Genomic DNA, 56163 nt, shown 5'->3' with positions numbered 1-56163 from the left:
AACCAGATGGCATTACGGCTGCATGGTCCGCTTTGAACTGATTCCTGCGCGTAACGGCGCCTTGATTGGCGAAATCCTGCTCGATACCCCCGCCACCCTTAATGCGCAGAACTTGCAGATGGTGCTGGCGATGCGACAACAACTGGCGCAATGGCAAGACGATGCCGCCATCGTGGCTATTCTGATTCGCGGGGTAGGCGAACGGGCGTTATGCGCGGGGGGCGATATCAAGGCGTTGTACTACGCCATGCTGACGCCAGGGCGCATCCATGAAGCTGATGATTTTTTCGCCAATGAATATCTGTTGTGTCGCGAGCTGCATCGCTATCCCAAGCCGGTACTGGCGTGGGGCAACGGGCTGATCATGGGCGGTGGCTGGGGCCTGTTTGCCGCCAGCAGCCATCGCATCGTTACCGAAACGGCACAACTGGCCATGCCCGAAATCGCCATCGGTTTATTTCCCGATGTCGGGGCCAGCAGCTGGTTGCATCAATTGGCGGATGGCGTAGGGCGATTCTTGTTGCTGACAGCCGCCCGCTTGAACGCCAGCGACGCGTTGGCGGCGGGCGCGGCCGATTGGGCGCTACCGGCACATGGCTTTCAGCTGCTGCGCGATGGCATGACCGAACTGACCTGGCTGGGCCAGCCACAGGCGGATGCGCAGATGCTGTCGCAACTGGTTGATGCCCTCAGCGGTGCGCTGCAGCCGCCGCTGCCACCGGGCCATTGGCAGCCCGTGCGCGAGCAAGTCCGCGCCCTGGTTGCGGGCGATGATCTGGATGCGATTCTGGCCCGTATCGATGCTTTGCACAGCGACAACGTGTGGTTGCAAAACGCACAATCACAGATGCGCGCAGGCTCACCGACATCCATCCGCCTGGGCTGGTTGCTGGCGCAGCGCGCCGCGACGCTGGATTACGATGCCGTGGTCGCCATGGAAACGCTGGCGGCGCGGCACGCGGTGCGTTATGGTGACTTCCGCGAAGGCGTGCGCGCGCGTCTGATTGATCGGGATGGCGCGCCACATTGGGCCGGACGGCCAGGCTGGCAAGATATGGAAAACTGGTTGGCGGCTATCGGAAATAGCTGATCATGACAAATATTCCCGGTCAGGCTTGAAACTTTTGCAACGCACGGCCATCTTAAAAAACGAGCCACGCAGCTCGTTCATCATAACGGAGTCAACCACCATGCAATTCAATCCCGCCCAATACGGCGGCGCGGCCTACGCCGTCGAGCGCAACCGGGTATTACGTAATACCTATTTCTTGCTGGCCCTGAGCATGCTGCCCACCGCCGCGGGTGCGCTGCTTGGAATCTCAATGCATTTCGCCATGACCCCGATGTTTGGCGTCATCCTGTTCCTGGGCGTGAGCTTTGGCATGTTCTATGCCATCGAAAAGACCAAGAACAGCGCAATGGGCGTGGTGTTGTTGCTGGCGTATACCGGTTTTATGGGTTTGTGGTTGTCGCAAATCCTGCAAGTTGCCTTGCGCTTCAGCAATGGCGCTTCGCTGATCGGTACGGCCGCTGTGGGCACCGGCGCTATCTTCTTTACGCTGGCAGGTATCGCCACGGTGACCAAAAAAGACTTCTCGTTCATGAGCAAGTTCTTGTTCATCGGCGTGGTCATGCTGATCCTGGCGTCGCTGGCTAACATCTTCTTTGCCATTCCGGCGGCTTCGCTGGCTATTTCGGCGATTGCGGTGCTGATCTTCTCCGCCTATATCCTGGTGGACGTGAGCCGCATCGTTAACGGTGGCGAAACCAACTACATTACGGCAACGCTGCAGTTGTACCTCGACGTGTACAACGTGTTCATCAGCCTGCTCAATATCTTGATGGCCTTCAGCGGTAACAATCGCAATTAAGCTGAAGCCTGAAACCGCGGCCCTGCGCCGCATTACAGCGCGCTTCTTACGCGCCGACTGAAGTACCCGGTAGTAGGTAGTTGTCAGCAACCGTCTTCAACCAGAGCGCTCAGGCGCACATTCAGTACGTGCTTCAAAGTAAGAGCAATGGCAGCGCCACCTTCGGGTGGCGTTGTTTTTTTGCGCTGGTGCCGTGAGCGGGTAAGTCTGTATAAGGCTGACTGCGATAAACCAGTTATTCTTCCGCCATGCGTCTTCCCCGATTTCTCCTTCCCTGGCACGCCATGTTGCCGTGGCTGGTGGCCCACATTGCCATCGGCCTGGTTATGGTCGCACTGGCGGGCTACACCTGGCTGGATCAGCGCCAGACCCAGAACGCCCGTGAACTGACCATGGCGCAAGATTTGCTGTGGCAGGAACAAGGCCTGCGCCTGCATCTGCAAACCAATCAGAACGTGCTGGAAAACCTGGCCTATGGTCTGGCTGCCGACGGCCTGACCGAAGCCGACTTTGCCGCGCGTGCCAGCCTGCTGATGAAAGAAAACCCCGAGCTGCTATCGGTGGAGTATCTCGACGCCAAAGGCAAGCGCGTGGGTGGCCTGCCGGTATATTCCGGGCGCCCTAACAGCCTGCCGCCGCTGGACGATAGCCAGGTGCAAGAGGCCATCGATGGCGCCGCAACGTTGGGCTATGCCGTGTACAGCAATGTTTTGCTGCGGGAAGAGCCGCAGGTGGTGCTGGTGGTGCCGTTCTACCATCTCTCGGTATATGCCGGCGCCGTCGTCGCGGCCTATTCCTTGCCTGAATTGCTGCGCTTGCGTATCCCATGGTGGATGGTGCAACGCTACGACCTGGCTTTGCTGGACGATCAGGGGCATGTGGTTGCGCCTGCCGATGCCACGCTGATGCCGGGCTCTTTGCTCACGCGCGAAGTGGGGGTTGATCCGCTCGGTCACGAACTTAAGCTGCGCGCCAGCGTGCATGACAACCCGCGCGCCAGCCGCCAGGTCTGGCTGCTTGCTGCTGTGTTCTTGTTGCTGGTGCTGTTGTGGTGGGCGTTGGCTATGCTGCGCCGACGTATGCTGGAGCGGCAGGCCGCGGAAATCGCCTTGCGTGACGAGATGGGCTTTCGCTCCGCCATGGAGGACTCGCTCACCACCGGCCTGCGCGCGATGGACCGGGATGGCCGCATTATTTATGTGAATCCCGCTTTCTGTCAGATGATGGGCTGGAGCGCCTCTGAACTGCTGGGCCACGTGCCGCCGATGCCATACTGGCCGCCGGAAGAGCTGGCCAATTGTGCCGCCGCCTACCGCGCCATCATGGACGGGCAAACGCCGCAGAACGGGTATCAGTTGCGCTTTATGCGGCGCAATGGCGAGCGCTTTGATGTGCGTTTGTATTCGTCGCGCCTGGTGGACGGCCGCGGTGAATATCGCGGCTGGATGGCGTCGTTGTATGACGTCACTGAAATCCGCAAGGAACGCGAAGCACTGGCCGCCTCACGCAAACAGCTGCTTACCGTGCTGGAAGGCCTGGAATCTGCCGTATCGGTCACCGACGAATCAAGCGGCCAGTTGCTGTACCGCAACCGCCACCACGATGATCTGTTCCCGCTCAGCGACGATGGCGTGTGCTGTCTGGTGCCCTTGATGCCGGCGGATAGCCTGGTGGCGGAATGTCAGGACCCGATCACCGGCCGTTGGTATCACGTGCAACGGCGGCGGGTGGAGTGGGTCGATCGGCGCCCGGTGTTTCTGGATATCGCTGGCGATATCACCGACGTGCGCCAAAGCGCGGAAAACCTGCGCCTGCAAAACGAAAAACTGCAGCACACGGCGCGTCTGGTCAGTATGGGTGAGATGGCATCCAGCCTGGCGCACGAACTGAACCAGCCCTTGGCCGCCATCAGCAGCTATGCCGCGGCTGCAGAAGACATGCTGGGGGCGCAGCCGCCGATGCTGGAGCGTGCCACCGAAGTGCTGGGCAAGATAGGCGGGCAGGCCCGGCGCGCTGGTCAGATCATCCGTGGCATTCGCGATTTCGCCGCCAAGCGCGCGCCACGTCGCGAAATTTGTAATGTCGCCGATCTGATTTCGATTCCGGTGCAATTGCTGGAGCCGGTGGTGCGCAAGACCCAGGCACGTATTATTGTGCAGTTGCCCGAGGGCTTGCCTGATTTTCCGGGCGACAACGTGATGCTGGAACAGGTATTGTTCAACCTGCTCAAGAATGGCCTCGAAGCAATGGCCGGAATGGCCAATAGCGATAACCCGCGCGAAATGACCGTCAGCGCCCGCGTCATCTCCGAGCAAAATGCGCTGGAACTGGTGATTGCGGATCGTGGCCCAGGGCTGGCGCTGGCCAATGACTTGTTCCAACCGTTTTACACCACCAAACCGGATGGCCTGGGCATAGGCCTGAATATTTGCCGTTCGGTACTGGAACAACATCGCGGCCATCTGGCCGTAGAACCTAATCCCGGTGGCGGCACCCGTTTTATTTGCCGCTTGCCGCTGTTTTCCACTCAGGTACTGACCGAGGAAGCCCAGTAATGCGACCTATCGCCATCATCGACGACGATATTGCCGTGCGCGATGCGCTGACCTTGCTGTTTGAAACGCGCGGCTGGCCCGCGATCACGTTTGAATCGGCCGAAAATTTTCTGCAAGAAGCCGAAGCCGTAGATTTCAGCTGTCTGGTTATCGATGTCCGCATGACTGGTATCAGCGGGCTCGAATTGTTTACCCGCATCAAGCAGACCGAGTATTTGCCGCCGGTTATTTTTCTGACTGGCCACGGCGATGTAGCCATGGCGGTGGCGGCAGTCAAGGAAGGCGCGGCTGACTTCCTGGAGAAGCCGTGTGACAACCGCGTGCTGGTGGGCAAGATCCAGACCTATCTGGATCAGGACCAGGCTCAGCGCGGGGAATGGGAAGCGCGCCAGTCTTTGTCCGACCAACTGGATAACCTGACACCGCGCGAGCGCGAAGTGCTGCGAGAACTGCTGGCCGGCAAGCTCAACAAGCAGATCGCCGACACCCTGACCATCAGCATCAAAACTGTTGAAGTACATCGCGCGCGCATTTATACCAAGCTGCGTGTGCGTTCGGCGGTTGAACTGGCCGCCTTGTTAAAAGACGTGCCGCTGACCGCGATCAGCGGCAAAAACTAACGCCGCCACCGCACCGCCTTTGCCCCGGGCCCCGTCGCCTGGGCAAAGGCGGTGGCTGGTGTCATGCGTATATCAGTGCGGCCCCACGTTCACTTTTTGCCTGGCTTGGCGGGCGCCGGCGCCGGGGCGTTGCCTACGGCGATGTCGTTCTTGATACGCACATAAGTCGCGTTCTTGATGCCGGGTACCTTGGTAATATCCTCCGGGCTTTTAAACGGCGTGGCCTTGCGGTATTCAATGATCGCTTTGGCTTTGCCCGGCCCGATGCCGGTCAGCGACGTCAGTTGTTCTTCGGTGGCGGTGTTGAGATTGACCGCAGCCCAAGCCGACGCAGTCAGCATAAACAGACTGCAAAAACCGATAATCCATTTTTTCATGGCATAAACCCCTAGCTTGTTTGTGTGGCACCGGCGATTGCTGGTGTGAGCGCATCGTGGGGCGTGCGCCAAACTACTGTCAGTCAGAAACCCGCCTATGTTTGATGTGACTCCCGGCCAATCGGTCCAGCACTACGAGAACTTTCCGGTTGCATCGATTTTGATGCCTGCGCGTTATCGCAAAGCCGTAGCCAGCATCTATCACTTTGCCCGCCATGCCGACGACCTTGCCGATGAAGGCGACGCGACCCCCGCCCAACGCCTGGCCGCACTGGCAGAATGCCGGGCCGAACTTGCCCGGATCGAGCGCAACGAAACCCCGCTGACCCCGCGCTATCAGGCGCTGGCCATCACCGTCCGCCGCTATGCGGTGCCCGTTTCGCTTTGCCACGACTTGCTCACCGCATTTGAACAAGACGTGACCCAGACGCGGTATGAAGATTTTGGCGAGCTGGTGCAGTACTGCCGTCATTCCGCGGTGCCGGTCGGACGCATCCTGCTGCATATTTTTGGCGCCGCGACCTCGGTGAATCTGGCGCAATCGGATGGCATCTGCACGGCCTTGCAACTGATCAATTTCTGGCAAGACGTGGCTGTGGACTGGCAGAAAGGGCGGGTCTATATCCCGCAGGCGGATTTACAAAAATTTGGTGTGAATGAAACCACTATCGCCGCAGGGCAGTGCGATGTGGCATGGCGCCGTTTGATGGCATATGAAGTAGACCGTACCCGCCGCATGCTTAAAGGCGGTGCGCCGTTGGCGAATACCTTGCCGGGCCGGATCGGACTGGAGCTGCGTCTGACCGTGTTGTCGGCCGATGCAGTGCTGCAAAAGCTGCAGCAGGTTGATTACGATATGTTCCGCCGTCGCCCCAGGCTGGAGAAAGGCGACTGGCCGCGCCTGATCTGGCGAGCGCTACGGCGCAAATAATCCGGATGGGGCTGGTAGCCCCATCCTTGCTGTGCGCGGTATCACGTGGCTTAGTCGCGCAGCGGCTCGACCACAACCGCGCTGGCATCGGCGGCGCTACCGGGCTGCTGCGAATACGGCGTCGGGCTGAACGGCGCATCCGGCGTGCCCTTGCTGCGCGGCGCGCTGGCCGCTGGCGCACTGGCCGTGCCCGATGCAGTGCCCACGCGGTGTAGCAACGGCGAAGAATTGGGTTTGCTTTGTTGTTGCGGCAGATACAGATTGCCTTTGAAGCCGCAGGCGCCGAGGGCTATCACGGCAAACAGGCTGACGAATACGCGCATGAGAGAGCTTTGGTGGCAAAATCGCGATATTACCACCGCCCCAGGCCCGACTGATGACTGAAACCGAATTCCTCGCCCTGTCCGACGCCATTTTTGATCGTATCGAAGCCGCTTGTGACGAAGCTGATGCCGAGATCGACCCCTTGCGCCAGGGTAATGTCCTGGAACTGGAGTTCGACGATGGCAGCAAAGTAATCGTCAACCGGCATGTGCCCAACCAGGAATTGTGGATTGCCGCGCGCCATGGCGGCTTTCATTACCGTTTTGTTGACCGCGTCTGGGTGAACACCCGGGGCGACGGCGAATTTTTTGCTGATCTGGCTGAAGCCGTCCGCATACACGGCGGCGAAGATTTTCACTTTCCAGAACTGCAATAGGCCGGGTTAGACTCCGGTGCAATATTAAAACGCCGCGGCTGCAGCGGCGTCTTTCCGGAGAGGGTCCTTGACTGGTTTTACCGCGCTCAAACGCCCGCTGGCTGTGCTGCTGGCGGCTTGCCTGCTGGTGTCGCCCGGCTTTGCCGATGTCAATCTGCCGGAACTGGGCGACGTTTCGCAAGAAGGCATGACGCCGCGCGACGAGCACCAGGTCGGCGAGGCCGCCGTCATCGAGATGCGTCGCAGCGGCGAGATGATGGATGACCCTGAGGTCAACGCTTATATCAACCAGCTCGGCAACCGCCTGGTTGAAGCCAACGGCACCACCATTCCGTTTACCTTTTTTGTGATGAACTCGCCCGAGGTCAACGCCTTTGCTTTGCCCGGGGGCTTTGTCGCGGTCTACAGCGGCCTGATCGGCACCACGCAACACGAGTCCGAACTGGCGGCGGTGATGTCGCACGAGATCTCGCACGTTACCCAGCACCATCTGGCGCGCATGATGGATGCCCAGCGCGCCATGCCATGGCTGACCATGGCGGCCATGGGGCTGGCTTTGCTGGCAGCGCGCAGCGGCTCGGGCGATCTGGCCATGGGTGCGATGGCGGCAAGCAGCGGTTACGCCATCCAGCGTCAGCTGGATTTTACCTATGCGTTTGAGCAAGAAGCCGACCGCATCGGCATGCAAACGCTGATCAAATCGGGATTTGATCCCTGGGCCATGCCGACCTTTTTTGATCGATTGCAAAAAAGCAGCCGCCTGATCGAAAACAATGCGCCTGAGTTTTTACGCACTCACCCGGTAACCTACAAGCGGATTACCGACGCGCAAGAACGGCTGCAGGATCAGCCGTACAAACAGGTGCCTGATTCGGCCGATTATTTGTTTGTGCGCGAACGCGCGCGGGTATTGCAGAGCGATAACAAAGCCACCGTCGACATGTATAAGGCCACGCTGGCCGGCAAACGCTATGGCAATTTACCGGCGCATTTGTACGGCATGGCATTGGCGCAATGGAAAGCACGGGATTTTGATGGCGCCTGGGCCACGCTGGAACAAGCGCACAGCGCTTTTGGTCTGGCACGTTCGCATCCGGCACTCGAATATCTGGCGGGGTCGATCCGGTTGGGGCAGGAACGTTACGACGAGGCGATCAAATTATTCCGCGAGGGTGAGCGGCATTTTCCCGGGAGCCGGGTGCTGGTGTACGGCGAAATCGACGCGCAGATCGCCGCGCGCAAATACGCCGAGGCTTTGAAGACAGCGCAATCCGCGCAAGAAATCTATCCTTCAGATGCCTGGTTGTACCAACGCCAGGCGCGTATCTACGAGGCTTTGGGCCAATCGCAGCAACGTCATCGCATGCAGGCCGAATACTATGCGCGCCTGAACGAATATGGCGCGGCCGTAGAGCAACTCGAACTGGCGCAGCGTGATGCAACGGCAGATTTTTATCTGGCATCCAGCATTGACGCACGGCTCAAGGAAATCCAGGCCATGCGTGGCGATGACAAAGATAAAAAGCGCTAGCGTCGCCGTACTCAGGCTTCTGGCAGGCCCGCTTTTTTGCGCAGGATATTCAGATAGGTGGCCGGATCGGGCGGCAAGTTATAGCGTTGCGCTTGCCACAGCATTTCGCCGAGGCCCTCCATCATCCAGTGCAGCGCGTCATGCTCGTTGCCCGCAGCGTGTACCAGCTGTTGATGGAGCGCGCGTATGCCGAAGGGCTGGTCAATCGACAATTGTTCGGCAATGGCCAGATGCATGCTGATATGCAAAAACGGATTGGTTTCGCCATATTCAACCGGCCAGTCCTGATCGATATAGTCCGGGCTCAAAAACGCCTGGTATTCCGGATGGCGATCCAGCACGCTAGCGGTCATCTTTTCGAGATCGGTCATCACTTCCTGGGCGTGATATTTGCGCCAGGTCTCGATAAAGAAGTGTCGCGCTTCATCGCGAGAAGGGTTGAACAGCATAGAATCCGGTCTTCCAGTTTTTCAGCATTTTAAGGAGTACATCTGCATGGCCAGCTTTTACGAAATCCACGTCACCGACATCGCAGGCAAAGACGTTGCGATGGAACGCTATCGCGGTCAGGTGATTCTGGTGGTGAATGTGGCCAGCAAGTGTGGGTTTACTCCGCAATATGAGGGCTTGCAGGCGCTTTACCAGCAATATCGCGAGCGCGGCCTGGTGGTGCTGGGTTTTCCGTGCAACCAGTTTGGCGCGCAAGAGCCGGGCAGCGAGGCTGAAATCCAGTCGTTCTGCACTACCCACTACGGCGTGGATTTTCCCATGTTTGCCCGCATTGATGTCAACGGCGAGCATGCTGACCCGCTGTTCCAGCATCTGAAGTCGTCGCAACGCGGTTTGTTGGGCACTGAAGGCATCAAGTGGAATTTCACCAAGTTCCTGATCGATCGCCAGGGTAATGTGGTGGACCGCTTTGCGCCCACCACCACACCGGACAGCCTGCGCAAAGATATCGAAAAATGGTTGTAATGCCGCGGATGTGCTTGATCCAGCGGGCTTTACCGGCCCTGCAAGCGGCCCGTGCAGACGTAAGAAACGGCCGCCTAAGCTATTGAAACGTTGAAGCTATCGGCGGTTTCGGATAAACTCCGTAAAATTTTGCACACGAAGAACGGGCCAGGGCAACCTGTCCCGTTTTTCTACGTGTAGGGGAGCTTGAACCGCTCGACGGCCCCACACAGAAGGGGTGCGGCGGACGTATTTTCTCCCGTCTCTTTCCTCTATCTATGCGGGCGCAATGCCCAGGAGCCGCCAGTGTCCAAACCTGCTTTACTTGCGCTTGCCGACGGCACCCTGTTTCACGGTACTTCCATCGGCGCCGACGGTGAAACCATCGGCGAGGTGGTATTCAACACCGCGATCACCGGTTACCAGGAAATCCTCACCGATCCTTCATACTGCCGTCAGATTGTTACGCTGACGTATCCGCACATTGGCAACTATGGCGTCAACGCCGAAGATGCCGAAGCCCGCGGTGTCTACGCCGCCGGCCTGATCATCCGTGATCTGCCGCTGCTGCACTCCAGTTTCCGCGCCGAAATGAGCTTGTCCGAATACCTGGTCAAGAACAACACGGTTGCCATCGCCGATATCGATACCCGCAAACTGACGCGCATTCTGCGTGAGAAGGGCGCCCAGCCCGGCTGCATCATCAGCGGCGACCATATCGATGCCGCGGCTGCCGTCGAAAAAGCCCGATCCTTTGGTTCGATGGCCGGCCAGGATCTGGCCAAAGTTGTCAGCGCCAAAGAAAAATTCGAGTGGACCACCGCTGAATGGAAACTGGGCGTGGGTTACACCGTCCAGTCCAGCCCGCGTTTCCGCGTGGTGGCCTACGACTACGGCGTCAAATACAACATCCTGCGCATGCTGGCTGAACGCGGTTGCCAACTGACCGTAGTGCCGGCAGAAACCCCGGCCGCCGATGTGTTGGCGCTGAATCCGGATGGCGTGTTCTTGTCGAACGGCCCTGGCGATCCGGAGCCGTGTGATTACGCCATCGAAGCGATCAAGGTATTTCTCGAAAAGAATGTGCCGACTTTCGGCATCTGCCTGGGCCACCAGTTGCTGGGTCTGGCCACCGGCGGCAAGACCAGCAAGATGAAGTTCGGTCACCATGGCGCCAACCATCCGGTGCAAGACCTCGACAGCAAGCGCGTGATGATCACCAGCCAGAACCATGGCTTCCAGGTGGATGAAACCAGTCTGCCGGCCAATGTGCGCGTCACCCATCGCTCTTTGTTCGACGGCACCGTGCAAGGGATTGCACTGACTGATCGCCCGGCCTTCAGCTTCCAGGGTCACCCGGAAGCCAGCCCCGGCCCGAACGATGTGGCGTATCTGTTCGATCGCTTTATCAAGATGATGGAAGAACACCGGTCGTGAGGACGTAGTCCCGGCGGCGCCCTTGCGCGCCGCGTCACTGCCTTCTCACTTCATACAGGTAACCGCAATGCCCAAACGTACAGACATCAAAAGCATTCTTATCATTGGCGCCGGCCCCATCATCATCGGTCAGGCGTGCGAATTCGATTACTCCGGGGCGCAAGCATGTAAAGCCCTGCGCGAAGAGGGTTACAAGGTCATCCTGGTCAACAGCAATCCGGCCACGATCATGACTGACCCCAATATGGCCGACGTGACCTATATCGAGCCCATCACCTGGCAGGTGGTGGAAAAGATTATCGATAAAGAACGCCCGGACGCCATTCTGCCCACCATGGGCGGCCAGACCGCGCTGAACTGTGCGCTCGATCTGTGGCGCAACGGCGTGCTCGACAAGTACAAGGTCGAGCTGATCGGTGCTTCGCCCGAAGCCATCGACAAAGCAGAAGACCGGCAGAAATTCAAAGCCGCCATGGACAAGATCGGCCTCGGTTCGGCCCGTTCTGCCATCGCGCATACCATCGACGAAGCGCTGGCTGCGCAAGCCAATCTGGGCTTCCCGGCGATTATTCGCCCGTCCTTCACCATGGGTGGTTCGGGCGGCGGTATCGCTTATAACATCCAGGAATTCATCGAAATCTGTACCCGTGGTCTGGACTTGTCGCCGACCAACGAACTGCTGATCGAAGAGTCGCTGCTGGGCTGGAAAGAATACGAGATGGAAGTGGTGCGTGACCGCGCCGACAACTGCATTATCGTGTGTTCGATCGAAAACCTCGACCCAATGGGCGTGCATACCGGTGATTCGATCACCGTCGCCCCGGCGCAAACGCTGACCGACAAGGAATACCAGATCATGCGTAACGCATCGATCGCGGTATTGCGTGAAATCGGCGTGGATACGGGCGGTTCTAACGTGCAGTTCTCGGTTAATCCGAAAGACGGCCGTCTGATCGTGATCGAAATGAACCCGCGCGTGTCGCGTTCTTCGGCACTGGCCTCGAAAGCCACCGGTTTCCCGATTGCCAAGATCGCCGCCAAGCTGGCGGTGGGCTACACGCTGGACGAACTCAAAAACGAAATCACCGGCGGCAAGACCCCGGCTTCGTTTGAACCGTCGATCGATTATGTCGTTACCAAGATTCCGCGTTTTGCTTTCGAGAAATTCCCGCAAGCCAACGACCGCCTGACCACGCAAATGAAGTCGGTCGGCGAAGTGATGGCCATCGGCCGCACCCAACAAGAATCGCTGCAGAAAGCGCTGCGTGGCCTTGAAACCGGCATGTCCGGCTTTGACGAGCTGACCACCGACCGCGCGCAGATCGAATCCGAAATCGCCTCGCCCGGCCCGGAACGGCTTTGGTACGTGGCGGATGCCTTCCGCGTCGGCATGAGCCTGGAAGAAGTGCATGCGCTCAGCAAGATCGATCCATGGTTCCTGGCGCAGATTGAAGATCTGCTCAAAGACGAAGCGGCAATCCGTGGCCGTGCCCTAGATAGCCTGACGGCGGCCGACCTGCGTCGCCTCAAGCGCAAGGGCTTCTCGGATCGCCGGATCGGCGCGCTGCTGAATACCGATCAGAACGCGGTACGTCGTGCCCGTCACGCCTTTGGCATCCGCCCGATCTACAAGCGCGTTGATACCTGCGCGGCCGAGTTCGCCACCGATACCGCTTATATGTATTCCAGCTACGACGAGGAATGCGAAGCCAACCCGACCAACAACAAGAAAGTGATGGTGTTGGGCGGCGGGCCGAACCGGATTGGTCAGGGTATCGAGTTTGACTATTGCTGCGTGCACGCCGCATTGGCGCTGCGCGAAGATGGTTACGAAACCATCATGGTCAACTGCAATCCGGAAACCGTTTCTACCGATTACGACACCTCGGATCGCCTGTACTTTGAGCCGCTGACGCTGGAAGACGTGCTGGAAATCGTTGCCGTTGAAAAGCCGGTGGGCGTGATCGTGCAATACGGCGGTCAGACCCCGCTGAAACTGGCGCGTGCGTTGGAAGCCAACGGCGTGCCTATCGTCGGCACCAGCCCGGACATGATCGACGCCGCCGAAGATCGCGAGCGTTTCCAGAAACTGCTGCAAGACCTGAATCTGCGTCAGCCGCCTAACGCCACTGCGCGCAACGAGAAAGACGCGCTGGTGCTGGCCGCCAAGCTGGGCTATCCGCTGGTGGTGCGTCCGTCCTACGTGCTGGGCGGCCGTGCCATGCGCATCGTGCACTCCGAAGACGACCTGAGCCGCTATATGCGCGAAGCCGTCAAGGTTTCGAACGATAGCCCGGTGCTGCTGGATCGTTTTTTGAATGACGCGATTGAAGTCGACGTGGATGCGATCTCCGACGGTGAGAACGTATTGATCGGCGGCATCATGGAGCACATCGAACAAGCTGGCGTGCACTCGGGCGACTCGGCTTGCTCGCTGCCGCCGTATTCGCTGAGCAAAGAACTGCAAGACGAGCTGCGCCGCCAGACCGTGGCCATGGCCAAGGCGCTGAACGTGATCGGCTTGATGAACGTGCAGTTCGCCATCCAGGGCCAGGGCGCTGATGCGACCGTGTTTGTGCTGGAAGTAAACCCACGTGCCTCGCGCACCGTGCCCTACGTGTCCAAGGCGACCAGCCTGCCGCTGGCCAAGATTGCCGCGCGTTGTATGGTGGGCCAGTCGCTGCCGTCGCAAGGCGTGACCGCCGAGGTGATTCCGCCGTACTACTCGGTCAAGGAAGCCGTGTTCCCGTTCGTGAAGTTCCCGGGCGTCGACACCATCCTGGGCCCGGAAATGAAATCGACCGGCGAAGTCATGGGTGTGGGCGAGACCTTTGCCGAAGCGTTTGTAAAATCGCAACTGGCCGCCAGCATCGTGCTGCCGAGCAGCGGCAACGTGTTTATCTCGGTCAAGGAAAGCGACAAGCCGGTGGCCATCGAATGCGCACGCGTTCTGCTGCAACTGGGCTTCAAGATTTTCGCGACCAAGGGCACGGCCAGCGCGTTTGAAGCGGCCGGTGTTGAAGTCACGGCAGTAAACAAAGTGATGGAAGGCCGCCCGCACATTGTCGACATGGTCAAGAATGGCGAAATTGCCATGATCGTGAACACGGTGGAAGAGCGCCGTCAGGCCATTCAGGATAGCTATTCGATCCGCCATGAAGCGCTGAAGGCCAAGTTGCCGGTGTACACCACGGTGGCAGGCGCCCGCGCAGCCTGCATCGGCATGCGTGACCTGGGCGAACTGAAGGTGTATGACCTGCAGGGCTTGCACCGTCAGCTCAAAGGCTGATAACTTAGCGCCTTGAAACGCCACAACCGCCGTCCTTCGGGTCGGCGGTTGTGCTTTTTATTGTCTGGCCGTTCCTCCGCTGTGGCGGAATCTGAAGGCCACAGGAGAGAAAAAATGATCAAGATCCCGCTGACCGTTGTCGGTGCGGAAAAACTGAAGGTGGAATTGCAACACCTCAAGAGTGTCGCTCGCCCCGAAGTGATCGCCGCGATTGCCGAAGCCCGTTCGCACGGTGACTTGTCGGAAAACGCAGAGTACGACGCCGCCAAAGAAAAACAATCGTTTGTAGAAGGCCGCATTGCCGAGCTGGAATCGAAACTGTCGAATGCACAGGTGATCGATCCGGCCTCGCTGGCGCCCACCGCGGAAGGCCGCATCGTGTTTGGTGCCACGGTCAATCTGGAAGACATGGACGCCGGCAATCAGGTGACCTACCAGATCGTGGGCGACGACGAAGCCAATCTTAAAGAGGGCAAGATTTCGGTATCCAGCCCGATCGCCCGCGCCCTGATCGGCAAATACGCCGGCGACGTCTGTGAAGTCGTTGCGCCGGGCGGCATCCGCGAATACGAAGTGCTGGATGTGAAATATCTGTAATGCAATCCCCGGGCGTACCTTCGGCGGCGTGATCGCGGATCACGTTGTCGATGGTGCGCCTTTGTCTTTTCAGCGGCTCAAACCACTAAAGCGCGTAAAGCATGGGCAACGGACTTAAAAATATTCTGACGGTGCTGTGGATAGGCGGTATGTGGATTATCGGCCTGGCGGTGACGCCGGTGCTGTTTGCCACGCTCGACCACGGCAGTGCAGGGCTGGCAGCAGGCAAGATTTTTCATTTGATCGGCTGGATCGGCATTGCCGCCGGTTTGTACTTGCTGATTTATCGCATCTGGTTTGAAGGCCTGCGGGCGTTCAAGACAGGCGCATTCTGGTTGTTGATCGGCATGCTGGTCTGCACCTTGATCAACCAGTTTGCGATCTTCCCGATTATTGCCGGCATCAAAAGCGCGCTCAGCCAGAGTGCGCAGGGCGTGTTTGGCGGTGGCTTTGCCAACTGGCACGCAATTTCGACCGGTATCTACATGATCCAGTCGGTATTGGGTTTGTTGTATGTCTGGAATGTCGACAGCAAATAAGCAGGCATAAAAAACGCGTTGCCGGAGCAACGCGTTTTTATACCAGCGGCCGCAGAGGGCTGCTTAGCCTTTTTTGGCTGGCTTGGCGGGCGTCTTGTTCGCCACTTTGGTCGCTTTGGCCGCACCGGGCAGCGTAAAGCGGGTGCGGGCGGCATCGGCCTGGCGGAAGATGATCAACAGCTTGCCCAGATGCTGCACGGGCTCTGCGCCCAGATCGGCGCAAATCTGTTGCAGAAACTGTTCACGCAGCGCGCGGTCATCACCGAGTACGCGCACTTTGATCAGTTCATGAGCGTCCAGATTGACCGCGATCTCGCGGATCACCGAGTCAGTCAGGCCGTTGTTGCCGATCATGACAACCGGGTTGAGATGATGGGCAAGTCCACGCAGGTAGCGGCGCTGATCAGCAGTGAGTTCCATTTTTAGCTTTTAATACCTTGAAAAAACAGGCGATTGTACTGTATGGCACGTTCCAACTCCAGTAACGCGTGGTTGAAAGAGCACGTTAACGATCATTATGTGCACATGGCACAGAAGGATGGTTACCGCGCGCGGGCAGCCTACAAGCTGCTGGAAATCAATGAAAAAGACCGTTTGATCCAGCAGGGCATGTGGGTGGCAGACCTTGGCGCGGCGCCGGGTAGCTGGTCGCAGGTCGCGGCAAAACTGGTGGGTGGCAAAGGCAAGGTGCTGGCGCTCGATCTTCTCGAAATGGCATATATCCCTGGGGTCGACTTTATCCAGGGTGACTTTCGCGAGGACGACGTGTTGCAGCAATACACGTCCTTGCTGGGAGATCGCCAGGTAGACCTTGTGATTTGCGATATGGCCCCAAATATCACCGGTAATGCGGTAACCGATCAGGCCCGCTCCATGTACTTATGTGAGCTGGCGCTTGAATTTGCCCGCGAGCATTTGAAACCTGGCGGCAGTTTTCTGGTCAAGACGTTTCAGGGATACGGCTATAACGAATACATAGCCGCAATGCGTGACACTTTCGCCACGGTGCTCACACGTAAACCCAAGGCCTCGCGCGACCGTAGCGCGGAAATGTATTTGCTTGGCAAGCAGAAAAAGGAATGAGCGGTTAATATTCCGCTATGCAGCAAGCGTTTATACAGAGGGGGCAAAGCGGTACGCGTTTTGCGGTTTCTCTTCTGTCAGCCATCGAAGGGCTTGGGACATGAATAATCTGGGCAAGAACATCGCCATCTGGCTGATCATTGGTCTGGTACTGATGACAGTCTTCAATCAGTTCACTAAACGACAGGATACGGTCGGACAAGTACCGTATTCGCAATTTATGGCGGATGTCGAAGCCGATCGTATTTCGCAAGTCGAAATCGAAGGGTACCCATTGCGCGGCCAGTTGATCCGCGGCAAGCGCAATGACGGCACCAATTTTTCGACCTACGCGCCATTTGATTTCCGCCTGGTCGATACCCTGATCAAGCACAACGTCAAATTTGCCGCCAAGCCTGAAGAAGAGCAGGGCTTCTTTACCACGCTGTTTATCTCGTGGTTCCCGATGCTGCTGTTGATCGGGGTCTGGGTCTTCTTTATGCGACAGATGCAGGGCGGCGGTCGGGGCGGTGCGTTCAGCTTTGGTAAATCCCGAGCGCGCATGCTGGATGACTCCAACAACAGCATCACCTTTGCCGACGTCGCCGGTTGCGATGAAGCCAAAGAAGAAGTCTCCGAGATCGTTGATTATCTGCGTGACCCTTCCAAGTATCAGAGCCTGGGTGGCCGCATGCCGCGCGGTATTCTGATGGTGGGTTCGCCGGGTACCGGTAAAACGCTGCTGGCCAAGGCGATTGCGGGCGAAGCCAAGGTGCCGTTCTTCTCGATCTCGGGTTCTGATTTCGTTGAGATGTTTGTCGGCGTGGGTGCGGCCCGTGTGCGTGACATGTTTGAAAACGCCAAGAAAAACGCGCCTTGTATCATCTTCATCGATGAAATCGATGCGGTCGGTCGTCAGCGCGGTGCGGGTCTGGGCGGTGGCAACGATGAACGCGAGCAAACCCTTAACCAGATGCTGGTTGAGATGGACGGCTTTGAAGGCAACTCCGGCATTATCGTGATTGCTGCCACCAACCGCCCTGACGTGCTCGACCCTGCGCTGATGCGTCCGGGCCGTTTTGACCGCCAGGTTGTGGTGTCGCTGCCGGATATCCGCGGTCGTGAACAGATCCTTGGCGTGCATATGCGCAAGGTGCCGATCTCGAATGACGTTGATCCGTCAGTGCTGGCGCGCGGTACGCCGGGTATGTCGGGGGCTGATCTGGCCAACCTGGTTAACGAAGCAGCGCTGTTCGCTGCCCGCCGCAACAAGCGTCTGGTCGACATGGATGACTTTGAGTCGGCCAAGGACAAGATTTACATGGGTCCGGAACGTCGCACCATGGTGATGACCGAGGACGAACGTCGTGCCACGGCTTACCACGAATCCGGCCATGCCGTGATCGCGGAAACGCTGGAAGGCACTGATCCGGTCCACAAGGTTACGATCATGCCGCGCGGTCGTGCGCTGGGTCTGACCTGGCAGTTGCCGGAACGCGACAAGTTCTCGCTGTACAAAGATCAGATGCTCAACGAAATCACCATCTTGTTTGGTGGCCGTGTGGCGGAAGACCTGTTTGTGCATCGTATTTCGACGGGCGCTTCGAATGACTTTGAACGTGCTACCCGCATGGCCCGCGATATGGTCACGCGCTACGGCATGAGCGATAAGCTTGGCCCCATGGTTTACGGCGAAAACGAAGGCGAAGTGTTCCTTGGTCGTTCGGTAACGACACATAAGAACGTGTCGGAAACCACCATGCAGCAAGTGGATGCCGAAATTCGCCGCATCATCGACGAGCAGTACGCACTGGCCGTCAAGTTGCTGGACGAAAACCGCGACAAGGTCGAGAAGATGACCGCGGCGCTGGTTGAATGGGAAACCATCGATCGCGAGCAAGTGCGTGACATCATGGAAGGCCGCGATCCGCGTCCGCCCAAGGCCCCGCCGCCGGCACGTCCGACTGCGCCGACCGGTGATCGCCCTAGCGGTGACGCTCCGACGGCCACCACCACGCCGGCCACTGAAGGCTAAGGCGACATAGTCAGAATCAGGCGGCCCGGATCGGGCCGCCTTTTTATTCGGCCACGTCATAAGCGTGGCGCAGTTGGAGTAGTTATGCAGGACTTTCAGTGCGGTCGGTTCCGGATGAGTCTGGCCAGACCGTTGGTGATGGGCATACTCAACGTCACCCCGGATTCGTTTTCGGATGGTGGGAATTTCGATACCTGTTCCAAGGCTGTGGCGCATGCCGAGGCCCTGGTGAATGCCGGTGCAGACATTATCGACATCGGCGGTGAATCAACACGGCCGGGCGCAATGCTCGTCAGCGTGGAGGACGAGATAGCGCGCGTGGTGCCGGTAATTTCGGCGCTCAAGTCGCTGAACGTGCCCTTGTCGATCGATACACGCCGTCCTGGGGTTATGCACGCTGCGCTCGAAGCTGGCATCGATCTGATCAACGATATTGCCGCGTTGGAAGAACCCGGCGCGCTGGAAGCGGCTGCCAACGCGCAAGTGGCCGTGTGTTTGATGCACAAACGCGGCGAGCCGCAATCGATGCAGACCGCGCCTGAGTACGAAGACGTGGTGGCGGAAGTCACGCGTTATCTGGCGCATCGCCGCGACATCGCCGAGGCGGCCGGCATTAGCCGTGATCGCATTCTGCTTGATCCAGGCTTTGGCTTTGGCAAGAACCTCGACCACAACATTGCCTTGTTCAAGGCCATGCATCAGATGATTGCCGAGCTGGATCGCCCGTTTTTGATCGGCGTGTCGCGCAAAAGCATGTTGGGCCAGATCACCGGGCGTCCCGTCACGGAGCGTGTTGTTGCCAGCGCCACTGCCGCAATGCTGGCTGCGCAAGCGGGTGCCAGCGTGGTACGCGTGCATGACGTCAGGGAAACTGTGGATGCGTTAAAAATACTTGCCGCCTTACAATGATTTCCGGTTTTGTCAGTACCGCTAGCGCCGCAAGAGCGCACGCGGGCTATGCATAAAGGACAGTAATGGCGCGCAAATATTTTGGCACGGACGGCGTTCGTGGCCTGGTGGGGGAGTATCCGATTACCCCCGAATTCGCAATGAAGCTGGGCTATGCCGCAGGCCGCGTCCTCGCCACGGCGGAGCGCCGCCAACGTGGCGACCATGCCGCAGTGCTGATCGGCAAAGACACGCGTGTTTCGGGCTATATGCTCGAGGCGGCACTGCAAGCGGGCTTGAATGCGGCCGGTGTCGACGTGCATTTGACCGGCCCGCTGCCCACGCCAGGCGTGGCCTATCTGACGCGCGCATTGCGCTTGTCTGCAGGCGTGGTGATCTCCGCGTCGCATAACCCCTATTACGATAACGGCATCAAGTTCTTCGGCGCCGGTGGCAAGAAGCTGCCCGATGATGTTGAACTGGCTATCGAAGAAGCCATTGATGATGCGCAGCCATGTGTGGGCTCCAAGCAATTGGGCAAAGCCTGGCGCGTGGGCGATGCGGCTGGTCGTTATATTGAATTCTGCAAATCAACCTTTCCCAACGAGCTGGACCTGCGTGGACTGAAGCTGGTGGTGGATTGCGCGCATGGCGCTACCTACCAGGTGGCACCGCACGTGTTTCATGAGCTCGGTGCCGAAGTCATCACCATCGGCGACAAACCCAACGGCTTCAATATCAACGAAGAAGTGGGGGCCACTCATGTCGAAACCATGCGCCAGAAAGTACTGGCCGTGGGTGCGGACTACGGTATCGCGCTGGATGGCGATGGCGACCGCCTGATCATGGTAGATGGCGACGGCGCCGTTATCGATGGCGATCTGCTGATCTATGTACTGGCCCGCCATCGTGCGGAGCAGGGCACGCTGGGCGGTGGGGTGGTGGGTACCTTGATGACCAACCTGGGCGTTGAGAACGGCCTTAAAGCGCGCGGAATCGCCTTCGAGCGCGCCAAGGTCGGCGACCGCTACGTGCTGGAGCGCCTGGCCGAACGTGGCTGGTTGCTGGGCGGCGAGGGGAGTGGTCACATTCTGAGCCTGGATCGCCATACCACCGGCGACGGCATTGTTTCGGCGCTGCAAGTGCTCGAAGCGCTGATTGAACAAGGTAAAACGTTGGCCGCGTACCGGTCCGAGCTGGCTTTGTCGACGCAAGTGCTCAAGAACGTGCGCATTGCCAAGGGTTTCGATGTGGGTAGTTCCAGCGCGATCCAGCAATCGGTCAAGCAGGCGGAACAAGCCATGGGCGAACAAGGCCGCGTGCTGCTGCGTCCGTCCGGTACCGAGCCGTTGATCCGCGTGATGGTTGAACACGTTGATGCCGGCGTGGCGGCCAAGCTGGCGGGCGATATTGCCGCAGTGGTCACGCAAGAAGCTTCGGCAGAATAAGCACTGCCCAAGCAATAAAAAAACCGCCTGCATGGCGGTTTTTTTATTGCCTGGCCCCGCCGCAGCACGCGGCAGAGCAGGGCCTCGACTCAACCAAACTTGCCGGTAATGTAGTCTTCGGTCGCTTTTTTCTTGGGCGCGGTAAAGATATTGTCGGTTTCGCCCACTTCGACCAGCTCGCCCAGGTACATATAAGCGGTGTAGTCCGACACCCGCGCCGCCTGTTGCATGTTGTGGGTAACAATGGCGATGGTGTAATCCTGCTTCAGCTCATGCACCAGTTCTTCGATGTGCGCGGTCGAGATCGGGTCGAGCGCGGAAGTCGGTTCGTCCAGCAGCAGCACTTCGGGCTTGACCGCAATGGCGCGCGCAATACACAGACGCTGTTGCTGACCGCCCGACAAGCCCAGACCTGACTGGCGCAGTTTGTCTTTGGCTTCGTTCCACAGCGCGGCTTTGGACAATGCCCATTCAACGCGGTCATCCATCTCCGATTTCGACAGGCTCTCGTACAACTTCACACCAAAGGCGATGTTGTCGTAGATCGACATGGGGAACGGCGTCGGCTTCTGGAACACCATGCCCACCTTGGCGCGCAGCATGTTCAGATCAACACCCTTCTCGAGGATGTTGTTGCCATTGAGCAAAATCTCGCCTTCAGCGCGCAGTTTGGGATACAGCTCGTACATACGGTTGAAGGTACGCAGCAGCGTGGATTTGCCGCAGCCGGACGGGCCGATAAATGCGGTGACCTTGCCTTCGCCGACCTGAAGATTGATGTTCTTCAGCGCATGGTAATTGCCGTAATAAAAATTGAGGTTTTTGACGGCCAGCTTGGGTTTCAACGCTGCATTCATGGTGGAATCCTGGAGTCGCATATCTTTTTTCTTCCGGCGGCTTAGTGTTGTTGCTGCGGCTTGACCAGCGCGCGAGCAACGATGTTCATGCCCAGCACAAACAGACCGATCAACAGGCTGCCAGCCCAGGCCAGCGAGTGCCAGTCTTCATACGGGCTCATGGCAAACTGGAAAATCACCATCGGCAGGTTGGCCATCGGCTGGTTCAGATTGCTATAGAACTGGTTGTTGAGTGCGGTAAACAGCAAGGGCGCGGTTTCCCCGACGATGCGCGCAACCGCCAGCAAGACACCGGTTACGACGCCGGCCTTGGCCGCACGCAACGTCACCAGCATCGTCATCTTCCATTGCGGTGCACCCAAGGCATATGCGGCTTCGCGCATGCTGCTTGGTACCAGACGCAACATGTTCTCGGTGGTGCGTACTACCACCGGAATCACCAGGATGGCCAGGGCAAACGCGCCCGCCCAACCCGAGAAGTGCCCGGTGCGGACTACGTAGACTTCATAAATAAACAGGCCCACCACAATCGACGGGGCCGACAACAGAATGTCGTTGATAAAGCGTGTTAACGGGGCCAGCCAGCCACGATCACCAAACTCGGCGAGGTAAGTGCCCGCCAGAATGCCGATCGGCGTGCCAATGACCGTGCCGCCGACTGACATCAACAAGCTGCCGATGATGGCGTTGGACAAACCGCCATGGCTGCCCGGAGCAGGGGTGGTCTGGGTGAACAGCGTAACCGACAAGCCGCCAAAGCCGTTCTTGAACAGCGTGTACAGAATCCACGCCAGCCAGAACAGGCCGAACAACATGGCAAAGGTCGACAGGCTAAGCGTGACGATGTTGACGAGGCGACGGCGGGTATAAGTAGAGGACATGGCGCTCATGATTGTTTGCCTTCGGCGCGTTGCATACGCAGCAGCAGCACTTTGGACATCATCAACACGATAAAGGTAATGACAAACAGCAGCAGGCCCAGATAGATCAGGCTGCTGGTGTGCAACACGGTGGTCGCTTCGGTGAACTCGTTGGCCAGCGTGGCCGAGATCGACGTCGAAGGATCAAACAGGCTGCTGATCGGTTGCTGCGCGTTGCCGATCACAAACGTGATGGCCATGGTTTCGCCCAATGCGCGGCCCAGACCCAGCATCACGCCGCCAATCACGCCGTTACGCGTGTACGGCAGCACCACGTTCCACACCACTTCCCAGGTTGTGCTGCCGAGGCCGTATGCCGATTCCTTGAGCATGGCCGGAACCACCTCAAACACATCGCGCATTACCGACGACACAAACGGGATGATCATCACCGACAGGATCAGCCCTGCGGTCAGCATGCCGATGCCCATGGGCGGGCCGGCAAACACGGTGCCGAGGACCGGGATGCCGTCTGTGTGTTCGGTCAGCCACGGTTGCACGTTATCGGCAAACCACGGCGCAAACACAAACAGGCCCCACATGCCGTAGATGATCGACGGCACGCCCGCCAGCAGCTCGATGGCGATGCCCAGCGGACGGCGCAACCACACCGGCGACAGTTCGGTCAGAAAAACGGCAATACCCAGACTGACCGGCACGCCGATCAACAGGGCAATAAAAGAGGACAACAAAGTACCGCGGATCGAGTTCCAGCCGCCAAACTTGCCGGTCACCGGGTTCCATTCGGTATTAACGATAAAGCCGAGGCCAAACTCTTTGATGGCTGGCCATGCACCGATCAGCAGCGACAGGATGATGCCTGCCAGCAGCGCCAGTACAAACAAAGCAAAAAAGCGGGTTACACCGCGGAAAATGCGGTCTTGCAGCACTTGCCGATGCAGGCGCTGGTCCGTGGAATTCATTCGCGTCTCCGGGCTAGCCGGAACAACAACAGGAGCCAGGGTGGCTCCTGTTGTGTCAGGCTTGTACTCGGGCTGCATTTTAACGTTCATGCCAGTCCTGTGTACCTGAGTTTTACGGCAAAGGTCGGCAGATTACTTCCAGACCGGCGCGTTGTTGGTATCGGTGATCTGTTTCCAGGAGGTACGGATCACGTCCTTCACGTCTTTCGGCATCGGCACATAGTCGAGGCTCGAAGCGGTCTGGTCGCCGTTGGCGTAGGACCAGTCAAAGAACTTCAGCACTTCGGCGCCCTGGGCCGCTTTGTCTTGTTTCTTTTGCATCAGCGCAAAGGTGGCGCCGGTGATCGGCCATGCGGTCTTGGCGGCCTGGTCGGTCAGAATTACATAAAAGCCCGGTGCGCTCTTCCAGTCAGCGCCAGCAGCTGCAGCCTTGAACGATTCTTCGGTCGGCGACACGAACGCACCAGCCTTGTTCTGCAGGTTGATGTAATCCATCTTGTTTTGCTTGGCATAAGCGTATTCGACGTAGCCGATTGCGCCCTTGATGCGTTGCACGTATTGCGCCACGCCTTCGTTGCCCTTGCCACCCACACCGCTCGGCCATTGCACGGTGGCGTCTTCGCCCACCTTGCTCTTCCAGTCGCCGCTTACCTTGGACAGGTAGTTGGTAAAGATGAAGGTGGTGCCCGAACCGTCAGCACGGTGAACCACGGTGATGGCGTTTTCCGGCAGCTTGACGCCGGCGTTGAGCTTGGCGATTTCCGGGTCATTCCACTTTTTGATCTTGCCCAGGAAAATATCAGCCAGCACTGCGCCGCTCAGCTTCAGATCGCCGCCCTTGATGCCTTCCAGATTGGTGACCGGAACCACGCCGCCCATTGCAACCGGAAATTGCACCAGACCGGATTTGTCCAGTTCTGCCTGGGTCAGCGGCTTGTCGGAAGCGCCGAAGTCAACGGTCTTGGCCTGGATTTGCTTGATGCCGCCGCCGGAACCGATGGACTGATAGTTCAGGCCCGTGCCGGTCTTGGCTTTGTAGGTTTCGGCCCATTTGGCAGCCAGCGGATAAATAAAGGTAGAACCCGCACCCGTGATATCAGCAGCCATCGCCTGGGCAGTAAACAGGCCAGCGGTCAGGCCAATGGAAACGAGCAGTGTGCGCCCACATGTCATGATTTTTCTCCGGTTGAGCAACGACGGGTAGTTCCCGACTCGGCGTGCATCATGGCGCATCAATATTTCCAAAATATTACAAGTCGCGGATGAGCGCGTCCGCCGGTGAGGTGTGCGGATTTTTATGGGCGTGGCCGGCGGGGCAGGGCAGGTGGGGTTGCGTGAGGGTTAGCCGGGAGCAGCGCTGCAAGCCTCGGATTTTTAATGAAATAAAAACAGCCCGACGCGAACGCCGGGCTTGTGGCTGCGTAAAGTCGCAAGCGATAGATCAGGCTGTCACCGCTTTGCGCCGACCTGCGATCAAGCCGACCAGGCCCAGGCCCATCAGCGCCCAGGTTTCGGGTTCGGGGACCGGGCTGATGTTAATCGCGTCAATGGACCACAGCCCGCCCTGCGACCAGTAATTGCCATCCGGGAAGATCGCCAGCGCATCAATCTTCTGACTGGCAAAGCTGCTTGATACGTCATACCAGTAGTAATTGAGATCAGCCGAACCGTCGGCATAGTTGTGGAACAGGCTAAAGCTTTGCGCCGCAACCTGCACGCCATCCAGATAACCCACAAAGCGAATGGCAGGCGCCATTGCCAGGCCGTAGTTAGTCACCGCGGCCGGCGAGGCATTCGCGCCACTGAAAAAAAACGGCGTCAAAGCATGCAGCACCACGATATCTTGCGCCGAGCCGACGAGCGCCTTGGTGCCATACGGCTGTGGCACCAGGCTGGCGCTGGCATCGAGGGTTGCGGTGTCTGAGGGAATATCAAAGCCGTGCCAGAGTTGCGGTTGGCCGGTGACCGTCAAATCACTGAAGGTCAAGGTCTGGGCCTGTGCGGCCGCGCCAAGGCTCAGGCCCAGCGCCAATGCTGCGATTTTGTGGGTGGTTTTCATTGTGCGGCCTCCTTGCTGGATGAACGACGGCGCGCTGCTGTGCGTGCCACCATTGCACCAACGGCAGTCAGCATCAGGGCCCACTCCTCAGGTTCGGGGACGGGGGCGGCCAGGGTGGCATCTTCGAGGTAGGTCAGGCCGATCTTGTCGATCAACCAGCGTTTGCCCGGGCCGCTGGACAGGATTTCGAGCCGGTCTATGGGCGTGGTGGCAAACGATGAGGCATACCAGTTAAAACTGGTGTCGCTCAGATCGGCAGTAAACGTGGCAACCAGCTGGTTGTTGCTGTAGCCCTCGAAGGTAACGGTGTTGCTGCTAAAGCTGCCATTGCCGATCGCATCCGAGAATGCGGCGGCTTCTACGCCGGTGAACAAGAACGGCGATGCGTAGTGGATATTGAAGTCGGGGTCGATATAAAAGTTATCTACCGTCAGTTCGGTCCCGAAATATCCGGTATTGATCAACGCATATTGCGAGGATGGAAACGGCAGCGACACCCCATAGGCGGCCTGGTAACCCGCCGATGTGACCAGTTGGTAAGTCGTGGAGGCAGTGCCAACGTAGAAGTCCCAATAGCGGTTATTGCCTGCTTCGTCCGTAGCCTCGAACGTACTCTTGAGCTTGTTCCAGTCGGCCGCAGGCGCGGGCGGGTAGCCCACGCCGATGGCGTTATCAAATGTAATGGCGTGTGCACCGGCTGCTAGCAGCAGGCCGGTCAAAGCGAGGCAAGTCTTGTGTCTCAACAGCATTTTTGCGCTCCGGAAAGGTTGAAAAGTGCCCGTCTTTTGTGGCGGGTCGCGTTCTTCTTAGTATTAATTTCACGTTTTGTCAGTTTTGTCCGTGCATTTTGGCGGTGGATGCGCCAAACGGTTAACTTTGGCGTAAGTGATGAGGTTGGGCTCACACGCTGCATGCGATGACGCTTGTATTTGCCGACACCCACGCGCGGCCCTGTACGGCAGCAAGCGGCCATCGCGGCAGGGCCTGCGCCGTGATGCGCCGGGCCCCGCACACACGCCCCATCCGCGGTTTGACTCACCCTGGTGCCACAGCCTACAATCGCCCTCTTTTTGCAATTTGTGTCTGGTGCTTTGCGTGGCTAAACAGCTGGTCGTCGGTAACTGGAAAATGCATGGCAGCGTCGGGCAGATACGCTCGGTATTGCCAGAGCTGGTGCGGGCTGAGCTGGGTGCCAATGTGGCCGTCTGTGTACCGTATCCGTATCTGTCGCTGGCCAAGAGCCTGCTGGCCGATACGCCGATCCAGCTGGGTGCGCAGGATTTGTGCGAACACCATATCGGCGCATACACCGGTGAAGTCTCCGGCGCGATGCTGGCTGATGTGGGCTGCGAGATGGTCATCGTCGGGCATTCCGAGCGACGTAACTATTTTGCCGAAACCAGCGAAACCGCTGCGCGCAAGGTCAAGGCTGCGCTCGATGCCGGTTTGTGGCCGGTGTATTGCGTGGGTGAGACGCAGCAGCAACGTGCTGACGGCGTCGCCAGAGACGTAATTGCAGATGAACTGAAAGTTCTGGCCGGTGTGCCCACCAGCTTGTATGCAGTTGCATACGAACCGTCGTGGGCCGTGGGCACGGGTGTGGTCGCCACACCCGAACAGATCGCCGAGATGCACGCCTTTATCAAGCAGACGTTGTCACCACACACTTGTGTGTTGTACGGCGGTAGTGTCAAAGGCACCAACGCCGCCCAGACCATGGCGACGGAGGGGGTGGACGGTGTTCTGGTAGGGGGTGCAGCGCTTTCGGCAACCGAGTTTTTACGGATTTGTCGCGCAGCACGTTAAAGAAAATGAAACCTTGCGCTGCATCAAAACCAGCCGCGTAAGATTGCAAAAAGACCGCGTCGGCGCTAGAATTCGCGCCGCATTGAAGAGAAAAGATGGAAATCCTTAAAACCCTCGTTTTGATTGTGAACGTCGCATCGGCCTTGTCGATGATCGTTCTGGTCCTGATGCAACACGGCAAAGGCGCTGACATGGGCGCTGCGTTCGGTAGTGGCTCTGCGGGTAGCCTGTTTGGCTCGTCCGGTTCTGCCAACTTCCTGAGCCGTACCACTGCCGTGCTGGCAACCGTCTTTTTTGCAAGCTGTCTGGGTCTGGTGGTACTGATGACCCCGGGCAAATCTTCGTCGCTGGGTGTGATGGGTGATGTCAAAGCCGCAGCGTCCGCGCCGGCTGCTGCGTCTACGCCGGCCCAGAACAAGATTCCTGAATAAGCATTTTCGACGCTTTATCAGGTTGTAAAGCAGTAATGGGTTATGCCGACATGGTGGAATTGGTAGACACGCTATCTTGAGGGGGTAGTGGCTGCGGCCGTGAGAGTTCGAGTCTCTCTGTCGGCACCATAGCTATACAGAAAACGCGCTGGGAATCTGCCCGGCGTTTTTTCAAGCTTTATAAAATAATTAAAAAATTGATCAATTCAATCGCAAGCGCATTTTCTAATTCAATCTGTTGAGATTCTGCCGGGGATCGACATGCTACAGAATTACTTCCCCATACTGCTTTTCATCATCATTGGTACCGCCGCAGGTGCGGGTCTGATGACGTTGGGCGGTGTGTTCAGCAAGTTGTTGGGTACTGACAAACCCGATCCAGAAAAACTCTCCCCGTACGAGTGTGGCTTCGAAGCCTTCGAAGACGCGCGCATCCAGTTCGATGTCCGCTACTACCTCGTCGCCATCCTGTTTATCCTGTTCGATCTTGAAGTGGCCTTTCTGGTGCCGTGGGCGCTGGTGCTCAAGGAGATCGGCTCTTTCGGTTTCTTTTCCATGTTGATCTTCCTGGCCATCCTGGTCGTGGGCTTTGCCTACGAGTGGATGAAGGGCGCGCTGGAGTGGGAGTAAAGCGATGACTGCAGCAACGCAAAGCCTTGAAAAGGGTTTTATCACGACATCCGTCGACACCGTTATCAACTGGGCGCGCACAGGCTCGCTCTGGCCGATGACGTTTGGTCTGGCCTGTTGTGCCGTAGAAATGATGCACGCTGGCGCGGCGCGTTATGACCTTGACCGCTTCGGTATCGTGTTTCGTCCGTCGCCGCGTCAGTCTGACTTGATGATCGTTGCCGGTACCCTGTGTAACAAGATGGCGCCCGCCCTGCGCAAGGTCTATGACCAGATGCCGGAACCGCGCTGGGTGTTGTCGATGGGCTCCTGTGCCAACGGCGGTGGCTATTACCACTACTCGTATTCGGTGGTGCGCGGCTGTGATCGCATCGTTCCGGTCGACATCTATGTTCCGGGTTGCCCGCCGACGGCAGAAGCGCTGCTGTATGGTCTGATCCAGATGCAGAACAAGATCAAGCGCACCAACACCATCGCCCGGGCACGCCAGCTCGAGCAGGCGCACGGCTGAGGTACATCGTGGCGAAAACCCTGAATCAACTGATTGAAGATATCCAGCGCGTGCTGGGCGCCGAGCGTATCAATTCGCTCAAGACGCGCCTGGACGAAGTTACGCTGGAAGTGCCGGCGGCAAAGTTTATCGAGGCTGCAACGCTGCTGCGTGATGATCCCGCGCTGCGTTTCGAAGCCTGTGTGGACTTGTGCGGCGTGGATTACAGCGAGTACCGCGACGGTTTGTGGGAAGGCCTGCGCTTTGCCTCGGTCTGCCATCTGCTGTCGTACACCCACAATATCCGCCTGCGTCTGCGCGTGTTCTGCCCGGATGATGATTTTCCGGTGCTGCCGTCACTGATCGATATCTGGCCGGGCGTGAACTGGTTCGAGCGTGAATCGTTTGACCTGTACGGCATCATTTATCAAGGCCATCCGGATCTGCGCCGTTTGCTGACCGACTATGGCTTTGTCGGCCATCCGTTCCGCAAAGACTTCCCGGTTAGCGGTTACGTTGAAATGCGTTATGACCCGGAGCAAGCCCGGGTGATTTACCAGCCGGTCACCATCGACCCGCGCGAAAACACGCCGCGCATCATTCGCGAGGAGAACTACGGTGGCGTCTGAAATCCGTAATTACACGCTGAACTTTGGCCCGCAACACCCGGCCGCGCACGGTGTGTTGCGCCTGGTGCTGGAGCTGGATGGTGAAGTCGTCGAACGCGCTGACCCGCACATCGGTCTGCTGCATCGCGCCACCGAAAAGCTGGCTGAAACCAAAACCTATATTCAATCGCTGCCGTATATGGACCGTCTCGACTATGTGTCGATGATGTCCAACGAGCACGCCTATTGCATGGCCATCGAACGCCTGTTGGGGCTGGATGTGCCGCTGCGCGCGCAATACATCCGCGTGATGTTCGACGAGATCACCCGTATCCTGAACCACTTGATGTGGATCGGTTCGCACGGGCTCGATTGCGGCGCCATGACCATCTTTCTGTACGCCTTCCGCGAACGTGAAGACCTGATGGATTGCTACGAAGCGGTGTCCGGTGCCCGGATGCACGCGGCGTACTACCGTCCGGGTGGCGTGTACCGCGATCTACCGGAAGAAATGCCCAAGTATCAGGCTTCCAAGGTACGCAACGCGGCGGCCATCAAGCGCCTGAACGAAAACCGCGAAGGTTCGCTGCTCGATTTTATCGACGACTTTACCAAGCGCTTCCCGGGTTACGTCGACGAATACGAAACCCTGCTCACCGATAACCGTATCTGGAAACAACGTACCGTCGGTATCGGTGTGGTGACGCCAGAACGCGCCAAGGCGCTGGGCTTTACCGGCGCCATGCTGCGTGGTTCGGGCATCGAGTGGGACATCCGCAAAAAGCAACCGTACGAAGTCTACGACAAGCTTGATTTCGATATCCCGGTGGGCAAAAACGGCGACTGCTACGACCGCTATCTGGTGCGCGTCGAAGAAATGCGTCAGTCCAACCACATCATCAAGCAATGTGTGCAATGGCTGCGCGCCAACCCGGGTCCGGTCATTACCGAGAACCACAAGGTGGCTGCGCCGTCGCGTGTTGGCATGAAAACCAACATGGAAGAACTGATCCACCACTTCAAGCTGTTTACTGAAGGCATGCACGTGCCCGAAGGCGAGGCTTATGCCGCGGTGGAGCATCCGAAGGGTGAGTTCGGCATTTACATGATCTCGGACGGGGCCAACAAGCCGTATCGTCTGAAGATTCGTGCGCCGGGCTATGTGCATCTGAGCGCGCTCGACGAAATGTCGCGCGGCCATATGCTGTCGGATGTGGTGGCCATTATCGGCACGCAAGATATCGTATTTGGTGAGGTGGATCGCTGATGTTGTCCAAAGAATCCCTCGCGAAGATCGACCGGGAACTGACCAAGTACCCGGCCGAGCAAAAGCGTTCGGCCCTGATGTCGGCGCTGCGCATCGCTCAACTCGAACACGGCTGGCTGAGCAACGACGTTGTCGAAGCCGTTGCCGATTATCTGGGCCTGCCCCCGATCGCCGCCATGGAAGTGGCCACGTTCTACGGCATGTTCAATCGCCAGCCAGTGGGCAAGTTCAAGCTCACGGTTTGTACCAATCTGCCCTGTGCACTGTCGGGCGGCGCGGACGCCGGCAAGTATCTGCAGCAGAAGCTGGGCATCGGCTACGGTGAAACCACCGCCGACGGCAAGTTTACGTTGCAGGAAGGGGAGTGCATGGGCGCTTGCGGCTATGCACCGGTGATGTTGTTCAACAATCACACCATGTGCAATCACATGACCCCGGAAGCCATCGACAAGAAACTGGCGGAGCTCGAATAAATGGCGACGTTTGCAAAAGGCGTGGTGTTTGAGGGCGTGGATTTTGACGACCCCAATAGCTGGCGTCTCGAAGAATATGTAAAGCGCGGCGGTTACGCCGGGCTGCGTCGCATTGCCGACGAAAAACTGACGCAAGACCAGATCATCGCCGAAATGAAACTGTCGGCGCTGCGTGGTCGCGGTGGTGCCGGTTTCCCTACCGGCCTGAAATGGTCGTTCATGCCGCGTAGCTTTCCGGGTCAGAAATACCTGGTCTGCAATACCGATGAAGGCGAGCCGGGTACCTTTAAAGATCTGGATATCATCTGGAACAACCCGCACGCCCTGATCGAAGGCATGATCATCGGCGGTTTCACCATGGGTGCGACCGTCGGTTACAACTATATCCACGGTGAAGTCTTCGAAGCCTACGAGCGCTTTGAAGAAGCCATCGAAGAAGCCCGCGCTGCCGGTTTCCTTGGCGCCAACATCCTCGGTTGTGGTTTCGACTTCCAGCTGCATGCACACCATGGTTATGGCGCGTATATCTGCGGCGAAGAAACTGCACTGCTGGAATCGCTGGAAGGCAAAAAAGGCCAGCCGCGCTTCAAGCCGCCTTTCCCGGCCAGCTTTGGTCTGTACGGCAAGCCCACCACGATCAACAACACCGAGACCTACGCGTCCGTGCCGTACATCGTGCGCAACGGCGGCCAGAAATTCCTTGAGCTGGGCAAGCCCAACAACGGCGGCACCAAGCTGTTCTCGATTTCCGGTCACGTCAATCGTCCGGGCAATTACGAAGTGCCGCTGGGCATGCCGTTTGCCGAACTGCTTGAACTGGCCGGTGGCATGCGCAACGGCAAGAAGCTGAAAGCCGTCATCCCGGGTGGTTCGTCCGCCCCGGTGTTGCCTGCCGACATCATGATGAACTGCACCATGGACTTTGATTCGATCGCGAAAGCGGGTTCGATGCTGGGTTCGGGCGCGGTGATCGTGATGGACGAAGACACCTGTATGGTGCGCGCGCTGGAACGCCTGTCTTATTTCTACTTTGAAGAATCGTGCGGCCAATGTACGCCGTGCCGTGAAGGCACTGGCTGGCTGTACCGCGTGATTCACCGTATCGAACACGGCCAGGGCCGTCCGGAAGACCTCGATTTGCTGCTGTCGGTAGGCGCCAATATCGCAGGCCGCACGATTTGTGCACTGGGCGATGCCGCCGTGATGCCGGTCCAAGGCATGCTCAAACACTTCCGCAGCGAATTCGAGTACCACATCGAAAACAAACGCTGCCTGGTGGACCACTGAGCAAGACCCGGCGCGCCGCACCTGATGCGCGCGCCGTGATGCCTTGTCGCTCAAGAATTTTTGAAGAATTAACTGGATCGATCGATCATGCTTGAAGTCGAAATCGACGGTAAGAAGCTGACAGTGCCCGGTGGCAGCACCGTGATGGACGCCGCCAATTCGGTTGGCGCCTACATCCCGCACTTCTGCTATCACAAGAAACTCTCCATCGCCGCCAACTGCCGGATGTGTCTGGTCCAGGTCGAGAAAGCGCCGAAGCCGCTGCCCGCCTGTGCTACGCCGGTTACGGACGGCATGAAGGTGTGGACCCACTCCGATTCCGCTGTCAAGGCGCAAGCGGGCGTGATGGAATTCCTGCTGATCAACCACCCGCTGGATTGCCCGATTTGCGATCAGGGCGGTGAATGTCAGCTGCAGGATCTGGCCGTCGGTTACGGCAAGTCTGCTTCGCGCTACGAAGAAGAAAAGCGCTCGGTGGTCAACAAGAACCTGGGCCCGCTGATCTCCACCGACATGACGCGTTGCATTCATTGCACCCGTTGCGTGCGTTTCACCGAAGAAGTGGCGGGCTACCAGGAACTGGGTATGCCGGGCCGTGGTGAGCATTCCGAGATCATGTCGTTTATCGGCAAGACCGTTAACTCGGAAATCTCGGGCAACGTGATCGATCTGTGCCCGGTGGGCGCGCTGACCTCCAAGCCGTTCCGCTTCTCGGCGCGGACCTGGGAACTGTCGCGTCGCAAATCGGTAAGCCCGCACGATGGTCTGGGTTCCAACCTGACCGTGCAGGTCAAAGACCATCAAGTTAAACGCGTACTGCCGCTGGATAACGAATCGATCAACGAATGCTGGTTGTCCGACCGCGATCGTTTCTCGTACGAAGCGCTGAACAGCCCGGAACGCGTGACCAAGCCGATGATCAAGCAAGGCGGCGTGTGGCAGCAGGTGGACTGGACCGTGGCGCTGGAATACGTCGCCAACGGCCTGAAGTCCATCGTTGCGGACCATGGCGGCGACAGCATCGCTGCAGTGGCCACACCGCAATCCACGCTGGAAGAACTGTTCCTGCTGAAAAAGCTGGCGAACGGTCTGGGCATCAAGAACACGGAATCGCGTCTGCGTCAGCAAGATGCGTCCTTCGCCACCGCCGGCGTGCAGTGGCTGGGTCAAAGCATTGTTGAGTTGGCCGAAAGCGATGCCGTGGTCGTGGTCGGTTCCACGCTGCGCAAAGAACACCCGCTGATCGCGCAACGTCTGCGCCAGGCCGTCAAGCACGGCATGAAAGTGGCTGCGGTTAACCCGCACGGCGACGACATGCTGCTGCGTCTGGCCGGTGAAGTCGTTACCCGTCCGGACCAACTGGTGGAAGGCCTGCTGGCCGTGCTGAAGGCCACCGTCGAAATCAAGGGCGTAAGCTGCCCGGCGCATATCGACACCAGCCACACCGAGATTACTGATGCCGCTCGCGGCGTAGCCAATATCCTGGCTGCGGGCGAACGCGCTTCGATCATTCTCGGCAACCTGGCCGTACAAGATGCGCGCGCTGCTGAAATCCACGCCGTCGCTGCCGCACTGGCTGCACTGACTGGCGCGACCTTCGGCGTGCTGACCGCGGGCGCCAACACCGCTGGCGCTGAGCTGATCGGCTTTAACGCCGCAGGCGACGTGTTTGCTAGCCCGAAGAAAGCCTATGTATTGCTGGGCGCGGAACCGGACTTCGATACCGCCAACCCGGTCAAGGCATTGGCTGCGGTTGAGCAAGCCGAAATGGTGGTGGTGCTGTCGAGCTTCCAGTCGTGCGCCTATGACTACGCCGATGTAATCCTGCCGGTTTCGCCGTTCTCGGAAACCTCGGGCACCTACATCAATATGGAAGGCCGTCCGCAAAGCTTTAACGGTGTGGTGCGTCCGCTGGGCGATACCCGTCCGGCGTGGAAAGTATTCCGCGTGTTGGGCAACCTGCTGGGCCTGAACGGCTTTGAATACGGCACTTCGGAAGAAGTGCGTGACGAAGCGCTGTCGGCTGGCGTTGAAGCGCGTCTGAACAACAACGCCGTGGAACATGTGCACGTCAAGCCGCGTGCGGCGGGCAACGGTCTGGTGCGCCTGGCTGAAGTGCCGCTGTACCAGAGCGACGTGTTGTCACGTCGTGCGCCTAGCCTGCATGCCACCGTGGATGCGCAAGTGGCCGAAACGCTGCGCGCCAATGCCGCGACCCTGGCTGCGCTGGGTGTGGCCGCCGGTGACAAGGTCAAAGTAGAGCAGGGTGGTACGGCTGAACTGGTGGTGGCACTGGATGCCCGCTTGCTGGATCAGGTCGTGCGTATTTCTGCTGGCCACCCGCTGACCCGTGACCTTGACAGTGCTGCCGCGCTGCAAGTCGTCAAAGCATAAGGGCGACGAGAATGCTGGATCTATTCAAACAATTAATGGATTTCCTCCACTACAACATCCTCGGGATGGTGATTTACGCGATCATCAAGATCGTTGTGATCATGGTGCCGCTGATTCTGGGTGTGGCCTACATGACCTACGCTGAGCGTAAAGTCATCGGCTACATGCAGATCCGCATCGGCCCGAACCGGGTGGGTTTCTTTGGTTTGCTGCAACCGTTTGCCGACGTGTTGAAGCTGCTGCTGAAGGAAATCATTGCACCGTCCGCTGCCAGCAAAGCGCTGTTCTTTATTGCGCCGATTCTGGTGCTGATGCCGGCGCTGGCCGCCTGGGCCGTGATGCCGTTCTTTCCGGGCGTGGTGCTGGCCGATGTCAACGTGGGTTTGCTGTACGTGATGGCGATTACCTCGCTGGGCGTGTACGGCATCATCATCGCCGGCTGGGCGTCCAACTCCAAATACGCGTTTCTGGGTGCGATGCGCGCCGCCGCGCAGGTGGTGTCGTATGAGCTGGCCATGGGCTTTGCGCTGGTCGGTGTGATGATGGTGTCGGGCAGCCTGAACATCAGCGAAATCGTGATGCAGCAAGGTCATGGTATTGCCGGTGGCTCGGTGTTCTCGTGGAACTGGTTGCCGCTGCTGCCGCTGTTCGTCGTCTACTTTATTGCCGGTCTGGCGGAAACCAACCGCGCGCCGTTCGATGTGACTGAAGGCGAATCGGAAATCGTGGCCGGCCACATGATCGAATATTCGGGCATGAGCTTTGCGCTGTTCTTCCTGGCCGAATACATGAACATGATTTTGATCAGCGCCATGTCGTCGGTCATGTTCCTCGGCGGCTGGTTGTCGCCGTTCCCGGCCAGCATCCCGTTCCTGGGCGCCCCCAGCTTTATCTGGTGGTTCCTCAAGGTCGCGTTCATGTTGTTCTTCTTCTTGTGGGCCCGGGCAACCTTCCCGCGCTATCGCTATGACCAGTTGATGCGTCTGGGCTGGAAAATCTTCATCCCGGTTACCCTGGTCTGGATCGTGCTGGTCGGCGCCTGGATGCAGACTTCGTTCTCGCTCTGGAAGTAAGAAGTAGAGGATATAGAGACATGGATAGAATCAACCATTTTTTCAAAACGTTCCTGCTGGTCGAGCTCGTCAAGGGCTTGATGCTGACGGGTCGCTACTTCTTCCAGCGCAAGATTACCGTGCAGTTTCCGGAAGAAAAGACCCCGTACAGCCCGCGGTTTCGCGGTCTGCATGCGCAACGGCGCTACGCCAATGGCGAAGAGCGCTGCATTGCCTGCAAATTGTGTGAAGCGGTTTGCCCGGCTATGGCCATTACGATTGAATCTGACGTGCGTGACGACGGCACCCGCCGTACCACGCGCTACGACATCGATCTGACCAAGTGCATTTTCTGCGGTTTCTGCGAAGAAGCCTGTCCGGTCGATGCCATCGTCGAGACGCACATTCTTGAATACCACGGCGAAAAACGCGGCGATCTGTACTACACCAAGCCGATGTTGCTGGCGGTAGGTGACAAGTACGAAAGCGAAATCGCCGAGCGTAAAGCCGCCGACGCCAAATACCGCTGATCGACAAGGGATCGTCATGACAACCGTAGTTCTCTTTTATGTGTTTGCGGTGGTGCTGCTGGGGGCCGGTCTGGCCACCATCACCGCCAAGAACCCTGTGCATGCCGCACTGTTCCTGATGCTGGCGTTCTTCTCCGGCGCTTGCCTGTGGATGCTGATGAAGGCCGAATTCCTGGCCGTGGCGCTGGTGCTGATCTATGTCGGCGCGGTAATGGTGCTGTTCCTGTTTGTGGTGATGATGCTGGACGTCAACTTTGAAGAGTTGCGCAAAGGCTTCTGGAAACATGTGCCGCTGGCCGTCACCGTGGCTGTGATCATGGCCGTGGAAATGGGGCTGATCCTGCATAGCCGCGCTGCCGAAGTAACGGTGGGTGGTTTGCCGGAACAAGCCGCGGGCTACAACAACGCCAAGGCGCTGGGCTATCTGATCTATACCCAGTACTTCTTGCCGTTCCAGTTGTCCGCCGCGCTGCTGCTGGTGGGGATGATCGCTGCGATTGCCCTGACCATCCGCAAACGCAAGAACACCAAGTACATCAACCCGGCTGTTCAGATTGCTACCAAGCGCGAAGATCGCGTGCGGATAGTCAAGATGGCTGCCGAGGCCCGCCCCACTGTGGGCGAGGTCGTCGAAGAACAACCGAAAGCGTGATGGGGAGCGCACCGTGCTGACACTGACTCATTACCTTGTGCTCTCGGCGATCCTGTTTGCGATCTCCGTGTTCGGTATCTTTGTTAACCGTAAAAACCTGATCGTGTTGCTGATGGCCATCGAATTGATGCTGCTGGCGGTCAACATGAACTTCGTCGCTTTCTCGCAGTTTCTGGGAAACGCCTCCGGGCAGGTATTCGTCTTCTTCATCCTGACTGTGGCCGCTGCTGAATCGGCGATCGGTCTGGCAATTCTGGTCGTGCTGTTCCGTAACTTGCGCTCGATCAACGTCGAAGACCTGGGCAGCCTGAAGGGCTAACGAACAAGCAACGTCAGATATTCGGGTAACAATAATGGATATGAAAACAATCTACCTGCTGATTCCACTGGCGCCGTTGTTCGGTGCGCTGGTCGCAGGTCTGTTCGGTTGGGCGATCAGCCGTCGTGTGGCACACAGTGTCACCATCGCCGGTGTGGCCGTGGCGTTTGCCTTGTCGGCCTATACGCTCAACTACCTCATCAATGGTGGCGCCAGCTACAACGAGCCGGTTTATAACTGGCTGACCATCAATGGCATCGACTTCAACGTCGGTTTCCTGGTGGACAAGCTGACCGCAATGATGATGTGCGTGGTGACCTTCGTGTCGCTGATGGTGCACATCTACACCATCGGCTACATGCAGGAAGATCCGGGCTACAACCGCTTCTTCAGCTACATCTCGTTGTTTACCTTCTCCATGCTGATGCTGGTGATGAGCAACAACTTTGTGCAGCTGTTCTTTGGTTGGGAAGCAGTGGGTCTGGTGTCTTACCTGCTGATCGGTTTCTGGTTCAAGCGCCCGACTGCGACGTTTGCCAACCTGAAGGCGTTTCTGGTTAACCGCGTCGGTGACTTCGGCTTTCTGCTGGGCATCGGTCTGGTGCTGGGCCACTTTGGTTCGCTCGACTACGCCGCCGTGTTTGCCAAGGCGCCGGAACTGAAAGACGCCACCATCACCATCTTTACCGGTCATCCGTGGTCGCTGTTGTCGCTCACTTGTATCCTGCTGTTTGTTGGCGCGATGGGTAAGTCGGCACAGTTTCCGCTGCATGTGTGGCTGCCCGATTCGATGGAAGGCCCGACCCCGATTTCTGCACTGATCCACGCCGCAACCATGGTGACGGCCGGCATCTTTATGGTGACGCGTATGTCGCCGCTGTTCGAGCTGTCGGACACCGCGCTGAACTTCATTCTGGTGATCGGCTCGATTACCGCGCTGTTCATGGGTTTCCTCGGCATCATCCAGGACGACATCAAGCGCGTGGTGGCGTACTCGACGCTGTCGCAGCTCGGTTACATGACTGTGGCGCTGGGTGTGTCGGCTTATTCGGTGGCCGTGTTCCATCTGATGACGCATGCGTTCTTTAAAGCGCTGCTGTTCCTTGGCGCGGGCTCGGTGATCATGGGCATGCACCATGACCAGGACATCCGCAATATGGGCGGCCTGCGCAAGTTCATGCCGATTACCTGGATTACCTCGTTGATTGGTTCGCTGGCCCTGATCGGCACGCCGTTCTTCTCGGGCTTCTACTCGAAAGATTCGATCATCGACGCGGTTTCCACTTCGCATCTGCCGGGCGCGCACTTTGCCTACTTTGCGGTGGTAGCGGGCGTGTTCGTTACCGCGTTCTACTCCTTCCGCATGTACTTCCTGGTGTTCCATGGCAAGTCGCGCTGGATGGAAGCCAAGCCGCACCATGCACATGCTGATGCGCATCACGCCACCGCCGCACACGGCGCGCACGCTGATGACGACCACGCTGACCATGGCGATGACCATGGCGATGACCACGACGAACATCATCACGGCCTTGGCCCGAATGACAAGCCGCACGAATCGCCGTGGGTGGTCACGCTGCCGCTGATTCTGCTGGCCATCCCGTCTGCGTTGATTGGTTTCTTTGCCATCAAGCCGATGCTGTTCGGTGACTTTTTCAAGGGCGTGATCTTCGTTAACAGCGAAGCGCACCCGGCCATGGAAGAGCTGGCGCACGAATTTGGCGGCGCGGTTGAAATGGGCTTACATGCCTTCGCCGGTTTGCCGGTGTGGCTGGCCCTGGCCGGTGTGGTGCTGTCGTATGTGTTCTATATCGTCAAGCCCGAACTGCCCACTATCGTTGGCAAATTCTTTAGCTCGATCGGCGTGACCAAGCTGCTCGAAAACAAGTACTACATGGACTTTCTGTACATCAACGTGTTTGCCGCCGCCGGCCGTGCCATTGGTACTGTGCTGTGGAAGGTGGGTGACGCATTGCTGATTGACGGTCTGGTGGTGAATGGCGCTGCCCGAGTGGTTCAGGCCTTCTCGTTCCTGACCCGCCGTCTGCAGACCGGCTACATCTATCACTACGCGTTCTCGATGATTCTGGGTGCGCTGGTGCTGATGACGCTGTGGCTGGGTGGTGTGGCATTTGCCCACTGAGACGGGTTCAAGTAATTAAAAAACAAGCAGGTAGACTATGACGGGTAATCTTCTGAGCTTAGCGATCTGGGTACCGATCGCGGCTGGCCTGATCGTGCTGGCCACCGGGAGCGACAAGAACGCACCGATGGCTCGCGTGCTGGCTGTAATTGGCGCCTTGCTAGGCTTTGCGGTCACCATTCCGCTGTACACAGGCTTTGATCACTACAGCAGCGGCATGCAGTTTGTAGAACTCAAGCCGTGGATCGAAACATTCAGCATCAACTACTCGCTGGGCGTGGATGGTCTGTCGGTGTGGTTCGTCATCCTGAACAGCTTTACCACGCTGATGGTGGTGATTGCGGGCTGGACCGTAATCCAGAAACGCGTCGCGCAATACATGGCGGCCTTCCTGGTCATGTCGGGCCTGATCAATGGCGCGTTTGTGGCGCAGGATGCCATCCTGTTCTACGTGTTCTTTGAAGCCATGCTGATCCCGATGTACCTGATCATCGGTATCTGGGGCGGCCCGCGCCGTGTGTATGCATCGATCAAGTTCTTTCTGTACACGTTTCTGGGCTCGCTGCTGACGCTGGTCTCGTTTATCTATCTGTACTTTCAGGCCAATGGCTCGTTTGCCATTGCCGACTTTGCCCGCCTGCCGCTGGGCATGACCGCGCAAGGTCTGCTGCTGATTGCGTTCTTCTTTGCGTTTGGCGTCAAAGTGCCGATGTGGCCGGTGCACACCTGGTTGCCTGATGCCCACGTAGAAGCGCCTACCGGCGGTTCCATGGTGCTGGCTGCCATTACCCTGAAGCTGGGCGCCTACGGTTTCCTGCGGTTTGCCCTGCCTATCGTGCCGGATGCTTGCCGTCACTACGCCTGGGTGTTCATCCTGTTCTCGCTGGTCGCCGTGGTGTACGTGGGTATGGTGGCGCTGGTGCAGACCGATATGAAAAAGCTGGTGGCTTATTCGTCGATCTCGCACATGGGTTTTGTCACGCTGGGCTTCTTCATGTTTACTGCCGACGGCAACATGAACCAGTTTGCGGTTGAAGGCGCGTTGGTACAGATGATTTCGCACGGCTTTGTGTCCGCCGCGATGTTCTTCTGCATCGGCGTCATGTACGACCGCGTGCATAGCCGCAAGATTGCTGATTACGGCGGCGTGGTGAACAAGATGCCGATCTTCGCCAGCTTCATGATGCTGTTTGCGATGGCCAATTCGGGTCTGCCGGCGACGTCGGGCTTTGTGGGCGAGTTCTTTGTGGTGTTGGGCGCAGTGCAGGTTAATTTCTGGTACGCCTTCTTTGCCGGCACCACGCTGATCTTTGGCGCTGCTTATACCTTGTGGATGTACAAACGCGTGATCTTCGGCGAAGTTGCCAATCACCACGTGGAAGAACTGAAAGACGTGAACAAGCGGGAACTGCTGGTGTTGGTGATTCTGGCCATCACCGTGCTGGGTATGGGTCTGTATCCGAAGCCCTTTACCGATCTGATGCACTTCTCTGTTAACGATCTGATCTGGCACGTGGCGCAAAGCAAGCTGCCGCAGTAACCGAAGCAATCACAAGCAATGAATATAAAAGGGTTTAGAGCATGACCTGGACCAGTCTGAATGCAGGTGCGGCAACACCGGAGATTTTTCTCCTGATCGCGGTTTGCGCCATCCTGCTGATCGATCTGTTTGTTAGCGATGCCAAGCGGCACGTCACTTATCTGCTGACCTTGGGCGCCCTGGCTGTCACGGCCTGTCTGCTGGTCAACGGCCTGGCGCAACCGGCGCAGCTGGCCTTCAGCGGCATGTTTGTGCAAGACCCGCTGGCTGGCGTGGCCAAGCTGGCCATGGTGTTGGGCGCGGCGCTGGTGTTTATCTACGGCCGCAGCTATGCCGAAGCGCGCGGCTTGTTCCGTGGCGAGTTATTTACGCTGAGCCTGTTCTCGCTGCTGGGCATGATGGTGATGGCATCCGCCATGAACTTCGTGACCCTGTACGTGGGCCTGGAACTGCAATCGCTGGCCATGTATGCACTGATCGCACTGAACCGCGACAACGTGCAATCGTCCGAAGCGTCGATGAAGTATTTTGTGCTGGGCGCGCTGGCTTCCGGCCTGCTGCTGTACGGCATGTCGATGGTGTACGGCGCGACGCAAAGCCTGGATGTGCTGACCATTGCGCATAACATCGGTGCCGGTGGCGCCAACCGCGTGCTGAGCGTGTTCGGCCTGGTGTTTATCGTGGTGGGTATCGGCTTCAAGCTGGGCGCAGTGCCGTTCCATATGTGGATGCCGGACGTGTACCAAGGCGCACCGACCCCGGTGGCGCAAATGATTGGTACCTCGTCCAAGGTGGCTGCGTTTGTTTTCATCCTGCGCATCCTGGCAGAAGCCCTGCAGGGCTTTACCCCGGACTGGGGCCAGATGCTGATGCTGATGGCGGTGCTGTCGCTGGCTCTGGGTAACATCACGGCGATCGCACAAACCAATATCAAGCGCATGTTTGCCTTCTCGGCCATCTCGCATATGGGTTTTGTATTGCTGGGCATCATGGTCGGCAATCCGTACGGCTATGGCGCGGCATTCTTCTATTCGATTACCTATCTGCTGACCAGCGCAGCGGGTTTCGGCTTGATCATGCTGATGTCGCGCGCCGGTTTTGAAGCCGATCGCATTGACGACTACAAAGGCCTGAACCAACGCAGCCCGTGGTTTGCCTTCATGATGCTGATCGTGATGTTCTCGATGGCGGGTGTGCCGGTTTTTGTTGGCTTCTTTGCCAAGCTGGCGGTGCTGAAGGCCGTCGTGAGCATGGGCCTGACCTGGCTGGCCGTGTTTGGCGTGCTGATGTCGCTGATCGGTGGTTTCTATTACTTGCGCGTGGTCAAGGTCATGTACTTCGATGACGCCGAAGATACCCATCCTATCGTCGCTGGCCTGGATGCCCGCGCCATTCTCAGCGTTAACTGCCTGTTGCTGCTGGTGCTGGGCCTGATGCCGGACCGCCTGATGTATCTGGTCACCGCCGCCATCACGCGCTCCATCATGCAGATGTAAGGACCGCATGCTCGAAGTCGTTCTGTTGTGCATATTGGCCGTTGTGGCGGCCAATATTCCGTTTCTGTCAGACCGGGTGCTGCTGCTGGTGCCCCCCGCCAGGTTGCGTAAACACGCGGGCTGGCAGTTGCTGGAGCTGGCCATCCTGTACGCGCTGGTGCTGGGCATCTCGCGCGTGCTGGAGGCGCGAGTAGGTACGGTACAAGTGCAGCACTGGTGGTTTTATGCCGGAACGATCGCCTTGTTTATCGTGCTGGCGTGGCCTGGCTTTGTCTGGCGCTACTTCTGGCGCAAGCCCGGCATGTAATAGAGCTTTGATCTGTCGAAAAAAACGCTACCAACCGGTGGCGTTTTTTTTGGCCTGCAGCGCCAGCTGATGTAGTTGCGGGGCAGGGCGTATGCAAATACTTCTACATTTTTTGTAGGACAGGGCTTGCCAGTCACGGGCGAAGTCGCTAATATCGCCGTTCTTCGACAGGCACGTAGCTCAGCTGGTTAGAGCACCACCTTGACATGGTGGGGGTCGTTGGTTCGAGTCCAATCGTGCCTACCAACAGAATTTGATGAAAAAGGAAGATCAAGCCATGTTCCGAACTACCACGACTACCGGTGTTAACTGAACGCGGTAGCCGTGCTTGGCTTGGTCTTGTATAAAAAAGTGCGGCTGCTGCCCGCACTTTTTTTTTGCCCCTACGCCCTGAGCGTTGATCACCACGGTGATAGCCGGGTCGGCAAAAAATCCTGATCGATAAAATTGCGGCCAGCATGCCCAGAGTGGCGCGGCCCGGTAAGAAGGCAAACACCATGATTGCGATTACGCTTCCCGATGGCTCTAAACGTGAATTCGATTCCCCGATCAGCGTGCATGGCGTAGCCGCCAGCATTGGCGCGGGCCTGGCGCGGGCTGCGCTGGCCGGCAAGGTTGACGGCAAGCTGGTCGATACCAGCTTTGTAATCGACCACGATGCCAGCCTGGCCATCGTGACCGACAAAGACGCTGATGGCCTTGATGTCATCCGCCACTCCACGGCCCACTTGCTGGCCTATGCCGTCAAGTCGCTGTTTCCGGACGCGCAAGTCACCATCGGCCCGGTAATCGACGACGGCTTCTATTACGATTTCAGCTACTCGCGCCCGTTTACGCCGGAAGATCTGGCCGCCATCGAAAAGAAAATGGCCGAGCTGGCCAAGCAGGACATCCCGGTGGAGCGCTACGAATTGTCGCGCGACGAAGCCGTGGCGTATTTCAAAGGCATAGGCGAAAAATACAAAGCCGAGATCATCGAATCGATCCCGGCTGACCAGACGTTGAGCCTGTATCGCGAAGGCGATTTCACCGACTTGTGCCGTGGCCCGCACGTGCCGTCGACGGGCAAGCTCAAGGTATTCAAGCTGATGAAGGTGGCTGGCGCCTACTGGCGCGGCGACAGCAAGAACGAAATGCTGACGCGTGTGTACGGCACGGCGTGGGCAAAGAAAGAAGATCTCGAAGCTTATCTGCATCGGCTGGAAGAAGCCGAGAAGCGCGATCACCGCAAGATCGGCAAGGCGCTGGACTTGTTCCATATGCAGGAAGAAGCGCCGGGCATGGTGTTCTGGCATCCCAAGGGCTGGCAGCTGTGGCAATCGGTGGAGCAATACATGCGCCGTCGCCTTGGCGTAGCCGGCTACCAGGAAGTGCGCACGCCGCAAATGATGGATCGCGTGTTGTGGGAGCGCTCGGGTCACTGGGAGAACTACCACGACAATATGTTCATCACGGAATCGGAAAAGCGCGTCTACGCCGTCAAGCCGATGAACTGCCCGGGTCACGTCCAGATCTTTAATAGTGATCTGCGTTCGTACCGCGATTTGCCGCTGCGCCTGGCCGAGTTTGGCGCGTGCCACCGTAACGAGCCGTCCGGTTCGCTGCATGGTTTGATGCGCGTGCGTGGCTTTACGCAAGATGACGCGCATATCTTCTGTACGCCTGATCAGTTTATTTCGGAAGCAATTGCCTTCCACCAGCTGGCCATGAGCGTGTACGACGACATGGGCTTTACCGATGTCTCCATCAAGCTATCGCTGCGCCCGGACAAGCGTGCCGGTAGCGACGAAGGCTGGGATAACGCCGAGAACGGCATGCGCGACGCGCTGCGTGCTTGCGGCGTGGAATGGGAAGAACTGCCGGGTGAGGGCGCTTTCTATGGTCCCAAAGTGGAATATCACATCAAGGACGCCATTGGCCGTTCGTGGCAATGCGGTACGCTGCAGCTCGACTTTGTGCTGCCGGAGCGGCTGGGCCCTGAATACGTGGCCGAAGATAACAGCCGTCAGCGCCCCATCATGCTGCACCGGGCTATCGTCGGTTCGATGGAGCGTTTCCTTGGGATCCTGATCGAAAACTTTGCCGGCTCGTTCCCGTTGTGGCTTGCGCCGACGCAGTTGGTGATCATGAATATCTCTGAAGCTCAGGCTGATTACGTGGCTGAAGTAGCCCAAAAGCTGAAGGCCGCTGGCCTTCGGGTGCAATCAGACTTGAGGAACGAGAAAATAACCTATAAAATCCGCGAACATAGCTTGCAGCGCTTGCCGTACCAACTCATTGTGGGCGACAAAGAAAAAGCTGCAGGTCTGGTGGCCGTGCGTAGCCGCAGTGGTGAAGATCTGGGGCAGATGACGGTAGAGGCCTTGCTGGAACGGCTGAAACCCGAACTGCTGTAACGGATTACACCAAGCCGTTCGCACGGCTTTGCATTTGACTGACTGGAGAATCAAGATAGCTGCTCAAGACAAGGAGCCGCGGATCAACGGCGAGATTACCGCTCGCGAAGTCCGCTTGCAGGATGCCCAAGGCGAACAACTGGGCGTGGTGAGTCTGTACGACGCGTTGTCCAAGGCAGAAGAAGCCGAACTGGACCTGGTCGAGATTGCCCCCAATGCGACGCCACCGGTGTGCCGCATCATGGATTACGGCAAGTACAAGTACGAAAAGTCCAAGAAAGATCACGCGGCCAAGCTGAAGCAGAAGCAGATTCAGGTTAAGGAAGTCAAATTCCGGCCGGGCACGGACGAGAACGACTATCAGGTAAAGCTTAAGAACCTGATCCGTTTCTTGAACGATGGCGACAAGGCCAAGATTACCCTCCGGTTCCGCGGGCGCGAAATGGCCCACCAGGAAATCGGTATGGCCCAGCTCAAGCGGGTGGAAGCTGACCTTGGCGAAATCGCCATCGTTGAGCAATACCCCAAGCTGGAAGGCCGCCAGATGATCATGATGCTGGCGCCAAAGAAAAAATAAGTAACCGTGCGGCCTTCGGGCTGCAGGGTGCAGCAAACAACGGGGGCGCGGCTGCTCCCGTTTATGTTCTGTCGGGCCAGCGATGGTCAGTCAGAACCAGCAGCCGCAACAAAAGCGTGGTGGCGGGCCCAAAGTCCTTCGCAAGAAGGCGCCTGTTGCCGAATCTAAACATCATTGGAGTGCATATACATGCCCAAGATGAAAACCAAGAGTGGCGCTAAAAAGCGCCTGAAAGTACTCGGCGGTGGTGGTGTCAAGCGCAGCAAAGCGTTCAAGCGCCACATCCTGACCAAGAAAACCACCAAGAACAAGCGCCAACTGCGCGGCACCTGCATGGTCCACCCGACCAACATGGCCAGCGTTCGTGCAATGTTGCCCTACGGCTAACCAAGGAGATTATCTATGCCTCGCGTTAAACGTGGTGTAACAGCCCGCGCTCGTCACAAGAAAGTACTGGCCCTTGCCAAAGGCTATCGCGGCCGTCGCAAGAACGTATACCGCATTGCCAAGCAAGCGGTAATGAAGGCTGGTCAGTATGCATATCGTGACCGTCGTCAAAGGAAGCGTCAGTTCCGTCAACTGTGGATTGCTCGTATCAACGCAGCTTCGCGTGAACTGGGCCTGGCCTACAGCAAGTTCATGAACGGTCTGAAGAAGGCCGGCATTGAGGTTGACCGCAAGGTTCTGGCCGATCTGGCCGTGTTTGACAAGCCGGCATTTGCCGCCTTTGTTGAACAAGCCAAGGCTAGCCTCGCTGCTTGAGCATGATCGTCAGCGCGGTCGTCAGACCGCGCGATGACATGTTGATGAGCAATACAAGGGGGGCTTCCCGGCCCTCCTTTTTTATTGTCGTGCCCACCCGGGACGACGGCAGAATTCCAGGCAGGAGCGCGCGATACGCGCGACATTTCGATATGGACGTACAAGCCCTCCTCGAGCAAGGTCTCGCTGAACTGAATGCAACCAGTGAAGCGCCCGCGCTGGAAAACGTAAAAGCTAAATATGTCGGCAAAGAGGGTGCAATCACCGCTTTGCTGAAGCAATTGGGCAGCCTGCCGCACGAAGAAAAGAAAACCTTCGGCGCCACGGTTAACCAGGCCCGTCAGGCATTTGAAGCCACGCTCAATGCCCGTCGCGAAGCCTTGGCCCAGGAAAAACTGGCGCGCCAACTGGCCGCCGAAGCACTCGATATCACACTGCCTGGTCGCAATCGCGGCACGGGCGGCCTGCATCCGGTTACGCTGGTGCAGCAACGCATCGAAGCGCTGTTCGCCTCGCTCGGTTTTACCGTGGCTGACGGCCCCGAAATCGAAAACGATTTCCACAATTTTGAAGCACTGAATATCCCCAAAGATCATCCTGCGCGCGCCATGCAGGATACGTTCTACGTGGATGGCGGCGCCAATGGCGAACCGCTGGTGCTGCGCACGCACACCTCGCCAATCCAGGTGCGTTACATGCTCGACCACAAGCCGCCGATCAAGATCGTCGCGCCGGGCCGCGTGTACCGTGTCGATTCGGATGCCACGCACTCGCCGATGTTCCATCAGATGGAAGGCCTGTGGGTGGAAGAGGGCGTATCGTTTGCCGATCTCAAAGCCGTTATCACCGACTGGCTGCGTAATTTCTTTGAGCGCGACGATCTGCAAGTGCGCTTCCGTCCTTCTTTCTTTCCGTTTACCGAACCGTCGGCCGAAGTCGATGTGCTGGGTGAACGTGGCTGGCTGGAGATTGGCGGTTGCGGCATGGTGCACCCCAATGTGCTGCGTAACGTCGGCATCGACCCTGAGGTCTACACCGGCTTTGCCTTTGGCTTTGGCCTGGATCGGTTTGCGATGCTGTATTACGGCGTCAACGATTTGCGCCTGTTCTTCGAGAACGATCTCGCGTTTCTGCAGCAATTCAAATAAGCCTGGGCTCCTGACATGAAATTCTCTGAACAATGGCTGCGCAGCTGGGCCAATCCCGCGCTGGCGTCAGAAGAACTGGCGCATCTGCTGACCATGGCTGGCCTTGAAGTAGAAGAAGCCGAGCCTGCCGCCCCCGCATTTACCGATGTGATCGTCGCCGAAGTGCTGACCGTAACGCGCCACGAAAACGCGGATCGCCTGAACGTTTGCTCGGTGAACGTCGGCGAAGCGGCCCCGGTGCAGATTGTCTGCGGTGCGCCTAATGTGCGCCCCGGCATTCGTGTGCCGTGCGCTCGCGTTGGCGCTGACCTGCCGGGCGATTTCAAGATCAAACTGGCGAAGGTCCGTGGTGTGGAATCGAGCGGCATGCTGTGCTCGGCCAAAGAGCTGGGCATTGCTGAAGACGCCGATGGCCTGTTGATCCTGCCGGACGACGCGCCCGTGGGCCAGTCGATTCGCGACTATCTGAACCTCGACGACACCCTGCTGACGCTGAAGCTGACCCCGAACCGTGCTGATTGCCTGTCGATCCGCGGTATCGCGCGTGAAGTCTCGGCGCTGACCGGCGTGGCGCAAGACGCCATCGTGCCGACGCCGGTGGCTGCAACCATCGCCGATGCGTTGACGATCAAGCTGGAAGCGCCGGAAGCGTGCCCGTTGTACACCGGCCGCATCATCCGTGGCATCGACCGCACTGCGCCGACGCCGGAATGGATGAAGCAACGCCTGGCGCGCTCGGGCATCCGCAGCATCAGCGCGGTGGTCGATATCACCAACTACGTGATGATCGAACAAGGCCAACCGTTGCACGCGTTTGACGCCAACAAACTGGGCGGCGATATCGTGGTGCGTCTGGCTAAAGCGGGCGAAGCGCTGACCTTGCTGAATGGCAAAGAACTTGCGCTCGACGCCGATATGCTGGTCATCACCGACGGGGTTAAGCCGGTCGCGCTGGGTGGCATCATGGGCGGCGCTAATAGCGAAATCGACAACGAAAGCCGCGATATCTTCCTCGAATCCGCCTTCTTCAGCCCCGCGGCTGTGGCGGGCAAGGCGCGTCGCCTGGGGTTCTCGTCCGAAGCCAGCCACCGCTATGAACGCGGCGTCGACTTTGGTCACACCCGTGCTGGCCTTGAACGCGCTACGCAACTGCTGCTGGAAATCTGCGGCGGCGCGGCTGGCCCGGTGGTCGAGACCGTCGTCGCTGACCAACTGCCGGCGCGCCCTGCGCTGACCCTGCGTGTTTCTCGCGTTAAGCGGGTGCTGGGTCTGGATCTGAGCGGTGCCGACGTGCTTCTGCTGTTGCAGCGCCTGAGTCTGGATGCGCAACTGGATGGCGATGTCATCACAGTGCAACCGCCCAGCTTCCGCTTCGATATGCAGATTGAAGAAGATCTGATCGAAGAAGTGGCGCGCGTGTTTGGCTATGACAACATCCCGTCGCGCCCGGCCGCCAGCCGCATCGCCATGCTGCCGCAGCCCGGCAATGCGCGGAACAAGTTTGCGCTCAAGCAAATCCTGGTCGGCAGTGGTTACCAGGAAAGCATCAATTACGCGTTTGTCGAACAGAAGTGGGAAACCGAACTGGCCCACAATGCTGATCCCATCAAGCTGATCAACCCGATCGCCAGCCAGATGAGCGTGATGCGCTCGTCCTTGCTGGGCGGCCTGGTCAGCGCGCTCAAATACAATCAGAACCGTAAAGCCGAACGGGTACGCCTGTTTGAACTGGCGCGTGTGTTCCATGGCGTGACCGCCGAGGCGCAACCTGAGCGCATCGGTGGCCTGGCTTGGGGCAGCCGCGAGCCGGAACAATGGGGGCTGAGCGATGTGGCGGTCGATTTCTTTGACGTCAAAGCCGATGTCGAAGCGCTGATCGCACCGCGCGTGGCCACCTTCCGCCGCGCCAGCCATCCCGCATTGCACCCCGGCCGCAGCGCCGAGGTGGTGCTGGACGGCAAGGTAATCGGCTGGTTGGGTGAACTGCATCCGCAGTTTACCCAGAGCTATGAACTGGGCACGTCGCCCGTCGTGTTTGAGCTGGATGTGGCAGCGTTGCTGTCCGTGCAGCCAGTCAAGGCCAGCGCCGTGTCAAAACAACAAGCGGTGCGTCGTGATCTGGCCTTGCTGGCCGAAGAATCGCTGACGCTGGGTGAGTTGCAAGCTGCTTTTGCCGCAGCCAATCAGCCTTTGGTCACTGCCATCGAGCTGTTTGATATCTACCGTGGCAAAGGCGTGCCTGAAGGCAGAAAGAGCCTTGCTTTCAAGGTGTTGATGCAAGATACTCACAAAACTCTTACTGATGAGGAAGTCGACGCTACCGTGGCCGCGCTGATCGCAGCCGCTGCAGCGCATGGCGCCACACTACGAGCATGAGCTTACCCAGTAGCACCGACGCCAAGTCGTATCGTAATGAGATAACAACAATGACGCTTACCAAAGCAGACCTCGCCGATTTGCTGTTTGACAAGGTTGGCCTGAACAAGCGCGAAGCCAAGGATATGGTCGAAGCATTCTTCGAAGAAATCCGTGCCTCGCTCGAAGAAGGCGACACCGTCAAACTGTCAGGTTTTGGCAATTTCCAGTTGCGCGACAAACCGCAACGCCCGGGCCGCAATCCTAAAACCGGGGAAGAGATTCCGATCTCCGCTCGCCGTGTAGTCACCTTCCATGCCAGTCAGAAACTGAAAGGGCTAGTAGAACTGCACTATGCAAAACAGCAGCAACGTCATTTCAACCAGTGAACTGCCGCCAATTCCTGCCAAGCGCTACTTCACCATTGGTGAAGTGAGCGAACTGTGCGGCGTAAAGCCCCACGTTCTGCGCTACTGGGAACAGGAATTCACCCAGCTCAAACCCGTCAAACGCCGCGGTAACCGTCGTTATTACCAGCACCACGAAGTGCTGTTGGTGCGACGGATCCGCTCGCTGTTGTACGAGCAAGGTTTCACCATCAGTGGCGCGCGCAACCAACTGGCTCACGCCGGAGAAGAAGCCGCCAGCCCCGCCGCATCGATGCGCGAAGGGCTGCAAGCGCTGCTGGATTGGCTGGATGAATAAGCCCCCGGACGCGTAATGCGCTGAAGCAAATCAAAACGCCGGATCAGGTTGATAGCCTGAGCCGGCGTTTTTATTGTGAGCCTGGCGCGGGCGGGGCGGGTTAGCGCCGGCATGCAGGTGTGGCGCTGTGATTATGCTTGCGCCGAGACCAGCGCAGGCTTTGCCGGGATTGCTACTCAATTCAATTGCTTATCAACCGCGCAGTGAAAAAATGAGGGGGGATGCTAGGCAGGCCCGACAAAGCTGGTCTATAATCGCGTCTCTCTCGGAATGTAGCGCAGCCTGGTAGCGCACTTGCATGGGGTGCAAGGGGTCGCGAGTTCGAATCCCGCCATTCCGACCATAAAAAAGAACGCCGAATCAGTTGCTTAGCTGATTCGGCGTTTTGCATTCTCCCCTCGAAGTTAGAAAAATATTAGAACATGTTTTAATACTCCTCGTTTTCACTCCGTCGGTGGCAGCGCCATGATCACCTCGCTAGTCGGCGTCTCCCGGATCCTCATGTAGCGTTCGGTCATTTGCTCATCGGCATGGGCTGCGCCAATAGCAAGCTGCTTTCGCTCGTATCCTGCCTGATGAGCATCGGTAATCGCCTTAGGCCGCAGGTCTTTAAGAATCAATCCTTCGTTACCTGACCGGATGCATGCGCGACGCCATGAGGTTCTTAAGCCGGACGCGTCATATGGTTTGCCGTGCTTGGTACTGATCACGTAGACGCTTTCCACTTTGGTGGCAGCTTTTGCACGCGTCAGCACGGATTCAATTGCTGGTGTCATTGGTACCATTACTTCAGCGCCACTGCTTTTTTCTGTTTTGGTTGCCTTGAATCGAATGCCCGCACTGCTGATGTCGGTCCACTTTAAAAGCCGAATTTCGGTGGTGCGCTGATAGAGCAGTTAGCACAGGTCGACGTAGTAGTGCACCATCATGCTGGCTTGAGTTCGTTTCTCATCGTCGCCAGTGAGCAAAGCAGCTCGTACCGCATGGGCTGCTTATGCGTCATGTAGACCTTTCTGGTTTCCGATTTTTCTAATGTTACTTCACGTGTTGGATTGCCTTTTCGAAAGCCTTTGCGGCAAGCCAACTGGAAAAACTTGGATAGGTGTGAACGGTAAACTTCGGCCATTCGACGTCCTTCCCACTGATCGACAAATAAGGCGATATCGGAGGGCGCAACCTGTGCAGTATCAAATGCCTGGAATCCCTCAGCACAGACTTCTGTTAGTACGCGCAAATCATTGCTCCGGGTGTCATGCATTTTTTTACGCTCAGGATGTGTTGGGGCGCATTTGGCCAGCTTCGCCAGTTCGTTTGCATTCTACTCACGTAGGCGCCGCTGCATATCTCCAACATCAGCTGGCTGACGATTAAAATCCCAAATTTCTTTTGCGAGTTTCCGTGCTTTGTCTTCCCCATCAGAGATAGGGCACAGGCTGTGCCACTTTGTAGCTTTACCAGTTGATGGGGGCACCAATTCCACCGGATGAGCACGACGGACTATATAGGCATAACCAATCTGGACTACCCCGGTTAAAGGAAGCAATCCGGGCTGTGATTTGGGCAGCCCACGAGTGCTTCTCGGCTTGAGCAGCCTTTCAGGCTAATGTGCTAAATTGGCCACTGCCGGCCATGAGCGGCCAGCCGTGTTGAAGGGTTTGAAATGAAACTGGGATTTGGTAACGATTGGGTGAAATATAAGGAAGAGCTACTAAAATTCGTTTTTCCCGTATCAGACGCCCGAGAAATTGAAGGACTCATTATTGTTCTGCATGACTATATGAGTTTTCTTTCGGATGTTCCCTCTCGCAATCTATTTGCTTATGGAGATGACGGCGCTTTGGTCTGACAAGTTGAAAGCATTGGTGCCGAAGCGACAGATCCGGTTACAAAAATTATTTTCGAGAAGCCTCTCATTGCTGGAAATTTTATGGGTTGTAAGTGCGAAGTCGATGCACGTTCTGGAGGGATATTGGGAACGCAGTTTACCAAATAGATTGCCATCGGCCAGAAGCGGCCGCCCGGCTTGACTCTGTGTAGCGTTTCAATCTATCGACCACAATCTTGTGGACCCATTATGGCTTTTTGTATCGAACAAGATCAATCAAATAGCAAATCCTTCGGAGCCTGTCTTCGAGTGACAGTTCATCATAGTCACACGCATTTACGGGTCCCTCATTAAAAAGGGGCAACTGGCGCTTACCTAGAGAAACTGTTTCACTTGAAAATTTAGTTGCGTGCTTTACGCGAGTGCCTAACCAATGGAGGGGGTATGAAAATAACCCAAACACAATTAGTGTCGATAAGCCTGGTTTTAGGCGCTTTGATCATCGCAATTGGGTTACTGGTTTACTTTCGGATAGACAATAAACCTTCAAATGAGGGCGCTGCATTGGCAGCTTCAGAAGCGGATCAGGTACTTAAATTGTGCGCGATAGGTATGACGTCAGAAGCGGAAAGCACGGTTAAAGCTTCACTGGAAAAATTCTTCGGTGGTCTCACTGCTGGCACCAAAGTAAGTAGCTCGCAAATTGGGGCGTTAGCTGAAAAGCTGCCTCAGAATGGAAATCCAGATCTCTATAAAGCCTACAGCGATTGTTTGAAGGTCCAGATGGCCATCGCCCTGCAGCGCAGAGGTGTACAAGTAGCCTCACCCGACATGCAGGCCCTGGAGGCTGCAGCGGATGACCGCGTTGAGAATGGGCTATCTCGAGTTACACCTAGTACGCCTTCGGCAAAATTAGTTGAACTGCTTGGAGAGCCAATTTCAGATGATGTCGTTGAAGGAACTGGACTTCGGTACGTCCGTTACCAATACAAGGACATGTATTTCGCGGCCGAGTTTTTTAAGGGAAGAAAGCGACTTGCGATTGTGTTAGCAGCTAATCCTTCATTAGGAGTGGAATTGTCGCAGACGCTCCTAAGTGTCAATGGGGCGCCGCTAGCCACCGTTGGTGCCGTTTCGGAGGAGGCCTCACTGGAGATCTCGGGTCGAGCAGGTATGCCGATGCGAACAGAATTATTTGGCGGAAGCGAGATGGATTATCGGGTGTTTCGTGCCTTGTTTTATGACCCATTCGCAGTCTTGGGAGAAAATGACGATTGCAAGAATGCGCTCAATGCGCCTGAAAAATTTCATCTAAAAGATTGCCCTAAGATGGCTGTAGCGAAACCGGTAGCAGTGCTACTGGCCTACACCCAAGGTGGTGGCAAAGCAGCGAGCGATGCTTTTTTTAACCTCTTGAGTGACGGACCGGTTTGGGAGTGGTGATAAATCGTGGGATTGAATGAGGTAGGTTTTCTAAGCGCTGCGGGGGCACATTAGCGAAACTGTGCTGATGGTCGCAGGCTCCATGCGGATAGGGGAGCGTTTGAGGTTGTGATTTTAGCCCCGCTTTCCGACTGGCATTCACAGTACATCAACTCAGTGCATGGTGTGCGAGTGAGCTTCTGCTGTTTCGGTTCTGGCATGGGAATCGAGCTAGGCAGAAGCCAACCGAGTAAATGGGGCTGCGACGAATATGTACCGTCATCTGGCTTTTGCAATGACTTCATACATCGACGTCCCTGATACTGATTGTGCCATGCCTATGATGCACACGCCTGAGCAAGCAGTGGGGATATTTTGCCAAGATCAAAGCCTTTGCCATTGCTTCGGATTCTTCCGTAGCGCGTTGACCGAGAGTGATCGAATGTAATTCCTCTGGAAGAAAAGCGAAGTCAGTAAAGGCAGGGTCGGAATAGTCTACGAATGTCGTTACGCGCCACTCACGTTCCTCGTCCCATTCGCGGTGTTTTGAGTAGCAGATTGCGTTAAGGATATCTCTCGGCAAGTCAAGGGACTTACCATAAAGGAGCAGGTCAAGACATGACCCAATCATTGGGGGACTCAGGTAAATAAGTAACCGGTCGCGCCATTTGGAGGGGGGTGTCTTGATCGGGTAAATGCCGAAAGCCCAAAACTAGACCGCGATGTGAGTCTGCATAGTGTCCCCACATGGTGTTGCTCTCGGCTGTTGAGGAAAGACACAAGACACGAGCAGTGCTCGCCAGTTTTTCAGCGGTAGGCCGAAGCAGTTCCTCAAGTGAGGCAGTTGTACTGAGTTCCCTGCAAACAATATCTAAAATCTCATCTCTGGATCGGCCATGCGCCATTTACTGAGCGCGTCTGGCTAACCAAATCTGAGCTAGTGTTGGAAAGCAGTTCCTCGTCTACAATTCTGCTTCTTTCAGCGATTTCTACGATCGCCAATGGGTATAAAGTACGGCACTCCTCAGCAGAAGGACTTAGCCGTGGCTGCCTTTGGAATTCAGTTATGTCGTTAATATGAGATGGGCCTGACCATCGGATTGTGCCATTGGTCAGACTAGTTCGGCGACATGCGCATTTGCATATTTATAGAGAATCTTGGGTACGTCATTCTTGGGCTGCATATTGGCAATAGCGAGTCGGTTGAGTGATTTTCGCGAATATACCAAGCGTACAAGCGCGAATCGACTTGTTTGGGCTCGAATGTGTTCTAAAGTGCGGGAAAGATACGGGGAAACCGTGGGTATGCGAGTAAAGAAATCACTTCCGTTGATTAGAATATACGAGCCGAAAATGCCGACCAATCAATGTCTTGATCTTGATTTTTTGGGTGCATGGGGTGCAAGGGGTGCAAGGGGTGCAAGAGGTCGCGAGTTCGAATCCCGCCATTCCGACCACTTTTAAAGCATTAAAATCAACACGTTACATCAGAAAGCCACCGGCCATCACCCGGTGGCTTTTTCGTTCTGTGCCGGAACTTGTGCAGAATGCGAAATTCGCTCTGCGTGCTCGACGAGGTGTTCCGCCCCGAAGTGCGCATATTTCCAGGCTCGTAGCGCATGCCTGATTACGCAGCTTTCCAATTTGATGCCTATGTATTTTCTGTGTCGGCAACATTTACTGTTTATGGCGATATTTTTGTCGGAAAAGCAGCGTTACACCGTACCCGCAACCCGCAGCAGTTGGTGCAAGTTTGTCTGATGGATGGATGTGGACCTGCGATAGTAAAACCCCCTCTAGAGACAAACTGAACAACTTGCTTGATGGCTACTCTTGGTCCGCAGAGTGGCTACTTTGGCGTCGGTGGATCGTTTTCCGTGAATTCGTCCGGCAAGGCGATAAATATGGGGATCGGTGAAGGCGGCTTTTCTGCCGGACTCGGTAGTGTGGATACT

Annotated in this window: 56 protein-coding genes and 3 tRNA genes; 47 read left to right on the top strand and 12 right to left on the bottom strand. The window is 57.4% G+C overall.

Going from position 1 to position 56163, the window contains the following annotated elements; genetic code table 11:
• Positions 1-22 precede the first annotated feature (22 nt).
• The 4 genes from ACYQ1A_RS14135 to ACYQ1A_RS14120 all read left to right on the top strand — a co-directional run bounded on the left by ACYQ1A_RS14135 (position 23) and on the right by ACYQ1A_RS14120 (position 5046).
• Positions 23-1090, top strand: a complete 1068-nt coding sequence (locus ACYQ1A_RS14135) for an enoyl-CoA hydratase/isomerase family protein (protein ID WP_499362967.1) — start codon at positions 23-25, stop codon at positions 1088-1090.
• A gap of 100 nt (positions 1091-1190) precedes the next feature.
• On the top strand, positions 1191-1871 hold the full coding sequence (locus tag ACYQ1A_RS14130; RefSeq protein ID WP_499362965.1) for a Bax inhibitor-1/YccA family protein: 681 nt from the start codon (positions 1191-1193) through the stop codon (positions 1869-1871).
• Between the two features lie 284 nt (positions 1872-2155).
• The gene (locus ACYQ1A_RS14125) at positions 2156-4426 is read left to right on the top strand and encodes a PAS domain-containing sensor histidine kinase (protein WP_499362963.1); all 2271 of its coding nucleotides are present in this window, start codon (positions 2156-2158) and stop codon (positions 4424-4426) included.
• Complete coding sequence (locus ACYQ1A_RS14120) at positions 4426-5046, top strand: response regulator transcription factor (RefSeq protein ID WP_499362961.1); 621 nt, start codon at positions 4426-4428, stop codon at positions 5044-5046. The genes ACYQ1A_RS14125 and ACYQ1A_RS14120 overlap by 1 nt, the downstream gene beginning before the upstream one ends.
• 89 nt (positions 5047-5135) lie before the next feature.
• Here the strand turns inward: ACYQ1A_RS14120 and ACYQ1A_RS14115 are convergent, their stop codons facing one another.
• Positions 5136-5423 (bottom strand): ComEA family DNA-binding protein, encoded by a 288-nt coding sequence (locus tag ACYQ1A_RS14115; RefSeq protein ID WP_499362959.1) that lies wholly within the window; start codon positions 5421-5423, stop codon positions 5136-5138.
• Positions 5424-5520: 97 nt separating this feature from the next.
• Here ACYQ1A_RS14115 and hpnC point away from each other — a divergent pair, with 97 nt between their 5' ends.
• Positions 5521-6354 (top strand): squalene synthase HpnC, encoded by an 834-nt coding sequence (gene hpnC, locus ACYQ1A_RS14110; protein WP_499362957.1) that lies wholly within the window; start codon positions 5521-5523, stop codon positions 6352-6354.
• A 50-nt stretch (positions 6355-6404) separates the two neighbouring features.
• Here the strand turns inward: hpnC and lptM are convergent, their stop codons facing one another.
• The gene (lptM, locus tag ACYQ1A_RS14105) at positions 6405-6677 is read right to left on the bottom strand and encodes an LPS translocon maturation chaperone LptM (RefSeq protein WP_499362955.1); all 273 of its coding nucleotides are present in this window, start codon (positions 6675-6677) and stop codon (positions 6405-6407) included.
• A gap of 53 nt (positions 6678-6730) precedes the next feature.
• Here lptM and cyaY point away from each other — a divergent pair, with 53 nt between their 5' ends.
• Together cyaY and ACYQ1A_RS14095 are read left to right on the top strand one after the other, a co-directional pair.
• On the top strand, positions 6731-7054 hold the full coding sequence (gene cyaY / locus ACYQ1A_RS14100; RefSeq protein ID WP_499362953.1) for an iron donor protein CyaY: 324 nt from the start codon (positions 6731-6733) through the stop codon (positions 7052-7054).
• Positions 7055-7121: 67 nt separating this feature from the next.
• Entirely contained in the window at positions 7122-8585 is a 1464-nt protein-coding gene (locus ACYQ1A_RS14095) for a M48 family metalloprotease (RefSeq protein WP_499362950.1), read from the top strand.
• A gap of 11 nt (positions 8586-8596) precedes the next feature.
• Here the strand turns inward: ACYQ1A_RS14095 and ACYQ1A_RS14090 are convergent, their stop codons facing one another.
• Positions 8597-9034 (bottom strand): DUF1841 family protein, encoded by a 438-nt coding sequence (locus tag ACYQ1A_RS14090; protein ID WP_499362948.1) that lies wholly within the window; start codon positions 9032-9034, stop codon positions 8597-8599.
• 46 nt (positions 9035-9080) lie between these two features.
• Between ACYQ1A_RS14090 and ACYQ1A_RS14085 the strand changes: the two genes are divergently transcribed.
• The 5 genes from ACYQ1A_RS14085 (at position 9081) to ACYQ1A_RS14065 (ending at position 15401) form a co-directional block, all read left to right on the top strand.
• Positions 9081-9560 carry a glutathione peroxidase gene (locus tag ACYQ1A_RS14085; RefSeq protein WP_499362946.1) on the top strand — a complete coding sequence of 160 codons (480 nt, stop codon included), beginning with the start codon at positions 9081-9083 and terminating at the stop codon, positions 9558-9560.
• 285 nt (positions 9561-9845) lie between these two features.
• Positions 9846-10976: a glutamine-hydrolyzing carbamoyl-phosphate synthase small subunit gene (carA, locus tag ACYQ1A_RS14080; protein ID WP_499362944.1), complete on the top strand. Its 1131-nt coding sequence runs from the start codon at positions 9846-9848 to the stop codon at positions 10974-10976.
• A 67-nt stretch (positions 10977-11043) separates the two neighbouring features.
• The gene (gene carB / locus ACYQ1A_RS14075; RefSeq protein WP_499362941.1) at positions 11044-14265 is read left to right on the top strand and encodes a carbamoyl-phosphate synthase large subunit; all 3222 of its coding nucleotides are present in this window, start codon (positions 11044-11046) and stop codon (positions 14263-14265) included.
• Between the two features lie 114 nt (positions 14266-14379).
• Positions 14380-14862, top strand: a complete 483-nt coding sequence (gene greA / locus ACYQ1A_RS14070) for a transcription elongation factor GreA (RefSeq protein ID WP_499362939.1) — start codon at positions 14380-14382, stop codon at positions 14860-14862.
• Between the two features lie 101 nt (positions 14863-14963).
• Positions 14964-15401: a DUF4149 domain-containing protein gene (locus ACYQ1A_RS14065; protein ID WP_499362937.1), complete on the top strand. Its 438-nt coding sequence runs from the start codon at positions 14964-14966 to the stop codon at positions 15399-15401.
• Between the two features lie 63 nt (positions 15402-15464).
• Here the strand turns inward: ACYQ1A_RS14065 and yhbY are convergent, their stop codons facing one another.
• Complete coding sequence (yhbY, locus tag ACYQ1A_RS14060; protein WP_499362935.1) at positions 15465-15821, bottom strand: ribosome assembly RNA-binding protein YhbY; 357 nt, start codon at positions 15819-15821, stop codon at positions 15465-15467.
• A gap of 42 nt (positions 15822-15863) precedes the next feature.
• On the opposite strand from yhbY, the gene rlmE reads away from it, so the two are divergent.
• The 4 genes from rlmE to glmM all read left to right on the top strand — a co-directional run bounded on the left by rlmE (position 15864) and on the right by glmM (position 20834).
• Positions 15864-16484, top strand: a complete 621-nt coding sequence (gene rlmE, locus ACYQ1A_RS14055; RefSeq protein ID WP_499362933.1) for a 23S rRNA (uridine(2552)-2'-O)-methyltransferase RlmE — start codon at positions 15864-15866, stop codon at positions 16482-16484.
• A 100-nt stretch (positions 16485-16584) separates the two neighbouring features.
• Positions 16585-18498, top strand: coding sequence for an ATP-dependent zinc metalloprotease FtsH (gene ftsH, locus ACYQ1A_RS14050; protein WP_499362931.1), 1914 nt, complete (start codon positions 16585-16587; stop codon positions 18496-18498).
• A 114-nt stretch (positions 18499-18612) separates the two neighbouring features.
• Entirely contained in the window at positions 18613-19407 is a 795-nt protein-coding gene (folP, locus tag ACYQ1A_RS14045; protein WP_499362929.1) for a dihydropteroate synthase, read from the top strand.
• Positions 19408-19472: 65 nt separating this feature from the next.
• On the top strand, positions 19473-20834 hold the full coding sequence (gene glmM / locus ACYQ1A_RS14040) for a phosphoglucosamine mutase (RefSeq protein WP_062222272.1): 1362 nt from the start codon (positions 19473-19475) through the stop codon (positions 20832-20834).
• A gap of 89 nt (positions 20835-20923) precedes the next feature.
• On the opposite strand, the gene pstB is transcribed toward glmM, so the two are convergent.
• The 6 genes from pstB to ACYQ1A_RS14010 form a co-directional block, all read right to left on the bottom strand.
• The gene (gene pstB, locus ACYQ1A_RS14035; RefSeq protein WP_499362927.1) at positions 20924-21691 is read right to left on the bottom strand and encodes a phosphate ABC transporter ATP-binding protein PstB; all 768 of its coding nucleotides are present in this window, start codon (positions 21689-21691) and stop codon (positions 20924-20926) included.
• Positions 21692-21732: 41 nt separating this feature from the next.
• Positions 21733-22581, bottom strand: a complete 849-nt coding sequence (gene pstA / locus ACYQ1A_RS14030) for a phosphate ABC transporter permease PstA (protein ID WP_499362925.1) — start codon at positions 22579-22581, stop codon at positions 21733-21735.
• A complete protein-coding gene (gene pstC / locus ACYQ1A_RS14025; RefSeq protein ID WP_499362923.1) occupies positions 22578-23534 on the bottom strand; it encodes a phosphate ABC transporter permease subunit PstC in 957 nt (318 codons plus the stop codon). The genes pstA and pstC overlap by 4 nt, the downstream gene beginning before the upstream one ends.
• A gap of 132 nt (positions 23535-23666) precedes the next feature.
• Positions 23667-24707 (bottom strand): phosphate ABC transporter substrate-binding protein PstS, encoded by a 1041-nt coding sequence (pstS, locus tag ACYQ1A_RS14020; RefSeq protein ID WP_499362921.1) that lies wholly within the window; start codon positions 24705-24707, stop codon positions 23667-23669.
• Positions 24708-24975: 268 nt separating this feature from the next.
• Positions 24976-25593, bottom strand: coding sequence for a PEP-CTERM sorting domain-containing protein (locus tag ACYQ1A_RS14015; protein ID WP_499362919.1), 618 nt, complete (start codon positions 25591-25593; stop codon positions 24976-24978).
• Complete coding sequence (locus tag ACYQ1A_RS14010; protein ID WP_499362917.1) at positions 25590-26342, bottom strand: hypothetical protein; 753 nt, start codon at positions 26340-26342, stop codon at positions 25590-25592. The genes ACYQ1A_RS14015 and ACYQ1A_RS14010 overlap by 4 nt, the downstream gene beginning before the upstream one ends.
• 346 nt (positions 26343-26688) lie before the next feature.
• Between ACYQ1A_RS14010 and tpiA the strand changes: the two genes are divergently transcribed.
• The 28 genes from tpiA (at position 26689) to ACYQ1A_RS13870 (ending at position 51304) form a co-directional block, all read left to right on the top strand.
• A complete protein-coding gene (gene tpiA, locus ACYQ1A_RS14005; protein ID WP_499362915.1) occupies positions 26689-27399 on the top strand; it encodes a triose-phosphate isomerase in 711 nt (236 codons plus the stop codon).
• A gap of 95 nt (positions 27400-27494) precedes the next feature.
• Positions 27495-27830 carry a preprotein translocase subunit SecG gene (gene secG / locus ACYQ1A_RS14000; RefSeq protein ID WP_499362913.1) on the top strand — a complete coding sequence of 112 codons (336 nt, stop codon included), beginning with the start codon at positions 27495-27497 and terminating at the stop codon, positions 27828-27830.
• 44 nt (positions 27831-27874) lie between these two features.
• A tRNA-Leu gene (locus tag ACYQ1A_RS13995) sits at positions 27875-27959 on the top strand.
• A gap of 132 nt (positions 27960-28091) precedes the next feature.
• Positions 28092-28460, top strand: a complete 369-nt coding sequence (locus ACYQ1A_RS13990; RefSeq protein ID WP_499362911.1) for an NADH-quinone oxidoreductase subunit A — start codon at positions 28092-28094, stop codon at positions 28458-28460.
• Positions 28461-28464: 4 nt separating this feature from the next.
• Entirely contained in the window at positions 28465-28971 is a 507-nt protein-coding gene (locus ACYQ1A_RS13985) for a NuoB/complex I 20 kDa subunit family protein (protein WP_053936334.1), read from the top strand.
• Between the two features lie 8 nt (positions 28972-28979).
• Complete coding sequence (locus ACYQ1A_RS13980) at positions 28980-29579, top strand: NADH-quinone oxidoreductase subunit C (RefSeq protein ID WP_499362908.1); 600 nt, start codon at positions 28980-28982, stop codon at positions 29577-29579.
• Positions 29569-30825, top strand: coding sequence for an NADH-quinone oxidoreductase subunit D (locus ACYQ1A_RS13975; protein WP_053936336.1), 1257 nt, complete (start codon positions 29569-29571; stop codon positions 30823-30825). The genes ACYQ1A_RS13980 and ACYQ1A_RS13975 overlap by 11 nt, the downstream gene beginning before the upstream one ends.
• Positions 30825-31298, top strand: coding sequence for an NADH-quinone oxidoreductase subunit NuoE (gene nuoE, locus ACYQ1A_RS13970; RefSeq protein ID WP_053936337.1), 474 nt, complete (start codon positions 30825-30827; stop codon positions 31296-31298). The genes ACYQ1A_RS13975 and nuoE overlap by 1 nt, the downstream gene beginning before the upstream one ends.
• Entirely contained in the window at positions 31299-32585 is a 1287-nt protein-coding gene (gene nuoF, locus ACYQ1A_RS13965) for an NADH-quinone oxidoreductase subunit NuoF (RefSeq protein ID WP_499362905.1), read from the top strand.
• Positions 32586-32672: 87 nt separating this feature from the next.
• Positions 32673-34979, top strand: a complete 2307-nt coding sequence (nuoG, locus tag ACYQ1A_RS13960; RefSeq protein ID WP_499362903.1) for an NADH-quinone oxidoreductase subunit NuoG — start codon at positions 32673-32675, stop codon at positions 34977-34979.
• 11 nt (positions 34980-34990) lie between these two features.
• The gene (gene nuoH, locus ACYQ1A_RS13955) at positions 34991-36052 is read left to right on the top strand and encodes an NADH-quinone oxidoreductase subunit NuoH (protein WP_499362901.1); all 1062 of its coding nucleotides are present in this window, start codon (positions 34991-34993) and stop codon (positions 36050-36052) included.
• A 20-nt stretch (positions 36053-36072) separates the two neighbouring features.
• The gene (nuoI, locus tag ACYQ1A_RS13950) at positions 36073-36561 is read left to right on the top strand and encodes an NADH-quinone oxidoreductase subunit NuoI (RefSeq protein WP_053936340.1); all 489 of its coding nucleotides are present in this window, start codon (positions 36073-36075) and stop codon (positions 36559-36561) included.
• 16 nt (positions 36562-36577) lie between these two features.
• Positions 36578-37213 carry an NADH-quinone oxidoreductase subunit J gene (locus ACYQ1A_RS13945; protein WP_499362898.1) on the top strand — a complete coding sequence of 212 codons (636 nt, stop codon included), beginning with the start codon at positions 36578-36580 and terminating at the stop codon, positions 37211-37213.
• Between the two features lie 13 nt (positions 37214-37226).
• On the top strand, positions 37227-37532 hold the full coding sequence (gene nuoK / locus ACYQ1A_RS13940; protein WP_053936342.1) for an NADH-quinone oxidoreductase subunit NuoK: 306 nt from the start codon (positions 37227-37229) through the stop codon (positions 37530-37532).
• Positions 37533-37566: 34 nt separating this feature from the next.
• Complete coding sequence (nuoL, locus tag ACYQ1A_RS13935; protein ID WP_499362896.1) at positions 37567-39675, top strand: NADH-quinone oxidoreductase subunit L; 2109 nt, start codon at positions 37567-37569, stop codon at positions 39673-39675.
• A 37-nt stretch (positions 39676-39712) separates the two neighbouring features.
• A complete protein-coding gene (locus ACYQ1A_RS13930; protein WP_062221450.1) occupies positions 39713-41215 on the top strand; it encodes an NADH-quinone oxidoreductase subunit M in 1503 nt (500 codons plus the stop codon).
• Between the two features lie 41 nt (positions 41216-41256).
• Positions 41257-42711 carry an NADH-quinone oxidoreductase subunit NuoN gene (gene nuoN / locus ACYQ1A_RS13925; RefSeq protein WP_499362894.1) on the top strand — a complete coding sequence of 485 codons (1455 nt, stop codon included), beginning with the start codon at positions 41257-41259 and terminating at the stop codon, positions 42709-42711.
• Positions 42712-42718: 7 nt separating this feature from the next.
• Positions 42719-43018: a DUF2818 family protein gene (locus ACYQ1A_RS13920; protein ID WP_062221448.1), complete on the top strand. Its 300-nt coding sequence runs from the start codon at positions 42719-42721 to the stop codon at positions 43016-43018.
• A gap of 169 nt (positions 43019-43187) precedes the next feature.
• Positions 43188-43264 (top strand) — tRNA-Val (locus tag ACYQ1A_RS13915).
• Positions 43265-43515: 251 nt separating this feature from the next.
• A complete protein-coding gene (gene thrS / locus ACYQ1A_RS13910; protein ID WP_499362892.1) occupies positions 43516-45414 on the top strand; it encodes a threonine--tRNA ligase in 1899 nt (632 codons plus the stop codon).
• 34 nt (positions 45415-45448) lie between these two features.
• Positions 45449-45991 (top strand): translation initiation factor IF-3, encoded by a 543-nt coding sequence (infC, locus tag ACYQ1A_RS13905; protein ID WP_444541697.1) that lies wholly within the window; start codon positions 45449-45451, stop codon positions 45989-45991.
• Positions 45992-46180: 189 nt separating this feature from the next.
• Complete coding sequence (rpmI, locus tag ACYQ1A_RS13900) at positions 46181-46378, top strand: 50S ribosomal protein L35 (protein WP_053936347.1); 198 nt, start codon at positions 46181-46183, stop codon at positions 46376-46378.
• A gap of 15 nt (positions 46379-46393) precedes the next feature.
• Positions 46394-46753 carry a 50S ribosomal protein L20 gene (gene rplT, locus ACYQ1A_RS13895; RefSeq protein ID WP_053936348.1) on the top strand — a complete coding sequence of 120 codons (360 nt, stop codon included), beginning with the start codon at positions 46394-46396 and terminating at the stop codon, positions 46751-46753.
• A 152-nt stretch (positions 46754-46905) separates the two neighbouring features.
• Positions 46906-47901, top strand: a complete 996-nt coding sequence (gene pheS / locus ACYQ1A_RS13890; protein WP_499362889.1) for a phenylalanine--tRNA ligase subunit alpha — start codon at positions 46906-46908, stop codon at positions 47899-47901.
• Between the two features lie 15 nt (positions 47902-47916).
• Entirely contained in the window at positions 47917-50277 is a 2361-nt protein-coding gene (gene pheT / locus ACYQ1A_RS13885; RefSeq protein WP_499362887.1) for a phenylalanine--tRNA ligase subunit beta, read from the top strand.
• A 50-nt stretch (positions 50278-50327) separates the two neighbouring features.
• Positions 50328-50645, top strand: a complete 318-nt coding sequence (locus ACYQ1A_RS13880) for an integration host factor subunit alpha (RefSeq protein WP_053936351.1) — start codon at positions 50328-50330, stop codon at positions 50643-50645.
• Positions 50611-50961 carry a MerR family transcriptional regulator gene (locus ACYQ1A_RS13875; protein WP_053936352.1) on the top strand — a complete coding sequence of 117 codons (351 nt, stop codon included), beginning with the start codon at positions 50611-50613 and terminating at the stop codon, positions 50959-50961. The genes ACYQ1A_RS13880 and ACYQ1A_RS13875 overlap by 35 nt, the downstream gene beginning before the upstream one ends.
• A gap of 266 nt (positions 50962-51227) precedes the next feature.
• Positions 51228-51304 (top strand) — tRNA-Pro (locus ACYQ1A_RS13870).
• Positions 51305-51404: 100 nt separating this feature from the next.
• Here ACYQ1A_RS13870 and ACYQ1A_RS13865 read toward each other — a convergent pair.
• Together ACYQ1A_RS13865 and ACYQ1A_RS13860 are read right to left on the bottom strand one after the other, a co-directional pair.
• A complete protein-coding gene (locus ACYQ1A_RS13865; protein ID WP_499363029.1) occupies positions 51405-51857 on the bottom strand; it encodes a tyrosine-type recombinase/integrase in 453 nt (150 codons plus the stop codon).
• A 29-nt stretch (positions 51858-51886) separates the two neighbouring features.
• Positions 51887-52219 carry a hypothetical protein gene (locus ACYQ1A_RS13860; RefSeq protein WP_499362884.1) on the bottom strand — a complete coding sequence of 111 codons (333 nt, stop codon included), beginning with the start codon at positions 52217-52219 and terminating at the stop codon, positions 51887-51889.
• A gap of 402 nt (positions 52220-52621) precedes the next feature.
• Here ACYQ1A_RS13860 and ACYQ1A_RS13855 point away from each other — a divergent pair, with 402 nt between their 5' ends.
• The 3 genes from ACYQ1A_RS13855 (at position 52622) to ACYQ1A_RS13845 (ending at position 56019) form a co-directional block, all read left to right on the top strand.
• A complete protein-coding gene (locus ACYQ1A_RS13855) occupies positions 52622-52807 on the top strand; it encodes a hypothetical protein (RefSeq protein ID WP_499362882.1) in 186 nt (61 codons plus the stop codon).
• Between the two features lie 423 nt (positions 52808-53230).
• Positions 53231-54229 carry a hypothetical protein gene (locus tag ACYQ1A_RS13850; protein ID WP_499362880.1) on the top strand — a complete coding sequence of 333 codons (999 nt, stop codon included), beginning with the start codon at positions 53231-53233 and terminating at the stop codon, positions 54227-54229.
• Positions 54230-55827: 1598 nt separating this feature from the next.
• A complete protein-coding gene (locus tag ACYQ1A_RS13845) occupies positions 55828-56019 on the top strand; it encodes a hypothetical protein (RefSeq protein ID WP_499362878.1) in 192 nt (63 codons plus the stop codon).
• Positions 56020-56163 lie beyond the last annotated feature (144 nt).

The sequence above is a fragment of the Silvimonas sp. JCM 19000 genome, from assembly GCF_054652575.1.
The sequence above is the reverse complement of the archived record's forward strand: the minus strand, read 5'-3'. Positions and strand labels throughout refer to the sequence as shown.

Excerpts from the sequence above, each read along its gene's own strand:
- ACYQ1A_RS14135 (WP_499362967.1), top strand. The coding sequence starts at position 23 with ATGGTCCGCTTTGAACTGATTCCTGCGCGTAACGGCGCCTTGATTGGC.
- ACYQ1A_RS14130 (WP_499362965.1), top strand. The coding sequence starts at position 1,191 with ATGCAATTCAATCCCGCCCAATACGGCGGCGCGGCCTACGCCGTCGAG.
- ACYQ1A_RS14125 (WP_499362963.1), top strand. The coding sequence starts at position 2,156 with ATGTTGCCGTGGCTGGTGGCCCACATTGCCATCGGCCTGGTTATGGTC.
- ACYQ1A_RS14120 (WP_499362961.1), top strand. The coding sequence starts at position 4,426 with ATGCGACCTATCGCCATCATCGACGACGATATTGCCGTGCGCGATGCG.
- ACYQ1A_RS14115 (WP_499362959.1), bottom strand. The coding sequence starts at position 5,423 with ATGAAAAAATGGATTATCGGTTTTTGCAGTCTGTTTATGCTGACTGCG.
- hpnC (WP_499362957.1), top strand. The coding sequence starts at position 5,521 with ATGTTTGATGTGACTCCCGGCCAATCGGTCCAGCACTACGAGAACTTT.
- lptM (WP_499362955.1), bottom strand. The coding sequence starts at position 6,677 with ATGCGCGTATTCGTCAGCCTGTTTGCCGTGATAGCCCTCGGCGCCTGC.
- cyaY (WP_499362953.1), top strand. The coding sequence starts at position 6,731 with ATGACTGAAACCGAATTCCTCGCCCTGTCCGACGCCATTTTTGATCGT.
- ACYQ1A_RS14090 (WP_499362948.1), bottom strand. The coding sequence starts at position 9,034 with ATGCTGTTCAACCCTTCTCGCGATGAAGCGCGACACTTCTTTATCGAG.
- ACYQ1A_RS14085 (WP_499362946.1), top strand. The coding sequence starts at position 9,081 with ATGGCCAGCTTTTACGAAATCCACGTCACCGACATCGCAGGCAAAGAC.
- carB (WP_499362941.1), top strand. The coding sequence starts at position 11,044 with ATGCCCAAACGTACAGACATCAAAAGCATTCTTATCATTGGCGCCGGC.
- greA (WP_499362939.1), top strand. The coding sequence starts at position 14,380 with ATGATCAAGATCCCGCTGACCGTTGTCGGTGCGGAAAAACTGAAGGTG.
- ACYQ1A_RS14065 (WP_499362937.1), top strand. The coding sequence starts at position 14,964 with ATGGGCAACGGACTTAAAAATATTCTGACGGTGCTGTGGATAGGCGGT.
- yhbY (WP_499362935.1), bottom strand. The coding sequence starts at position 15,821 with ATGGAACTCACTGCTGATCAGCGCCGCTACCTGCGTGGACTTGCCCAT.
- rlmE (WP_499362933.1), top strand. The coding sequence starts at position 15,864 with ATGGCACGTTCCAACTCCAGTAACGCGTGGTTGAAAGAGCACGTTAAC.
- ftsH (WP_499362931.1), top strand. The coding sequence starts at position 16,585 with ATGAATAATCTGGGCAAGAACATCGCCATCTGGCTGATCATTGGTCTG.
- folP (WP_499362929.1), top strand. The coding sequence starts at position 18,613 with ATGAGTCTGGCCAGACCGTTGGTGATGGGCATACTCAACGTCACCCCG.
- glmM (WP_062222272.1), top strand. The coding sequence starts at position 19,473 with ATGGCGCGCAAATATTTTGGCACGGACGGCGTTCGTGGCCTGGTGGGG.
- pstB (WP_499362927.1), bottom strand. The coding sequence starts at position 21,691 with ATGAATGCAGCGTTGAAACCCAAGCTGGCCGTCAAAAACCTCAATTTT.
- pstA (WP_499362925.1), bottom strand. The coding sequence starts at position 22,581 with ATGAGCGCCATGTCCTCTACTTATACCCGCCGTCGCCTCGTCAACATC.
- pstC (WP_499362923.1), bottom strand. The coding sequence starts at position 23,534 with ATGAATTCCACGGACCAGCGCCTGCATCGGCAAGTGCTGCAAGACCGC.
- pstS (WP_499362921.1), bottom strand. The coding sequence starts at position 24,707 with ATGACATGTGGGCGCACACTGCTCGTTTCCATTGGCCTGACCGCTGGC.
- ACYQ1A_RS14015 (WP_499362919.1), bottom strand. The coding sequence starts at position 25,593 with ATGAAAACCACCCACAAAATCGCAGCATTGGCGCTGGGCCTGAGCCTT.
- ACYQ1A_RS14010 (WP_499362917.1), bottom strand. The coding sequence starts at position 26,342 with ATGCTGTTGAGACACAAGACTTGCCTCGCTTTGACCGGCCTGCTGCTA.
- secG (WP_499362913.1), top strand. The coding sequence starts at position 27,495 with ATGGAAATCCTTAAAACCCTCGTTTTGATTGTGAACGTCGCATCGGCC.
- ACYQ1A_RS13990 (WP_499362911.1), top strand. The coding sequence starts at position 28,092 with ATGCTACAGAATTACTTCCCCATACTGCTTTTCATCATCATTGGTACC.
- ACYQ1A_RS13985 (WP_053936334.1), top strand. The coding sequence starts at position 28,465 with ATGACTGCAGCAACGCAAAGCCTTGAAAAGGGTTTTATCACGACATCC.
- nuoE (WP_053936337.1), top strand. The coding sequence starts at position 30,825 with ATGTTGTCCAAAGAATCCCTCGCGAAGATCGACCGGGAACTGACCAAG.
- nuoF (WP_499362905.1), top strand. The coding sequence starts at position 31,299 with ATGGCGACGTTTGCAAAAGGCGTGGTGTTTGAGGGCGTGGATTTTGAC.
- nuoG (WP_499362903.1), top strand. The coding sequence starts at position 32,673 with ATGCTTGAAGTCGAAATCGACGGTAAGAAGCTGACAGTGCCCGGTGGC.
- nuoH (WP_499362901.1), top strand. The coding sequence starts at position 34,991 with ATGCTGGATCTATTCAAACAATTAATGGATTTCCTCCACTACAACATC.
- nuoI (WP_053936340.1), top strand. The coding sequence starts at position 36,073 with ATGGATAGAATCAACCATTTTTTCAAAACGTTCCTGCTGGTCGAGCTC.
- ACYQ1A_RS13945 (WP_499362898.1), top strand. The coding sequence starts at position 36,578 with ATGACAACCGTAGTTCTCTTTTATGTGTTTGCGGTGGTGCTGCTGGGG.
- nuoL (WP_499362896.1), top strand. The coding sequence starts at position 37,567 with ATGGATATGAAAACAATCTACCTGCTGATTCCACTGGCGCCGTTGTTC.
- ACYQ1A_RS13930 (WP_062221450.1), top strand. The coding sequence starts at position 39,713 with ATGACGGGTAATCTTCTGAGCTTAGCGATCTGGGTACCGATCGCGGCT.
- nuoN (WP_499362894.1), top strand. The coding sequence starts at position 41,257 with ATGACCTGGACCAGTCTGAATGCAGGTGCGGCAACACCGGAGATTTTT.
- ACYQ1A_RS13920 (WP_062221448.1), top strand. The coding sequence starts at position 42,719 with ATGCTCGAAGTCGTTCTGTTGTGCATATTGGCCGTTGTGGCGGCCAAT.
- thrS (WP_499362892.1), top strand. The coding sequence starts at position 43,516 with ATGATTGCGATTACGCTTCCCGATGGCTCTAAACGTGAATTCGATTCC.
- rpmI (WP_053936347.1), top strand. The coding sequence starts at position 46,181 with ATGCCCAAGATGAAAACCAAGAGTGGCGCTAAAAAGCGCCTGAAAGTA.
- rplT (WP_053936348.1), top strand. The coding sequence starts at position 46,394 with ATGCCTCGCGTTAAACGTGGTGTAACAGCCCGCGCTCGTCACAAGAAA.
- pheS (WP_499362889.1), top strand. The coding sequence starts at position 46,906 with ATGGACGTACAAGCCCTCCTCGAGCAAGGTCTCGCTGAACTGAATGCA.
- pheT (WP_499362887.1), top strand. The coding sequence starts at position 47,917 with ATGAAATTCTCTGAACAATGGCTGCGCAGCTGGGCCAATCCCGCGCTG.
- ACYQ1A_RS13880 (WP_053936351.1), top strand. The coding sequence starts at position 50,328 with ATGACGCTTACCAAAGCAGACCTCGCCGATTTGCTGTTTGACAAGGTT.
- ACYQ1A_RS13875 (WP_053936352.1), top strand. The coding sequence starts at position 50,611 with ATGCAAAACAGCAGCAACGTCATTTCAACCAGTGAACTGCCGCCAATT.
- ACYQ1A_RS13860 (WP_499362884.1), bottom strand. The coding sequence starts at position 52,219 with ATGCATGACACCCGGAGCAATGATTTGCGCGTACTAACAGAAGTCTGT.
- ACYQ1A_RS13855 (WP_499362882.1), top strand. The coding sequence starts at position 52,622 with ATGAAACTGGGATTTGGTAACGATTGGGTGAAATATAAGGAAGAGCTA.
- ACYQ1A_RS13850 (WP_499362880.1), top strand. The coding sequence starts at position 53,231 with ATGAAAATAACCCAAACACAATTAGTGTCGATAAGCCTGGTTTTAGGC.
- ACYQ1A_RS13845 (WP_499362878.1), top strand. The coding sequence starts at position 55,828 with ATGCCTGATTACGCAGCTTTCCAATTTGATGCCTATGTATTTTCTGTG.